The 57,671-nt window shown below is 34.9% G+C and carries 34 protein-coding genes (2 of these 34 only partly in view); 9 read left to right on the top strand and 25 right to left on the bottom strand.

The annotated features are described in order from the left end of the window. The 6 genes from ACFS3A_RS17180 to ACFS3A_RS17155 all read left to right on the top strand — a co-directional run. Positions 1-1,403, top strand: the 3' portion of a protein-coding gene (locus tag ACFS3A_RS17180; protein ID WP_379826796.1) for an ankyrin repeat domain-containing protein. It extends 94 nt beyond the left edge of the window; the window shows 1,403 of its 1,497 coding nt (coding positions 95-1,497); the start codon falls outside the window, past its left edge; its stop codon occupies positions 1,401-1,403. A gap of 92 nt (positions 1,404-1,495) precedes the next feature. After that, the gene (locus ACFS3A_RS17175; protein ID WP_379826795.1) at positions 1,496-1,978 is read left to right on the top strand and encodes a DUF2271 domain-containing protein; all 483 of its coding nucleotides are present in this window, start codon (positions 1,496-1,498) and stop codon (positions 1,976-1,978) included. Positions 1,979-2,116: 138 nt separating this feature from the next. Beyond that, positions 2,117-4,300 carry a PepSY domain-containing protein gene (locus ACFS3A_RS17170; RefSeq protein ID WP_379826794.1) on the top strand — a complete coding sequence of 728 codons (2,184 nt, stop codon included), beginning with the start codon at positions 2,117-2,119 and terminating at the stop codon, positions 4,298-4,300. 84 nt (positions 4,301-4,384) lie between these two features. Further along, the gene (locus tag ACFS3A_RS17165) at positions 4,385-5,377 is read left to right on the top strand and encodes an FAD:protein FMN transferase (RefSeq protein WP_379826793.1); all 993 of its coding nucleotides are present in this window, start codon (positions 4,385-4,387) and stop codon (positions 5,375-5,377) included. Positions 5,378-5,802: 425 nt separating this feature from the next. Then, positions 5,803-8,199 carry a TonB-dependent receptor gene (locus tag ACFS3A_RS17160; protein WP_379826792.1) on the top strand — a complete coding sequence of 799 codons (2,397 nt, stop codon included), beginning with the start codon at positions 5,803-5,805 and terminating at the stop codon, positions 8,197-8,199. A gap of 37 nt (positions 8,200-8,236) precedes the next feature. Continuing rightward, positions 8,237-9,568, top strand: coding sequence for a hypothetical protein (locus ACFS3A_RS17155; RefSeq protein ID WP_379826791.1), 1,332 nt, complete (start codon positions 8,237-8,239; stop codon positions 9,566-9,568). A gap of 108 nt (positions 9,569-9,676) precedes the next feature. Here ACFS3A_RS17155 and ACFS3A_RS17150 read toward each other — a convergent pair whose 3' ends face one another. Then, positions 9,677-10,552: an NmrA family NAD(P)-binding protein gene (locus ACFS3A_RS17150; protein ID WP_379826790.1), complete on the bottom strand. Its 876-nt coding sequence runs from the start codon at positions 10,550-10,552 to the stop codon at positions 9,677-9,679. A gap of 81 nt (positions 10,553-10,633) precedes the next feature. On the opposite strand from ACFS3A_RS17150, the gene ACFS3A_RS17145 reads away from it, so the two are divergent. Beyond that, a complete protein-coding gene (locus tag ACFS3A_RS17145; RefSeq protein ID WP_379826789.1) occupies positions 10,634-10,999 on the top strand; it encodes a winged helix-turn-helix transcriptional regulator in 366 nt (121 codons plus the stop codon). 66 nt (positions 11,000-11,065) lie between these two features. On the opposite strand, the gene ACFS3A_RS17140 is transcribed toward ACFS3A_RS17145, so the two are convergent. The 16 genes from ACFS3A_RS17140 to ACFS3A_RS17065 all read right to left on the bottom strand — a co-directional run bounded on the left by ACFS3A_RS17140 (position 11,066) and on the right by ACFS3A_RS17065 (position 39,606). Beyond that, entirely contained in the window at positions 11,066-12,034 is a 969-nt protein-coding gene (locus ACFS3A_RS17140) for a M20/M25/M40 family metallo-hydrolase (protein WP_379826787.1), read from the bottom strand. A 10-nt stretch (positions 12,035-12,044) separates the two neighbouring features. Further along, positions 12,045-13,094 (bottom strand): sialidase family protein, encoded by a 1,050-nt coding sequence (locus tag ACFS3A_RS17135; protein WP_379826786.1) that lies wholly within the window; start codon positions 13,092-13,094, stop codon positions 12,045-12,047. Positions 13,095-13,241: 147 nt separating this feature from the next. Further along, the gene (locus tag ACFS3A_RS17130; protein ID WP_379826785.1) at positions 13,242-14,573 is read right to left on the bottom strand and encodes a sugar MFS transporter; all 1,332 of its coding nucleotides are present in this window, start codon (positions 14,571-14,573) and stop codon (positions 13,242-13,244) included. Between the two features lie 171 nt (positions 14,574-14,744). Further along, positions 14,745-16,343, bottom strand: a complete 1,599-nt coding sequence (locus tag ACFS3A_RS17125; RefSeq protein ID WP_379826783.1) for a SusD/RagB family nutrient-binding outer membrane lipoprotein — start codon at positions 16,341-16,343, stop codon at positions 14,745-14,747. Between the two features lie 17 nt (positions 16,344-16,360). Then, a complete protein-coding gene (locus ACFS3A_RS17120; RefSeq protein ID WP_379826782.1) occupies positions 16,361-19,447 on the bottom strand; it encodes a SusC/RagA family TonB-linked outer membrane protein in 3,087 nt (1,028 codons plus the stop codon). Between the two features lie 263 nt (positions 19,448-19,710). Then, positions 19,711-22,371 (bottom strand): glycoside hydrolase family 3 protein, encoded by a 2,661-nt coding sequence (locus ACFS3A_RS17115; RefSeq protein WP_379826781.1) that lies wholly within the window; start codon positions 22,369-22,371, stop codon positions 19,711-19,713. Between the two features lie 12 nt (positions 22,372-22,383). Beyond that, positions 22,384-24,603, bottom strand: coding sequence for a GH92 family glycosyl hydrolase (locus ACFS3A_RS17110; RefSeq protein ID WP_379826780.1), 2,220 nt, complete (start codon positions 24,601-24,603; stop codon positions 22,384-22,386). A 35-nt stretch (positions 24,604-24,638) separates the two neighbouring features. Then, the gene (locus tag ACFS3A_RS17105) at positions 24,639-26,123 is read right to left on the bottom strand and encodes an alpha-L-fucosidase (RefSeq protein ID WP_379826779.1); all 1,485 of its coding nucleotides are present in this window, start codon (positions 26,121-26,123) and stop codon (positions 24,639-24,641) included. A 36-nt stretch (positions 26,124-26,159) separates the two neighbouring features. After that, complete coding sequence (locus ACFS3A_RS17100) at positions 26,160-28,013, bottom strand: glycoside hydrolase family 35 protein (RefSeq protein WP_379826778.1); 1,854 nt, start codon at positions 28,011-28,013, stop codon at positions 26,160-26,162. Positions 28,014-28,181: 168 nt separating this feature from the next. Further along, positions 28,182-30,494 carry a glycoside hydrolase family 20 protein gene (locus ACFS3A_RS17095; protein WP_379826777.1) on the bottom strand — a complete coding sequence of 771 codons (2,313 nt, stop codon included), beginning with the start codon at positions 30,492-30,494 and terminating at the stop codon, positions 28,182-28,184. Positions 30,495-30,690: 196 nt separating this feature from the next. Beyond that, entirely contained in the window at positions 30,691-31,713 is a 1,023-nt protein-coding gene (locus ACFS3A_RS17090) for an isoaspartyl peptidase/L-asparaginase family protein (protein WP_379826776.1), read from the bottom strand. Positions 31,714-31,803: 90 nt separating this feature from the next. Further along, positions 31,804-32,922, bottom strand: a complete 1,119-nt coding sequence (locus ACFS3A_RS17085) for a putative glycoside hydrolase (protein WP_379826775.1) — start codon at positions 32,920-32,922, stop codon at positions 31,804-31,806. Continuing rightward, positions 32,897-33,964, bottom strand: a complete 1,068-nt coding sequence (locus ACFS3A_RS17080) for a carbohydrate-binding family 9-like protein (protein WP_379826774.1) — start codon at positions 33,962-33,964, stop codon at positions 32,897-32,899. The genes ACFS3A_RS17085 and ACFS3A_RS17080 overlap by 26 nt, the downstream gene beginning before the upstream one ends. A 7-nt stretch (positions 33,965-33,971) precedes the next feature. After that, positions 33,972-34,937 carry a glycoside hydrolase family 130 protein gene (locus ACFS3A_RS17075; protein WP_379826773.1) on the bottom strand — a complete coding sequence of 322 codons (966 nt, stop codon included), beginning with the start codon at positions 34,935-34,937 and terminating at the stop codon, positions 33,972-33,974. Between the two features lie 528 nt (positions 34,938-35,465). Continuing rightward, on the bottom strand, positions 35,466-37,343 hold the full coding sequence (locus ACFS3A_RS17070) for a sodium:solute symporter family protein (RefSeq protein ID WP_379826772.1): 1,878 nt from the start codon (positions 37,341-37,343) through the stop codon (positions 35,466-35,468). A 22-nt stretch (positions 37,344-37,365) separates the two neighbouring features. Further along, on the bottom strand, positions 37,366-39,606 hold the full coding sequence (locus ACFS3A_RS17065) for a GH92 family glycosyl hydrolase (protein WP_379826771.1): 2,241 nt from the start codon (positions 39,604-39,606) through the stop codon (positions 37,366-37,368). A 130-nt stretch (positions 39,607-39,736) separates the two neighbouring features. On the opposite strand from ACFS3A_RS17065, the gene ACFS3A_RS17060 reads away from it, so the two are divergent. Both ACFS3A_RS17060 and ACFS3A_RS17055 read left to right on the top strand, forming a co-directional pair. Further along, positions 39,737-40,795 (top strand): sensor histidine kinase, encoded by a 1,059-nt coding sequence (locus ACFS3A_RS17060; protein WP_379826770.1) that lies wholly within the window; start codon positions 39,737-39,739, stop codon positions 40,793-40,795. A gap of 71 nt (positions 40,796-40,866) precedes the next feature. Then, a complete protein-coding gene (locus ACFS3A_RS17055) occupies positions 40,867-41,583 on the top strand; it encodes a LytR/AlgR family response regulator transcription factor (protein WP_379826769.1) in 717 nt (238 codons plus the stop codon). Between the two features lie 301 nt (positions 41,584-41,884). On the opposite strand, the gene nagB is transcribed toward ACFS3A_RS17055, so the two are convergent. The 8 genes from nagB to ACFS3A_RS17015 form a co-directional block, all read right to left on the bottom strand. Then, a complete protein-coding gene (gene nagB, locus ACFS3A_RS17050) occupies positions 41,885-43,798 on the bottom strand; it encodes a glucosamine-6-phosphate deaminase (RefSeq protein WP_379826768.1) in 1,914 nt (637 codons plus the stop codon). 341 nt (positions 43,799-44,139) lie between these two features. Next, complete coding sequence (locus ACFS3A_RS17045) at positions 44,140-46,233, bottom strand: alpha-L-fucosidase (RefSeq protein WP_379826767.1); 2,094 nt, start codon at positions 46,231-46,233, stop codon at positions 44,140-44,142. 403 nt (positions 46,234-46,636) lie between these two features. Then, positions 46,637-48,043 (bottom strand): glycine-rich domain-containing protein, encoded by a 1,407-nt coding sequence (locus ACFS3A_RS17040; RefSeq protein WP_379826766.1) that lies wholly within the window; start codon positions 48,041-48,043, stop codon positions 46,637-46,639. A 200-nt stretch (positions 48,044-48,243) separates the two neighbouring features. Further along, entirely contained in the window at positions 48,244-51,066 is a 2,823-nt protein-coding gene (locus ACFS3A_RS17035) for a M16 family metallopeptidase (protein ID WP_379826765.1), read from the bottom strand. Positions 51,067-51,493: 427 nt separating this feature from the next. Further along, on the bottom strand, positions 51,494-53,563 hold the full coding sequence (locus ACFS3A_RS17030) for a protein-disulfide reductase DsbD family protein (protein WP_379826764.1): 2,070 nt from the start codon (positions 53,561-53,563) through the stop codon (positions 51,494-51,496). A 239-nt stretch (positions 53,564-53,802) separates the two neighbouring features. After that, positions 53,803-55,194, bottom strand: a complete 1,392-nt coding sequence (locus ACFS3A_RS17025; protein ID WP_379826763.1) for an alpha/beta hydrolase family protein — start codon at positions 55,192-55,194, stop codon at positions 53,803-53,805. Between the two features lie 18 nt (positions 55,195-55,212). After that, on the bottom strand, positions 55,213-57,207 hold the full coding sequence (locus ACFS3A_RS17020) for a TlpA family protein disulfide reductase (RefSeq protein WP_379826762.1): 1,995 nt from the start codon (positions 57,205-57,207) through the stop codon (positions 55,213-55,215). A 66-nt stretch (positions 57,208-57,273) separates the two neighbouring features. Beyond that, a protein-coding gene (locus tag ACFS3A_RS17015; protein WP_379826761.1) for a RagB/SusD family nutrient uptake outer membrane protein crosses the window boundary here: on the bottom strand, positions 57,274-57,671 show its 3' portion. 1,000 nt of this gene lie beyond the right edge of the window; the window shows 398 of its 1,398 coding nt (coding positions 1,001-1,398); its start codon lies beyond the right edge, outside the window; the stop codon is at positions 57,274-57,276.

Genomic DNA, 57,671 nt, shown 5'->3' with positions numbered 1-57,671 from the left:
AGACTTCTCCAAGTATAGAAACGGTTAAAGCAGAAATAGCAAAAGGAAATAATCCGGCTGAAGCAAATGTAAATGCATTTGATGTTACGACATTAGCAATCAACAATGATGCCCCTGTAGCAACTATCAAATTCTTAGTAGAACAGCCTGGAAATTCAATCACCAAATTAACTCACGACAATCGTATTTATTTACACTGGGCAGCTTACAGAGGAAATACCGAATTGGTTGAATATTTAATTTCTAAAGGTTCTGATGTAAATTTTGAAGACAGCCACGGTACAGCTCCGGCAGATTTCGCAGCTTCAAATGGTCAGTCCAATCCGGCAATGTATGACGCTTTCTTTAAGGCAGGTGTAAATCCGACTAAAAAATATGCTAATGGTGCCAATCTTTTACTTTTAGCGATTGCTTCTGATAAAGATTTAAAAGCTGCCGAATATTTTGCAACTAAAGGAATGTCTTTAAAAGATGTTGACAGCGATGGCAATACAGCTTTTACTTATGCAGCAAGATCCGGAAATATTCCGCTTTTGAAAAAACTTTTAGAAAAAGGAATCAAACCTACTGATACTGCTCTTTTAAATGCTGCACAAGGAAGCAGAAGAGAATCGAATACTTTAGAAACTTATAAATATCTGGTTGAAGAAGTAAAAATCAAAGCCACTGCTCAAAACAAAGCGGGACAAAATGTACTTCATTATTTAGCAGGAAAACCAAATCAGACAGAAATTATTAAATACTTTTTAGATAAAGGTGTTGATGTTAACAAAGCAGATAAAGAAGGAAATACGCCTTTAATGGCTGCTGCTTCAGCAAGAGAAACAGCCGCTTTAGAACTTTTTCTTCCAAAAGCTAAAAACATAAATGCACAAAACCTAAAAGGAGAATCTGCTTTAACTTATGCTGTTAGAAATGGTTCACCTGAGGCTGTAAGTTTACTTTTGGCTAAAGGTGCTGACGTTAATGTAAAAGATAAAGACGGAAATAATTTAGGCGTTTATTTAGTGCAGTCTTACCGTCCTGCAGGAAGAGAAAGAGAAACTCCAAAAGAAGATCCGTTTGATGCAAAAGCAAAATTACTTCAGGATAAAGGATTGAATTTAGCAACTGCACAAAAAGATGGAAATACGTTATATCATTTAGCAATTACTAAAAATGATGCTGCTCTCCTGAAAAAAATCACTGATTTAAAAGTGGATATTAATGCTAAAAACAAAGACGGTTTAACGGCACTACACAGAGCTGCAATGACTTCTAAAGACGATGCAATTCTAAAATATCTTATTTCTGCAGGAGCTAAAAAAGACATTAGTACTGAGTTTGACGAAACGGCTTATGCTTTAGCAAAAGAAAATGATCTCCTTACAAAAAATAATATCTCTGTTGAGTTTTTAAAATAATCCTTAAAAGTTAAGAGTTTGAGGTTATGAGTTATAAGTTTAACTTCATACCGAACTCATAACTTATAACCTTTAATACATACTTAAACTTCATGAAATCTATATTCAAAATTGCCCTAACAAGTGCTTTTATCCTTTTAGTTTCTTTTCAGTCTAATGCGCAGTCCAGCAAATACAAATGCATGCTGCAGATGAACAATTATATGGGGGAAGGTGCTTATATCGTAGTTTCTTTAATTAATGCAAACGGAGAATACGAAAAAACACTTTATGTAATGGGTGATGACAAAAAATGGTACAAATCATTAAAAGAATGGAATAAATTTCACACTCAGAAAAATGATGATATCAGCGCTAAAACGGGTGCTTCTGTAACAGGCGGAGATCGTAGCGTTACGACTATCGAAATTGAAAATTCTAAAATCAATAAAGGATATAAATTACGTTTTGAGTCGGCAGTTGAAGACCAGAAATATTACGTGAGTGATCTTGAAATCCCACTTACCACTGAAGGTATCGCTGATAAAACTGATGGAAAAGGTTACATCAAATACGTAAGATTAAACAAAATATAAAACTTTAATATTTTACTTTTAACTTATTGGTAAAGTATAAATTCTATTTTTATACTTTAAGTTAAGACTCAAGCTTTGTCAAAGTTCATAATTTTGGCAAAGCTTTAAACATTTAATTACATTTCTAGATTACACGCAATGACTCTTTCTTTCTGGCGTTACGCACATTTGGCTTTAGCCTTATTTTCTTCTGTTTTTTTGCTTTTGGCTTCGGTGACCGGTATCATTCTGGCAGTCGATGCGGTACAGGAAAAGTCACTTCCTTACAAAGCTGAAGATTTCAATCAGATAACGCTTGGAGAAACACTTTCAATTCTAAAAAAGAACTACTCGGAAATTACCGAATTAAGTGTTGATTACAATCAATTTGTAACGCTTCAGGCAATGGATCAGGACGGAAATGATGTTAACGCTTATATTGATCCAAAAACAGGAAAAGTTTTAGGTACTCCCGTAAAAAAAGGCGAATTTATCAAATGGGTTACCAGTTTCCACCGTTCCTTATTTTTACATGAGGCAGGACGTTTTTTTGTAGGTGTAATTTCTTTTTGTTTATTATTGGTTTCGATTTCGGGATTTGTACTTGTTTTAAAAAGACAACGCGGTATCCGTAATTTCTTTTCTAAAGTAATAAAGGAATATTTCGCTCAATATTATCATGTTGTTTTAGGACGATTAGCCTTAATCCCAATTCTGATTATAGCCTTAACAGGGACTTATTTATCTCTGGAAAGATTTAATTTCTTCATGGGCGAAGAAAAAGCAAAACCTGTTAAAACAGAACTTTCGGCGAAAGCAAAAAACACTTCAATCTTTAAAACCACTTTGTTATCTGATGTAAAAAAAATTGAATTCCCTTTTACTGATGATCCTGAAGAATACTATATCATGGAATTAAAAGACCGCGAAATCGAAGTGAATCAGGTTACAGGTGCTATAATTACTGAGAAACTTTCACCAATGACCGCTCAATTTGCTGCTTTAAGTCTTGATCTCCATACAGGAAGAATTAACGGAGTCTGGGCAGCAATTTTAGCTATCGCTTGTATTAATATAGTATTTTTTATTTATTCCGGTTTTGCGATTACTTTGAAAAGAAGGTCGAGCCGAATAAAAAATAAATTTAAAGCGAATGAAAGTACTTTTATTTTTTTAGTAGGTTCTGAAAACGGAAGCTCTTTTAGATTTGCAAATACCATTTCAAAACAACTGATTGACCAGGGCTATAAAGTTTTTATAACCGAATTGAATCGTTTTGCAGCTTATCCAAAAGCAGAACATATTATTGTTTTTTCTTCTACTCATGGCTTAGGAGATGCGCCTTCTAACGGAAATAAATTTAAAGCATTACTGGAAAAACAAGATCAGGAGCAGAAAATCAATTTTTCTGTCGTAGGTTTTGGTTCAAAATCATATCCGGATTTCTGTCAGTTTGCAATTGAAATTGATCAGCTTTTAGCAAAACAAAATTGGGCAGATCGTTATTTAAAATTACAAACCGTTAATGATAAATCGGCTGCTGAGTTTGTAAACTGGGTGAAATTATGGAGTGCTAAAACCGGAATTTCCCTGGCTACTACTCCATCTTTATATAATCATGTTCCAAAAGGATTACAGAAATTAATGGTTTTAGACAAAACACCAATTTCTGATACAGAACATACATTTATATTGACGTTACGTGCCGGTTCAAGAGTCAAATTTGCTTCGGGTGATTTATTGGCAATTTATCCCGCTAATGATTCCAGAGAACGTCTCTATTCTATCGGAAATCATTCCGGAAATATTCAATTGGTTGTAAAACTGCATCCGGACGGATTAGGTTCCGGATATTTAAATAGTTTAGAGCCCGGAAATACTATAAAAGCACGAATCTTAAAAAATCCTGCTTTTCATCTTCCTAAAAAAGCACAAAAAGTAGCTTTAATTTCAAACGGAACAGGAATCGCTCCTTTCTTAGGAATGATTGAACAAAATAAAGCCAAGAAAGAAATTCATTTGTATAGCGGATTCAGAATGATTACTCCAACTTTAATGGCTTATAAAAAGTTTGCCGGAATAATGATCCAAAAAGAACATTTGGAGCATTTCCATGTCGCTTTATCCCGTGAAGCAGAACATATTTATGTGATGGATTTAATCAAAAATGATGCATCATTTTTTATGAATTTACTCAAAGATAACGGCGTAATTATGATTTGTGGTTCGCTTGCCATGCAAAAAGATGTTGAAGCTATTTTGAATGAATTATGTTTATCTAATAAAAATAAAACGCTTCTGGAATACAAAGAAAATGGCCAATTATTAACGGATTGTTATTAAGATTGTAGATTTTTTGGAATTTGGAATTTGAGATTTAAATATTTTGTTCCGTTAGAGCATTTTAAATTCTTTAAAAAAGATTTTATGTATAAATTATTTTCATATAAATTTTTAATACTGTTTTTTACTTCTTGTTGTTTGCCAATGCAGTCACAAGTTTTACGAAAAAGAACAACACTTTTGATGGGCGGCAGATTTGATATTAGCATTGTGGCTAAAGATTCTTTGTCTGCCGAACAAAATATTGATGAAGTAATTGCTGAAATTACCCGAATAGAAAACCTGATTTCTGACTGGAAACCGGATTCGCAGGTTTCTGAAGTCAATTACAATGCGGGAATAAAACCCATAAAAGTAGATCGTGAAGTTTTTGAACTGGCACAAAGAGCCATAAAATTATCCGAAATTACGAATGGCGGATTTGATGTAAGCTTTGCCGCTATGGACAGAATCTGGAAATTTGACGGCTCGATGACCGAAATGCCTTCTGCGGAAGCCATAAAAAAATCGGTAGAGAAAGTCGGTTATAAAAACATCATTTTAGACAGTACAGAATCGACTATTTTCTTAAAATTAAAGGGAATGAAAATCGGTTTTGGTGCTTTAGGCGAAGGTTATGCTACCGATAAATGCCGTGCGATGATGATTCAAAAAGGAATTCAGGCCGGAATTATAAATGGTTCAGGAGATATGAGTACCTGGGGAAAACAACCCAATGGAAACGATTGGAAAATCGGAATCACAAATCCGTTTAAACCTGAAAAAATTCTAGCAGCAATTCCCTTAAAAGATGGTGCTATTACTACTTCGGGTAGTTATGAAAAATTTGTTGTTTTTGATGGCAAGCGTTATTCCCATATTATAAATCCTTCAACGGGTTATCCTGCTACGGGTTTATGCAGTGTGACTGTTGTTGGTCCAAATGCCGAAACTGCCAACGGATTAAGTACTTCCATGATGGTTTTGGGTCAGAAAAACGGCATGGATTTACTTCAAAAATTCCCACAATACAGCTGTGTTATGATTACGGATAAAGGTAAAATTGTTAAGTCTAAAAACTTTGCCTATAAATTGTAGATTATCAGTTGTACACCTGATGTTTCAAAATTTTATTATCCTATGTTTTAATCTCGCAAAGACGCAGAGTCGCTAAATATTTTTGCTTTGATAAGTTTTCAAAAGGCTTTAGTTAAATTTTTTATTTGCTAAAGCCTTTTGAATTTATATTAACTTCTCTAGCTGAAATCTGTTGACTCTTCATCTTTGCGAGATTAAAAGGATATCGTTTCGATCCATGTTTAAATTATTCGACATTAATTTAAAAACAAAATACTGACTTCTATTTAACAATTGTACCGATTCACAACTAATAATCAACAATTTACAATTATAAGCTTAACATTAAAATCTCTAATGTAAATCTAATGATCTTCTAACAGCTTTATTTAGATTAAATTTAAATTATCATATAAGTTTGCATCACTTTTTATGCAAAACTCAATATGAGAACAATTTTACTTCTATTTTTTATTACGCTTACAAGCTGGTCACAAACAGGAAATCTTACAGGAAAAGTGACTTTTGGAACTGATGAATTAGCTTACGGTTCTACAGTTATAATCAAAGGAACTCAAAAATATGCCATTGTAAACGATTTTGGCCGTTACGAATTTAAGGGCTTAAAATACGGTGAATATATTCTGGAAACTTCTTCTATGGAAGGTCAGACAAGAATTACAAAAGTAACCATCAATAAACCGAATACAGACCTTAATATTTCCTTAGACCGAAATGGTCCTAAAGATTTGGAGGAAGTTGTAATTAAAAAATCTTCTATTAGAAAAGAAATAATGGAAAAAGGATTTGCTGTAAATGTGATCGAAACACAGGAAGCGGCAAAAAGAAACCTGCAAACCAATGATTTACTGGATCGTTCCGGAGGTGTAAGAATCAGACAAAACGGAGGTTTGGGTTCTGCTGTAACTTACAATATTAATGGAATGTCCGGAAATGCTATCCGAATTTTTATAGATGGAATTCCGATTCAAACTTATGGCGCATCATTCAGTTTAAACAGTATTCCACCAGCATTAATCGAAAGAATTGAAGTTTATAAAGGAGTTGTTCCCGCTTATTTGGCAGACGATTCATTAGGAGGTGCTATTAATGTGATACTTAAAAAAGGATCGAAAAATATGATTGCCGCTTCGGTTTCTTATGGATCTTTTAATACAATTCAATCGAATTTCAGTACCACTTACCGAGACAAATCCGGTTTTACTGTTAAGGCAAATGGATTCCAGAATTACTCTGATAACGATTATGAAGTTTGGGGAAGATTTGTTTACAATATCGCACCAAACGGGCGCTATGAATATGTAAGGGCAAAACGATTTGATAGCATGTACCGATCTTACGGAGGAAGACTTGAAGTTGGTTATACTGATGTAAAATGGGCAGATAATTTTTCGATTAGTTATAATGGCTCAGAGGATTACAACCAAATTCAGCACGGTCAGTATATGACAAAACCTTATAAAGGACGTTTCAGTGAATCTGCTGCAAATGTGTTTAGCATCAATTACAACAAAAAAGATTTTTTAATTAAGAATCTTGATTTCTCAGTAATTTCTGTTTACAGCCATAGAAATGATGTTGTAAACGATACTGTAAAATGGAATTACAACTGGAACGGTGAAAAGGCAATTGGATTATATGGAGAACCTATTTTATCGGTATTTGGTGCACAGCAAGGAGCTCCTACTATCAATCATCAAAAATTAGATATTTTTAATACAAGAGCTGGTTTGACCTATAACATTTCTAAAAACCACAAGATTCTTGTTAACGGAATGTTTTATACTGTTGACCGAAATGACAAAGATGAAATGCTACCGGAATTGATCCGTAATTTTTTAGCAACACGAGATTTAGATAAATCCGTTACTTCTTTTGCTTATGAAATGCAGGCTTTTCAATCACGTCTAAAAGCGAACTTTTTTGTTAAAAATTATTATTTAAAAACAGAACAGGTTACACCAACAATAGTAGTCAATCAAGATGGTCAAAGATCTGTAGTGATAGTAAATGATGTCAGGAATACTGATTTTACAGGATATGGCTTTGCCTCTTCTTATGCTGTTCTCCCAAAAGCATTGGTAATGGTTTCTGCAGAAAAAGCAATTAGATTACCAAATGAAAATGAAATATTTGGACTTCCCGGTCAAAACGTTCTGGCTAATCCTAATCTGGGTCCGGAACAAAGTGAAAACTTTAATGCCGGTTTACGATTAGGTCCTTATTTAATTCATAATCATAAATTTTCATTTTACGGAAATGCCTTCTGGCGAAATATCCAGGATAAAATTGTACAGCAAATAAGCATTCGTGTTAATGAAGCTGTTCAGGCAACACCTTTTGTCAATTTAGGAAAAACACAATCGATTGGTTTTGAAACATCTGTTCAATACTCTTTTAAAGAAAGATTATTTGCAGGAATAAACATTTCTAAATTTAATTCAGTGTATAAAGACAGATACGATGTTAATGGAAATACCATCGTACATTATAATAAGCAACTGCCAAACGAGCCTTATTTTACTATTAACGGAAATCTTCAGTATAACTTTAAAAATGTAATTCAGAATAAATCAGAATTAAATCTTTATTACTACTGTGGTTATGTCGATCCATTTTATACTTCCTGGCTTGAAATTGACAGAACTACAGCTCAGTTTCCACAGGATTTAGGTTTAAGTTATGCCTTTCCAAACAAACAATTTGTAGTAAGCTTTGATGCTAAAAATATTTTTGACGAACAGGTTTATGACAATTTCGCTGCTCAAAAACCCGGCAGAGCTTTCTACATCAAACTCAACTATGCGATCAGTAAATTTTAATCACATTATAAATAACTAATTTTTTAAATCCATAAATATGAAAAAGAACACATTTAAATTATTAACCTCTGGTTTATTACTAGGTGCGTTAGCGTTAACTACTTCTTGTAGCAGCGATGACAATAACACAAATACAGAGCCGGTAAACCCGATTACTGACGGAAGATGGATTACTGTAGCAGGAGCTTTAATGCAGACAGATCCTGGTGATGGAAATGGTGGAACCAGAGTTTATGCAATTAGTAAAGAAAATGCAATTGATCCTAACTTTTCTGTAGACGTTTACACAAATGGTACTGCTGTTCAATCTACCAGAACGGCTCGCTTGCAATCTTCTGTAGATGGAAATACACTTTTCAATATCACTTACACTGGTGCAAACGGTGGTGAGTTTATGACTTATAAAGTTAACGGAGGAAACAATTTTGCAGAATCTACAGCAAAAGTTAATATTTCTCAATACGCAGGAACATCTCCAAGATGGGTAAAACTTTTTGATGGAGACAAAACTGGTGTTGCAGTAAACGTTACTGCTCCTGTTGTAAATACAAATGCAGATAAAACATATAAAAACACAAGAGGAATTGCTACTGTATTATCTTTAGATTTACAGCAAACTTTAATTTCTGCTTTCAAACAATATGAAATTCCGCTGACTGCTGAAGAAGAAGCTCTTGGTCATCATATTTTCCGTTTAGATGCTCCAACATTAAACAAAGCAGGAAACAAATTAATCATTGGAACATGGATGCGTAAAACGGATCCGGCAACAGGACAAAACGCAGCAAGTTTTACACGTTTAGGTTCTAAATCTGTTGTGGTTGATTATCCTGCCTTGACAAACCCTAAAGTTATTACTTCTACAGTTGGATTTGGTGATACAAGCGGATACAGAAGTTTCAACAGCTTTGTGGCTACTGACGGAAACATTTATCAGGCTACACAAAGAGATACTCAAAAAGGTTCTTATATCTTAAAAATCAATCAAAGTAACGAATATGATAATTCTTATGTATTCAGTTTAGATACTGCTTTAGGAATTAAAGGTTCTTATATCGATGCATGGAGATATGTTGGTAACGGAATTGCTTATGCAGTTTACACTTACGAAGGAACAACTCAGGGTTTCCTTGCCAGATTAGATTTAAATGCAAAAACAGCTACAAAAGTAGAAGATATTGCTTACGATACCAGCTTAGATTTTGGTCAGTACCAAGGTTTTGTTGTAGATGGAAACAACTTCTACATTGCTGTTACTCCGGTTGGAAAAGACGGTAACATCTACGTAATTGATATTCCTTCAGGAAAAGTTACTAAAGGTGCAAAATTAGTAAACAAACCAGGAAACCACTACATTGGGGTTTTCTAAAAAATATACAGTTATGATTACAAACTGTATGTAATTCATCACTTGAGTTTTTTTTTAATTAGACATTCCGCTTCTATTTATAGTAAGCGGAATGTTTTTTTTTTAGAATTAGAATTTTGAAGCAAATTCTTTAGCAAAATCTTCTAATTTTATTTTACCATCAGCTTTTCCATCATTTGTTAGAAAGTCAGCTGCGATGGTTTCATTTCTTAATCCGGTTCCCATTTCGGTGTATAAACCGGCCATTTCTTCCGGAACTCCGGCTTGTGTCATTCCGCCAAAATATTGCTCGTCTGTAAATTCAACCCAAGGAAGTTCCGGTTTTCCAATGGCGTTTCCAAAAGCTTTTACAATGTCTGAAGGTGTTTTAATATCACTAATAATGTAACGTACATTTTTTCCTTCTGTAGTCTTTTGTAATTCTTCGGCTGCAGCCCAGGCAATATCTTCGGGATGTACTAACGGAATACGATTTTCTAACGGAAAATTAGCTCCCATTATCCCCGCTCCTTTTATCATCGGAATATCATTAAAGAAATTGATATAGAAATAACCTGCTCTTAAAAACGTGATTGAAGTCTCTAATTTTTCGTAGATTTTCTCAATGTTATGCAAACCTGCAATTGGTCCGTTTCCAGTTGGTAAATCAGCTCCAATACTGCTTAACATTACTACTCTTTTTATATTGGCTTCTTGTATAGCTTTCGCGAAAGCGTAACCTGCATTGGTAGTATTTTTAATAATGTTTACTCCTCCCATATTTGGCGGTGTCATTGCAAAAAGGGCATCTGCACCGGCAAATGTCTCTGCAAGAAAATCAGCATCGCTAACTGATCCAATTGCCGCTTTTGAACCCAAGGCTTCGATTGCAGATTTTCGATCCGCATTACTGCTCACAACAGTTACGTCGTGACCTGATTGTACTAATTGAGCCGTTAATGGCTTTCCGATATTTCCTAATGAACCTGTAATTATAATTTTCATCTTTAAATGTTTTTTTATTTAACAAGACAAAGGTATCTTTGTACTTACTTTTACACAAGTACTTACCCTAAAGTATGTATCATGACAGCAATTAAAGAATCTTCTACAATACAGGAAAACAAGCAGTATGCCTTAGAAAAATGTCCCGTAACTTTTGTAATGGAGAAAATCGGAGGGTATTGGAAACCTATTATTTTATATCATCTATCGACCGGAGATAAACGTTACAGCGAATTGAAAAGAGCTATTCCGGCCGTAACCGAAAAAATGCTGATTCAGCATTTGAAACAGCTTGAAGCAGATGGTTTGGTCATTCGCGAAGCCAAACCTGTTGTACCACCTTTTGTAACTTATAGTCTTAGTGAAGCAGGAAAAGGTCTTTTGCCTGTAATTGATGCAATGGCTGCATGGGCTTTTAAAGTAAAAGACGGCGTCTATAGCGTTTAATAGACACCGCCTTTTCAAACAACAAAAACTAACTTAACTAATTTTTAAAATGTAACTATCTTTATTTTAATTCTGTTTAATGAAAACTAAATCTTCTTCATAATTGGCTATCTCCGTTAAGGCATTATAAATATATTTTGCCACTAAAGCGCCTCCATCAGAATTAATCAAATCGATATCGTCATCAGGCGTATGATATTGTGGATGCCCGCCAGTATGAAATCCAACAGCAGAAATGGATTCTTTATAGAAAGAAACATGATCTGATCCTCCTACATCACCTGCGTGAATAACGGGATTTAAACCACTGTTTTCCTGCAGCTTTTTCATTAATTCTACTCCATTCGGGAAAGTTCCTGCACCGCCCATATAGAGTTCTTTTTTATCATTTAATCTTCCTACCATATCCATATTCAACATGACTTTTACGGCTTCTTTTGGAACAGGAAGATGATTTATAAAATATTTCGAACCTAATAATCCTTCTTCTTCTCCGCTGAATGAAATAAAAATGATGCTTCGTTTAGGTTTTATTTTTTGCTTCGAAATTTCTTCTAAAATGCATAGCAAAGCTGAAACACCTGAAGCATTATCATCGGCACCATTATGAATGGCAAAAGCTTCTTTCTTTTTGCTTCCGGAACCTTGTCCACCCCAGCCCCAATGATCATAATGCGCTCCGATTACAATAAATTCGTTTTTAAGTTTTGAATCTGAGCCTTCGATATAACCAAGTACATTCTGTGTCGAAACACTATCTGATTTCATCTTATTAATTCCCTCTTTTACAAAAAGTCGAAAGGGTTGGTAATAAGAATTATTAAATTCTTTTAAACTATACTTTTTAAAATACTTTTTAATATAAGCTGCTGCTTTGTTATTTCCTTTTGTACCCGGAAAACGTCCTTCCATTTTATCAGAAGACAAATATTTATCGTGTTGATAAAAAGTTTTAGCATTCTGTGCATTAAGATTTATACAGAAGAATAAAATTCCAATTTTGAGGAAGTAATTTGAAGCTTTAAAAGATTTCATATTGTATTAATTAATTCAAATCAAATGCGGTATGTTTGATGTACTTTCTATCATAAGTGTACAAAACATGGACTTTTTTATCTGTAGTCTGAATGATTGCCGGATAACTAAACTCGCCTTTTTCCTGTTTTTCAAGATCAAATAGTTTCTTCCAGTTCAGACCATCTTTTGAGTATTCTACATCCAAAATATTACGGCCGTTAAACCAGTCTTTTCCTTGCGGTAACGGATTATTAACCAATAAGAAAAGATTCTTATTTACCGTTAACGCATCAATTCCCGAATTGGAATTGATCACGTTTATTGTATTCGTTCTAATCCAGCTTTTTCCGTTATCTCCCGACCAGCTCGAAACTACTTTATTATGTTTGCTTCTGGACAACATTTGAATATCTGTTGCACTATGAACTAAAAATGTCGGCTGAATTACATCAAAGTTCTGATTGTTTTCTACCGCAATTTTCTTCCAGGAATCTGTCGCTTCTGTATATTCTTCGACATGAATTCGCCATTCATCAGTATTAACACTTTCAGTGCTGCTTCCGCATAAAATTACTCCCGGAGAAGTTTCAATTGGCTTATTACGAATTGGTCCGTAAATTCCTTCCGGAAGGTATTTTGGTTCTCCCCAGGTTGTTCCGTTATCTTTTGAAACGATCATAGCACCAAACCATTCTCTTGGATTTTTTCCAACTTTATAAAACAAATACAAATTCTGGCTTTTAGCTTTAAAAAGAACCGGATTCCAGCAAGGCAAAGTATCCGCACCTTTTATTAAAGGCTGAATCAGTTCTTTTGGCGTTGACCATTTTTTATCTTTATAATCCGAAATATAAATTCCGACATCCTTTGCTCCTTCATATTTCCCTCCAAACCAGGCCGCTAAAATTTCGTTTGGCCTATGTTCCACCAAAGTCGATGCATGACTGTTTGTGGTTACAGGCGGATCTGCAATATAACTGCTTTCTATGTTTACGGCTTTTGTCTGTGCTTTCAATCCGCTAGAAATAAGAAAGATTGCCAATAAAGCTGTTAGAGTATATTTTGTTTTTGATATCATTTTTATTCTTTTTTTGTTTTTGAGAAGAAAGAGGAAAGAGGAAAGAGGAAAGAAAAAAGATCTTAGACTTAAATTTAGAAGCTTTTTTCCATCTTACCTAAATCTTGTTTCTTTCATCTTGCTTCTTTTATCTTTAAAAATCTTAATCTAACTCTTTTTCAAACCTACTTTATGTCCGGCAATAGCATAATAAAGGATAATAATATAACAAGGCAATAGAATCCAATAACCTTTTGTTGAAGCGGTCGCTGTTGCATTTACTTCGTTAATTCCCTGAGCAATAAGATCTGCTTTTGTACCGTCAACAAATTTTCCATACAATGGCGGAATCACAGCTCCTCCAGAAATAGCCATTACCAATAAGGCCGCACCGGTTTTAGTAAATTTCCCCAAACCATTTAACGTTAAAGGCCATACTGCAGGCCAAACCAGAGCATTTGCTATTCCCAATGCAGCAACGAATAAAACAGAGGTAAAACCGGTAGAAAATACGATACAGAAAGACAATACAATTCCTAAAACAGCGCTTACTCTTAAAGCCAAAGCCTGAGTAATGTATTTAGGAATCAAAAATGCTCCTAATCCATAAGTGGCAACCATTGCCAATAAAGTAAAAGTGGTGAAAAATTTAGCATCTGCGGCAGGAAAACCCAGAGCTATTCCGTATGCAATAATGGTATCTCCCGCAATTACTTCTACTCCTACATACATAAACAACGTTAATACTCCCAACCAAAGATGCGGAAACTGAAAAATGCTTGTTTTAGCTGTTTTTCCTTCTTCTGCTTCTTCAATTGGTGCAGCTTCTACATTTGGTAACGGTGCTTTAAGAATTAATAATCCTAAAACAAATAAAACAATTGCCATTGAAACATAAGGAACAACAACACTGTCTGCCATATTATCCAGTAACGCATTCTTTTCTGAAATACTTACCAAACTTAATTTTTCCTGAATTTCATCGATTCCTGATAATAAAATCGAACCAAAAATAAGTGATCCTAATGCACCGGCAATTTTATTACAAATTCCCATGATCGAAATTCGTTTTGCAGCACTTTCAATAGGGCCTAAAATCGTAATATACGGATTAGATGCCGTCTGCAATAAAGTCATTCCGGCACCCTGAATAAAAATTCCGGTAAGAAACATCCAGTAGGTTCTGGCTTCTGCAGCGGGAATAAAAATTAAAGCACCAAATCCCATAATAAACAATCCAAGGGACATTCCTTTTTTATAACCAATTTTAGCTAAAATATAGGAAGCAGGAAGCGCCATTACAACAAACGAAATATAAGATGCTGAAGCTACCAATAATGATTGTGCTGAAGTTAGTTCATTTATGGTTTTCATAAACGGAATCAATGCGCCATTGATCCAGGTTACAAATCCGAAAATAAAAAACAGACTTGCTATAATTAATATTGGTATTAAGGTTGGTTTGGTTTGTGAGGAGTTAGTGGTATTTGCGTTAACCATTTTTATTTTATGTTTTTTTGGTTTGATGATTTATTAAATTGGAGAAAATCATCATGGAGTTAATAGAATTTTGCCTGTCAAATTACTGACTTAGCTATAAAACAAAAGGAGAGTTACCTCTCCTTTTGCGTTTTAAGTAAGGACTGTGTCGATCTTTACTCACCAAATTAATTATTTTGTGTCCCACCAAAGTCTTGTTCCACCTGAATCAGCACCGCCTAATTTTACGATACCATCTTCAACTGCCGCTTTGTTAGACGAATATTCATTTGTCGTATAAATAATTCTCTTCATTAGAGATTTACCAACTCCTGCATCCGGGTTATCTGTATTTAAAACCGGATAGATTACTTTAGCATCACTTCTACGTAAATCTGCCCAAGCCTCCCAAGATTCAGGGAAAACTGCTAAGTATTTCTGAACTGCAATCTGTGTACGCTGATTAGCAACAGAAGAAGACCAAGCTACAGGCAATTTAACTGGAATATCCTGTAAATCTAAAGTTGGATATAATGTTAAGATGTTTGGCAATGTTGGTAATGTTGAACCATTAATATATGCGTTAACCACATTTGCATCTGTTATATTCCATTGTGCAAGAGACAATCTAATACCTGTCTCATACAAAGTTTTAGCGTCACCGCCCATGTTCCATCCATTTAAAGCTCCTTCTGCTCTGGTTAAATAGTTTTCAGAAGCCATAAAGATTTCAATGTTTTTAGTTTCGCTAAGTGTATTAGCAGCACCATTTCCTAAAACATCATTATTAAAAGCAGAGAATTTAGTAGTTCCAAACTGATCTTCTAAACCTCCAACAGGATTACCTCTATACACTTTTGTTGTAGCAGTAGCATCAAGTGGAGCAAACCATTTTTCCAAACGTGGATCCTGATATCCAACTAAGATACTTTCCATAGAAGCAGTCATTACATACCCCCAGCTGTTCACAATCATGTTTAAATTGTTTGGAGTAATATTACTTGCTTTAAAGTAAGCGCTCTGATCGTTAGTCTGCATAACTCCTGCAGCTACAGCAGCTTCTGCCTGAGTTTTAGCTTTCCCTGGATCTTTATCAGAAATTCTCATCGCTAAACGCAATCTCATACTGTTTCCAAAAATTCTCCATTTGTCAACGCTTCCTGCATAAACCCTGTCATTTGGAGCAAGAGAAGCAACAGTAGCCGTTGAAGAAGAAGTTAATGTTGCATTAGCTTCATCTAACAATTTGAAGAAATCTTCGTAAATGAATTCTACACTATCGTATGGAACACTTTCTTTACCATTACCAGCCTGAGTGTAAGGAATTGGTCCGTAAGCATCAACCATTTGGTTGTACATGAAAACTTTCCAGATCTTAAGTATAGCTGTCGCTTCTGCATTAGTTTCAGATGCTTTCAAGGCATTTGCTAAAGCCGGCGCAGCAACTGTATAAAATCTTGTCCATCCTCTACCTTCGTATCCGTTAACGAAAGCGTTTCTTTCTGTCCCGTAACCACAGTTTAAATAGTGGATGAAAGTTGAAGACAAAATACCTGTTGCAATACCCCAAGTACCCTGATCATCTACACCTGGAGAAGAGTAAGAACCATTGTGAATACCAGCATACAATGCAGATGCAAATGCAGGTCCCGCCAATGTAGCATCTAACTGATCTTCAGTCAATGAATTAGGATCTTTGTTTATTTCATCAAAGTCACCGGTACAGCTTGACAAAATCGAAACTGCCATCAATGCAACTCCTAATGTTTTTATTTTAAATCTATATTTCATGATTATGTCTTTTTTAATTAAAATCCAAATTTAACATTTACTCCGTAATCTCTCGTTGAAGGAATGTTGAAAGATTCAATACCTTGTAAGTTTCCTGTACCTGCTCCTGCTTCCGGATCAAAATGTTCTGCTTTGTTTAAGAAGAAGAATAAGTTTCTACCTACTAAAGAGAAATCAATGCTTGAGAATCCAGAGTTACCTAACACTTTTTTCGGTAAAGAGTAACCAAAAACAAGCTCTCTTAATCTGATGTTTGTAGCATCATAGATAAATGGCTCTGCAATTGGAGTTCTTTGTCCGATAGCTGTCCAGTATTGCTCAGCAGTAATACTTGTAGTATTTGGAGTATATGTTCCATTTCCTGCAGCAACAACACCATCAACAACAATTCCACCTTGTCTTCCTGCTAAAGTAATATCACTTACTCCTAAACCAGCTTGTCTTGCCTGAGTGTATGAAATAACTTCACCACCGATTCTGAAATCAACTAAGAAGCTTAAAGAGAAATCTTTGTATTTGAAACTGTTTTTGAAACCTGCCGTCCAGTCCGGGTTAAAGTTTCCGGCACGAACATCAAAACCGTTTGTTGCTAATGGAATACCAGCACTACTTACGATAATATTTCCTTGTGGATCTCTTTGGAAACCTTTAATGTATAAGTCACCGTATTCACCACCCTGAACAACTTTACTTCTCACTAAACGTCCTTCACCTAAAACTAATTCATCTCTTCCATCATAAATAGATTTAACTTTTGATTTATAAGAAGCGTAGTTTGCTGTAATATCCCAGGTAAAGTTTTCTGTTTGAATTGGAGTAGCAGTTAATGTAAGCTCGATACCTTTATTTTCAATATCACCACCGTTTACAACAGCTCTTGAATATCCTGAAGATTCCGGAGTGTTGATATAGAAAATCTGATTGTCTGTTAATGTATTGAAGTATGTGAAATCTAAACCTAAACGGTTGTTGAAGAATCTCACATCAACACCAAACTCTGTAGAAGAAGAAATCTCTGGTTTTAAGTTTGGATTCGCTTTTGTGCTTTGTCCGTACAACATACCACCGTTTCCTCCAATGTAAGAGTATCTTTGTTGTGTTTGGTAAGGATCTGTATCGTTACCTACTTGTGCGTAAGAACCTCTAACTTTTGCAAAACTGATTACTTCCGGTAATGTAAACATATCAGAAAGAACAGCAGAAAGACCAAAAGATGGGTAGAAATAATCTGTTGGTAAAGTTGAAGACCAGTCATTTCTAGCTGTTACGTCTAAGAATAAATAGTTTCTGAAACCAAGTTGACCAAATCCGTAAACAGAGTTGATTCTTTTTTCTGAAGCTGTAGATGTAGATGTGATCGTTTGAACATTACTTAGGGCAAAGAAATTTCTTTTACTTAATACACCACCTGAACCTAAAGCTGAACTACTTTGTTGCAATGCATTCGCACCAGCATTAAGTCCAACAGAAAAATCACCGAATTTTTCATTGTAAGAAAGCAAAGCATCAACGTTTAATTCGCTAACTGTTTCATAAGATTCACTGTAAGATCCCATGTTACTGTTAAAAGCATTTGTAGCATATCTGTTTCTTACGTTTCTGTTTGTCATTTGGTCTAAACCAGCTCTACCTTGTAAGCTTAATGTTTTTGTGATCTCATATTTAAGAGATGCTAAACCAATAAATCTGTTTCTTTTGTCTGTACGAGCATCATCTCTTAAAGCAGACCAGAATGGGTTTCCTCCAGGAGATCCTGTTTCGTCAAGGAAATAGTTTACTTGTCTTTGTCCTGCAGCATCAAAATATTCAAAATTTTTGTAATCGTTGTAAGCAATACTACGAGGTAATAAGTAAGCAGATGTACCGATAGACTCCTCACCAGTTCTCAATAAGTTATCAATATCCTGAACGATGTAGTTTGTTTTTACATCTAATGATAATTTATCAGTGATTTTACTAGTCAATCTCAAGTTAAGATTGTGTCTGTCCATTGCATTTCCTCCTACAATACCTTCAGCACGTGTGTTAGTATAAGAGAAATATCCTTGTGCTTTTTCGTTACCAGCTGTTACTGTTAAAGTATTAGCTAAGTTATAACCCGTTTTGTAAAAATCAATTACGTTGTTTGGTTGTGGAGAATAGCTTTGAGTAGCTGGTCCCGCGTAATTTGGGTTACGAACTAACTGCCAGTTAGAAACCTGACTTCCGTCCATTCTACCTCCCCAGCTTGAAGAAGAGTTTGCCACGTAAGCTCCGTTTGTTCCCTGACCGTATTCGTTTTGTAAATTCATCAGGTTATAAGCTGAAGAAGCCATAAAGTTAGATGATACAGATACAGATGTTTTTCCTGCTTTACCGGATTTAGTTGTAATTACGATTACACCATTTGATGCACGAGATCCGTACAATGCTGCAGCTGAAGGTCCTTTAAGAACAGTCATCGAAGCAATATCTTCCGGGTTAATGTTAGAAATACCATCTGGCTGTGTAGTTCCTCCTGTATCAATATCAGGATTTGATGTTGTTGTACCGTTACTAATTGGCACACCATCTACAACATATAAAGGTTGGTTATTTCCGTTAAGAGATCTGTTACCTCTTAAAGTAATTCTGGAAGAAGAACCAACACCATTTGAAGTAGTAGAGAAGTTAAGACCTGCAACTTTACCAGAAAGTGAGTTGGCAACGTTTAATGATCTTGCTTCTGATAACTCATCTACAGAAACGTTTTGTGCAGAATAAGTAATGGCTTTTTTCTCTCTTTTAATACCAAGAGCAGTTACCACAACTTCTCCTAACTGTTGCGTGTCTGCACCTAAAGACACATTAATAGTAGTTTGTGATCCAACAGCAACTTCTTTTGTAGCAGACCCTACATAAGTAAATACCAAAACTGCTGATTGATTTGGAACACTAATGCTATATTTTCCATCAAAGTCTGATGAAGCACTTGTTTTAGTTCCTTTAACAATAATATTTGCTCCAGGAATCGGAATTCCGCTAACAGCATCTGTTATCGTTCCTTTTACTGTTGTCTGTGCTTCCAGGCTTTGGAACCCGAAGATGCATATGACGAACAGTAATTTTAGTACGTTTTTAATCATATTAGTTGTTTTTTTAGAGTTAATAACATGTTAAATTTAAGAATACGTTTTGTTAACAATACATAATTTCGACAAATGACAATTTTACAAAGGTGTTGGTGAAAGTTTACCCGAAAATTGAAAGAAAACGTTTTCATTTGTAATCCAACTCTTCCTTATTTTAAAGGCCAAAACTCTATTTATCTAATAGATTTTGGCCTTTTTTAATTATATTCATTTTTTTAGCAGAGAAACACTTAAAAATTATCTGCGTTTTGCCGATTTTAGTTCAAAACCCTGAATTTAGTTTTAAGTAAATCGGTCGAATTTCCGCCTACCATAACTTCGAAATCTCCAGGCTCTACAACACGCTTCATTTCTCTGTTCCAAAGAGATAGCTCATCTGGTGTAAGTGTAAATTCAACATTTTTTATTTCGCCTTTTTTGATATTTAATCTTTTGAAGCCTTTTAATGTTTTTTCTGGTGTAGTTGTACTGCTGTAAACATCGTTAATGTACAATTGAACCACTTCGTCTCCGTCTCTGTCTCCAACGTTTTTAACATCTACAGAAACTTTTACTTCTCCGTTTGGTTTAATTTCAGTAGTATTCAGCTTTAGATTAGAATATTCAAACTTCGTATAACTCAACCCATAACCGAATGAATATAAAGGATGTTCGCTTTCTGCAACATATTTATGGATCGCAGATGGTTTTTGGTTATAATATATAGGTAACTGTCCTACTGATTTTGGAACCGTAATTGGTAATCTTCCGCCTGGATTATAATCTCCAAATAAAACGTCAGCCACTGCTCTTCCACCTAATTCACCTGGGAACCATCCTTCTAAAACTGCCGGAATATTTTCAGCAATCCAGTTTGTAGAAAGTGGACGACCGTTTAATAACACACAAACTACCGGAGTTCCTGTTTTTTGAATCTCTTCAATCAATTGCTGCTGAATTCCGAATAAGTCTAAAGAAGCAACGTCTCTGTTTTCTTCTACCAATTCGTTAGATTCTCCTAAAACAACAATCGCAACATCAGCTTTTTTAGCGGCATCTATTGCCGGCTGTAAGTTTACTTTTTCTAAATTCCAACGGAAATGAGCTCTGGCTCCCCAGCCTCCTTCCCACATTTCAATGCGGACTTTATATTTTTTACCTTTTTCAATATTTTTTGGCACGGTAACCATACTTGTAGCTCCTTTTGTCCAGTTATCGATAACTAATTGATCATCAATATACATTCTAATTCCGTCATCAGAACTTAAACCTAACCAGCCATCCAATGCTTGATCAGATTTTAAGAATCCTGTCCATCTAATAGAAAAATCATCCACATTAACTCCATCTCCAGGAGCCCAAGGCCAGTCAAACTCTAACTGACTGTCGATACGAGTCAATGCAGGAGTTCCCTCTAATTCTCTATTATTGAAATATTCACCTTTTAGTCCGTTTTGAGATTCGTCCGGAGTAAATAAATATTTAGATGGAATGATCTGTCCTTTTACAATTAATGGAACACCTTCTTCATAAACCACATTCGCCGTTTTTCCAACTAATTCCTTAACTCCTTCATAAACCGTCATACCCACGCTGTTTTTCGGAGCATAACCTCCCAATCTTGAAGCATTTGCATTTGGTCCAATAACCGCAATATTTTTCAAGTTTTTGCTTAATGGCAAAGTGTTGTTTTCATTTTTCAATAAAACCATAGATTTTTGAGCCGCCTCTAAAGCAACAGCTTGGTTTTCTTTAGTATGAAAACGTTCTTTAATCAGATTTTTATCTGTGTATGGATTTTCAAACAATCCCAATAAGAATTTCAAACGTAAAACTCCTCCCGCTGCACGGTCGATATTTTCTGTTGTCAATTTCTTTTCATTTACTAATTCAATAATGGTATTCTGCCAAAATTCATTAGAAAAATCATAGAACTGCATATCTACACCAGCAGAAACCGCTTCTCGAATAGCGTCTTTTGGAGAATCAGCTACTTTATGAGTCGTTTGAATGTATTTAATAGCTCCCAAATCTGAAACTACAATTCCTTTAAATCCCCATTCTTTTCTCAAAACATCCGTCAATAACCAGTGATTTGCAGCACAAGGAATTCCGTCTAACTCAGAATAAGCACACATCGTTCCTAAAGCACCGCCTTTTCTAAAAGCTTTTTCGAAAGATGGCAAATGGTCTTCTCTTGCAGAACGTTCTCCAACCAAAATCGGAGAAGAATTTCCTCCCGCTTGTGGAATACCGTGAACCGCAAAGTGTTTTGGTTCTGCAATAATAGAACGATCTGATTTTAAATCGTCTCCCTGCAATCCTTTAATGAAAGCCAAACCAATTTCACTATTCAGGAAAGCATCTTCACCAAAAGTTTCAGCAACACGTCCCCATCTTGGCTCGCGTCCTAAATCTAAGTTTGGTCCAAAACCAAAATGAACACCATGTGCTCTGGCTTCCATACCAATTACTTTTCCCACTTTGTCCATCGTAGCAACATCCCAGGTTGCTCCAAGACCAATGTTCATTGGGAAAGCGGTACTTCCTTCGTCTAAATATCCGTGAAGCATTTCACACATAATCAGCGCTGGAATTCCCCAACGGTTTCCTTTGATTACATTCGTTTGTAAATCATTGATCATTTTCGCTGAACGTGGATAAAGATCATGAATTGCTCCAATTCCTAACTTCCCGATTTTTTCTGCCGATTTAGATTTCGCAAAATCTTCTTTGTCTTTAAAAAAATCTCCTCTGTACATATCCATCTGACGCACTTTTTCTTCAAGCGTCATACGGCTTAGCAAGTCTTGAACTCTCTCTTCTACTGGTAATTTCGCATCCTGATACGGATACTTTTTCTGGGCGTGGGTTTGGTTTAAAAAACCAACAGCCATTACAAAAATAATGGCCGTTTTCCTCATTCTTAATTGTAACATTGTTGTGTGTGTTTAGTTTTGAATCACTTTAAGTTTAGTTCCATTCACAAAAGCATCGTGCGAAATAAAAAAAGTATTAAGTGATTTTTCGTTTAGCTCAATCGAATTGATTTTTCCACCATTATTTTCTTGTCTTTCAATGATGATGCTTTCTTTTTTATAATATCTTGGATCTAATTTGATTGTCACTCTATGAAACATTGGCGTTGTAATGGTGTAAATTGGATCTCCCGGCGATATTGGATAAATTCCCATCATCGAATACACTAACCAGGCCGACATAGTTCCGGTATCATCATTTCCCGGTAATCCTTTTGGTTCATTTTTGAAATATTCGCGAACCAATTTTTTTACCATATCCTGAGCTTTATATTCTTCACCTTTCACATAATTGAATAAATACGGATTTGCAATGTCTGGTTCGTTTGCCATATCAAACTGTTTACTATCGAAGATTTTCTGCAATTGTGCCGAAAATGGTATATCACCGCCCATTAATTTTTTCAATCCGATAATGTCGTGAGGAACCATAAAAGCATATTGCCAGGCATTTCCTTCGATAAAACCAACATTTTCTTCAAAATTGGCTCCTGAATTTGGATCAAATGGCTCGTACCATTTTCCGTCAGGAGTTCTTGGACGAAGCAGATTTAAGTTTTTATCAAATAATTTTCTGTAGGATAATGAACGTTCTTTAAAACGTTTTACATTGTCTTTGTCACCGAATTCGTTGGCCATAAGCGAAATAGAATAATCTGAAATATTATATTCCTGAGTCGTCGAAACTGGCCCTTTGTTGTCGGTTGTCAAATATCCTTTTTTGATATAATCTTTCAATCCCGGACGAAGCGGATTATTCTCAATATTATCTGCGCCTTTCAACATCGCATAATAGGCTTTATTAACATCGTAATCACGAATTCCTCTCATATAAGTATCTGTAATTACAATACTTGCAGGATCTCCAACCATGGTAAAAGTTTCAGTCGAATTCAATTCCCATTTTGGTAACCAGCCGTTTTCATCGAACATATCCAACATACTTTTTACCATATCCGATTGCTGTTTTGGATAAACCAAAGACATTAACGGATGGACATTTCTATACGTGTCCCACAAAGAAAATACGGTATAACGAGTATCTTTGGTTTTAGCAATTTTACTTCTTTTAATTACTGGATATTCTCCGTTAATATCATTTAAAGTATTTGGGTGAATTAAAGTATGATACAAAGCCGTGTAGAAAATCGTATTGTCATCTTTTGAACCACCTTCAACCAAAATTTTAGACAATTCTTCGTTCCATTCGTTATAGGTTTCTTTGTAAATGGCGTCAAAAGTTCTGTTACCCACTTCTTTTGCTAAGTTTTCACGGGCGTTTTCGATACTTACATAAGAAATTCCGATCTTCACTTCAACCGTTTCTTGTTTGTCGAATTTATAGGTAAAATAACTTCCAATACTATCCCCTACAACGGTTTTGATTGTATTATCCATCATTCTGGCTTTTCCGTTGTAGCCCATCCATTGTGCTTCTACACCATTATATTTAGGAGTTTTTTTCCAAACTCCGAATTTATCGGCAGGTTTAGAAAATTGAGCCACAAAATAAACTGGATAGGCATCTTCTGGGCTATTGTAACAAAAAGATCCAACAGAACGCATTCCTTCAATTTCTGTAGAAGAAACGACTTTTATCATCGCGCCTTCTTCATTGGTTAATCCTAATCCAAGATTTAGTAAAATATTAGATTGCCCTTTCGGGAAAGTGAATCTGCTAATCCCAACTCGTTTTGAAGCTGTAAATTCGCCTTTTACTTTGTACTTATCGATGTTTACGCTATAATAAGCAGCTTTTGCAACTTCATTAGAATAAGTGGAACCGTATTTTAAGTGGTCGATTTCTACTGCTCCAGTAGTTGGCATCAATAAAATAACACCTAATTCCGGACAGCCAACTCCGCTTAAATTCACCTGACTAAATCCGGTCAAAAAAGTATTTTCATTAACATACGGATTCGAAAGCCACTGACTGTCTTTTTCCATAGGCGTATTTTTTACTCCAGCCACATTAAACGGACTGATACTTGCCATTCCGCGCGGAGCAATTGGACCCGGATATGCCGCCCCATAATTAGAAGTTCCAATAAACGGATTGACGAAATCGGCAGGTTCCTGCGCAAAAATCGTAATGCTAAAAAACAGCATGTATAGAATACATGCTGTTTTCATTTTATTTTTAATATTTAAAACCATAGGCTTCATTTTTATCTGTTGATCGCTTCGATTTTTAAAGTCCACGCTTCTTTTGCAGGAAGATTATTTCTTAAACTTTCTGGAATAATTACTTTAAATCCGTTTCCTTCTTTTGTCCATTTTAAAGACGTTTTAGAACCTAACATCGTAATTTTTGTTCCTTTTTTAGGACTGATAGCTTTTACAGTAACTTCAGCAGGAATTTTGTCTTCTCCTTCTTTAGCTAAATAAAATGCAAATACATTTCCGGCTTTATTTTGTGTAAAACAAATGTTTTCTTCTTTATAAGGCTCGATTGGTTTTGTATTGTAAATTGCTGTGCTGTTTACTTTCATCCAGTCACCGTAAGCTTGCAATAAATCGTAAGCTCCCTTATCCCATTCTCCTTCCGGACTTGGAGCAACGTTTAATAATAAGTTACCACCTTTTGCTACAATATCAATTAACAAATGAATTCCTTGACGTCCAGTCATGTAAGTAGCTCCTGGAGAATAAGACCATCCACCACCAGCTGGAATACAAGATTCCCAAGGATAAGGCAATGTTTTAGCAGGAACACGTCCTTCCGGAGTTAAATAATTTTGGTTTTTACCGTGAACCGCTCTGTCGACTACAATTAAACCTGGTTGTTTTTGACGCGCTTTTACAACCAATTCATCCATTTTTGGATCTTGATCTACCACTCTGTGTTTGATGAAACCATTTTTAGATTCGTTTTCAGTAAATTTCTCGTCATAGTTTTCTTTGATGTTAACCTGGTCTCTTTTTCTAACCCATCCACCATCTAACCATAAAATATCAACTTTACCGTAGTTAGTTAAGATTTCTAAGATTTGGTTGTGTGTGAAATCAACATATTTCTGCCATTTTTCTGGATATAAAGACGGATCGTAGTTTACGTTTCTGTCGAATGGAGGAAAATATGGATCCCAGTAATTTTCGTTATGCCAGTCTGGTTTAGAGAAATAAGCTCCAGTTGAAATTCCTTCGCCTCTAAAAGAGTTGAAAATTTCTTTTAAAACATCAGCTTTTGGATTGGTATGAAAAGGAACATCTTTACTAGTAATCTTGTAATCAGAATATTTAGTATCATACATATTAAATCCGTCATGGTGTTTTGTAGTGAAAACCATGTATTTCATTCCCGCATATTTAGCCGCTTTTGCCCATTTTGCAGGATCAAATTTTACCGGATTAAATGTTTTTCTTAATCCTTCGTAATCTTTGATATAATCATTATAATTAGATGGATTGCTTCCTTTTTTACGTTCACACCATCCGTAATCTTCAGGACAGATAGACCAGGATTCTACAATTCCCCATTGGCTGTAAGTTCCCCAGTGCATTAGCAAACCAAATTTTTTGCCTTGCCATTCGTCTAAGTTTTTTAATACTGCCGGGTCTGTTTCTGGTACGTATCTTTCATCTTCATAAATGGCCTGAGAGAACATTTGTACTGAAAATAAAAGGGCGATCATGAATATTCCTTTTTTCATCTTTACTCTAATTTATAATTTATTATTCTTTGTTTTTTAGTTTAGTTTATCCAATATCGGTTGATCTGTAAAAGTTAATTCTGTCTGAGCCTTTTCATTAAGCTGCTCCAATACAACAAACTTATTCTCACCTTTGTTCAACCAACAGCCTGGCACATAAAGTGTTTGTTGCGGTCCTACTTTCCAGTAGCGTCCAAGATTGTGTCCGTTAACAAATACAATTCCTTTTCCCCAATTGGTCATATCAAGAAAAGTATCGGCTGGTTTATCGATGTTTACTGTAGCTTCAGACAAAACTGGTCGTCCAGGTTTTACCGTTTCAGTTTTAAGAACTGGAACTTCACTCATCGGCATTTTATACATTTCCCATCCACCACTAATTTCATATTCATTAATGAATACAGGTGAAATAATACCTTTCGTATTATGTACAATTTCAGCTCCGTAGTTAATACGTCCCATATTTTCAACCAGAATTTCTAAAATACCGTTAAAAGGAATAGAAAGGGTCAACTCGTAATTTTTGAAAACTCTATTCAATTCACCCACCTTAACTCCATTTACATAAACGGTAGCAAAGTCTCTCAATCCCTCGATTTTCAATTTGCCAGAAGAAATTGGCTGAGTAAATCTTTTTCGATACAAAACATATCCATTTCCCTGACCTAACTTTTCAAAAGTTAAAGGTTGATCATTTACAACCGCTTTTTCTTTTTTGATCCAGCTTAAAACATCCATACTTGATTTGACAGGCTGATTAGGATATTTTGTAACCGGTATTTTCTCTGGAATTGGTGCTAATTTTGTTTTAGAATATTTTTGCATTACTTCACGAATAGCCATGAATTTTGGTGTTGCCCAACCTGCTTCGCTAATAGGTGCATCATAATCATAACTTGTAATATCTGGCTGAATATCACTTTCTTCATTATAGTTTGCTCCAGAGGTAAATCCGAAATTAGTACCACCGTGCACCATATAATAATTAAAAGAAACACCTGCATCAAGATACTTTTTAGTCTGACTTGCAATCTCTTCAGATCCAATTTTAATAAATGGTTCTGCCCAATGATCTAACCAGCCAGAATAAAACTCTGCCACCATATAAGGTCCTTGTCCTTTATGGAATTTATCAACCTGTTTTTTTAAATTCTCTATATTGGATTCTCCATTTGCGGTTGGTAACACGCCTTCAACAGCACCACCTTCAAACAACCAAGTGCCGTCAGAAGTGAAAAAAGGCTCTGGAAACCCCGTTTCTTTAAGCATATTATAAATGGCAGTTTTGTATGCTTTATGATCTTCAGTACTAATATCGGTTCTTTGAGAAACATAAGAACCAAATTCATTTTCAGCCTGAACCATAATAATTGGCCCTCCCTGGTTTGCAAAATTTCCTTTTACCACTGCATACAAATGTTCCAGATACGTTTTGCAAGCTTCTAAAAATGCTTTGTTATTGGTACGAATTACCAAGTCTTTATTATTTTGCAGCCACCAAGGATATCCTCCAAATTCCCATTCACCACATGCATACGGACCTGGTCTAAGAATTACATATAATCCTTCACTTTTAGCAATTCTTAAAAACTCTGCTAAATCTTTATTTCCTGTTTTAAAATCCCATACACCCGGCTCAATTTCATGATAATTCCAAAACACATAAGTAGCGACGGTATTCAACCCCATCGCTTTAAGCATTTGCAATCGATGTCTCCAATACTCTTTAGGAATACGCTCATAGTGCATTTCTCCCGAATGTATTTTTATAGTTTTTCCATCTTTTTGAAATTCTCCATTAGCTATAGAAAATCCTTTTGTTTGAGCGTTTGTAAAAAACGGCATCAAACAAATCAATAATACTCCGAGCTTAAATAATATCTTATTCATTTTTTTTCAGATTATACATTTATGACTTTAAAGTTTTGTCAAAGTTTGAAACTTTGACAAAGCTGTCACAAGCATTTCACGTTAAACTATGTGTTGGAAACTAGTTTCTTTTTAAACTCTTTTATCAAGTTCCTCAAAAAATCTATGTTTCTATGTGTTTAAAAATATTTAATTCACCAAAATCTCATCCACAAACAACCAAGAGCTTTCTCCTTTCGGGCTTTTCTTTAAGTTGCCTCCAATTACTTTCACAAAACGTGCATTTTGTTTTTGGAAATTAATTTTGAAATCCTTCAATTCCGGAACTGGATTTGCTGCATACGGACGCATTACTTTTCCAACTTGCGTGTATTTAACTCCATCATTAGAAATCAATACTTTCACTTGAATTGGGAAATTAACTCCTGCACCTTGGCTTTCTAAAGCTCCAACTGTAACTTGTTCAATGCTTTCTGCTTTTCCAAGATCAATTACCAATTCCATATCATTAACCAGCCAAGCCTGCCATTGTCCGTCATGGAAATTTTTACTTCCTCTAATACTGTTTACCATAGTATTAGCATCTCCTTTATAATTATCATTAAAAGGCGTTAAGTATTTCACTTTTTTCGCAAATCCCTTATGGAAAACAATAGTATCTGTGAATGTTTTTCCAACTGGTTTTTCATCCTGAAATAAGGAAGCTTTTAAAACTGTTGTTTCTTTAATTTCAATTGGACTAGTATATTTTATCGCATGATGTTCAATGTTTTGGTTTCCTAAAACATAGCGGATATCCGGATTTGGAAACTCATTTTTAAGCTCTACTTTTACTTGTTTATTCGCCAAATCTGCTTTTGAAGAAGCCGTTACCAAATAAGCGCTTTTCGCATAATTTAATCCCTGATAATCATAACGCTTGAACATTGAGAATAATCTTGATGTAAAATCGTTCCAGTTACGTTTCTCTTTCGGACTCCATAATGTTTCGGATAAAGCGGCTAATCTTGGGAAAATCATATATTCAGAATCTTTTGGACCAGCGATATGTTCTGCCCATAAATTGGCTTGTCCTCCTAAAACATGCGCTGCTTCCTGTGGTGTCATTGTCGAAACTACAGGATCAAATTTGTACACTTCGCTTAACGGGTTATAAGCATCAAACGCTAATGGTTCTTCGTTTTGCGGCCCTTGGTAAAAATTGAAATAACAAGGAGATTCTGGAGTCATAATAACATCATGGCCCTGATCTGCTGCTTCGATACCGCCTTTCATTCCTCTCCAGCTCATTACTGTTGCATCCGGAGCTAAACCGCCTTCTAAAATTTCATCCCAACCGATAACTCTTTTACCTTTTGAATTGATGTATTTTTCCATGCGTTTTACAAAGTAACTTTGTAATTCGTCAACACTTTTTAAATGCTCATCTTTGATTCTTTTTTGACAGTGTGGACATTTTGCCCAATTGGTTTTAGTCGCTTCATCGCCACCAATATGAATATATTTTGAAGGGAAAATAGTAATCACTTCATCAATTACATTTTGTAAAAATTCAAATGTCGTTTCTTTTCCAGCGCAATAAATATCAGTCAAAGGCCAAACTCCTCCTGACGGAACACCAATTCTCTGATTAAAACAAGCCAATTCTGGATAAGAGGCAATGGCACTGCTTACGTGAGCCGGCATTTCTATTTCCGGAATTACTTCGATTCCTTTTGTTGCAGCATATTTTACAATTTCTTTTAATTCTTCTTGCGTGAAGAATCCGCCGTAAGTTCCTTTTTCGTCAGGATTTGTCGTTAATCTGGCATTCCAGCTTCTGTTTTCCTGATCGACTCTCCAGGCACCAACTTCTGTTAGTTTTGGATATTTTTTGATTTCGATTCTCCAGCCTTGATCGTCTACTAAATGCATGTGCAGAACATTCATTTTATGGGCTGCCAAACGATCGATTGTAGCTAAAACATAATTTTTATCAAAGAAATGACGTGAAAAATCCAGCATTAAACCTCTCCATTTAAAACGAGGTTCGTCATTAATTGTCAAACTCGGAATTTCCCATTTTGCAGAAGTAATCGCAAACTGGCTTTCAATTGCTTCTGGAAGTAATTGTCTGATACTTTCTAAAGCGTATAAAAAACCATTATTTCCTTTTGCAGAAATAACAATATTAGTCGGATTTACATCTAAAACGTAAGCTTCATTTTTTAAATTCGGATCAGTTTTCAATAAAACATAATTACTCGCAGGAGCTTTTGTAGTCACTTCTGGTTTCCATCCTGCAGCAGTCCCAAATTTAGAAGCCAAAGCATTTGCAGCGTCTTTTTGGAAATCACCGTTTACTACAAACTTTGTATCTTTTGTAAATTCAAAAACACCTGTTTTAATAAGAGTCTGAGTCGGTTTCGGAATGATACGAATATCACTTTCTGTGTACACTTTTTGTGCATTGGCAGAGAAAATTGAAGTGATAACGGTTAATAGAAATAGTAATTTTTTCATTCTTTGTTTTTTGGTTTCTTTAAAAGTTGCATATTTAAGAGCTTTTAAAGATTTAGTTTTTTAGGTTTAGTTTGTCATCCTGAGGAACGAAGGATCACAATAGAAATTCCTCAAAGTAATTCGCCAATCTTTGGGGAGCTACTTGTGTGATCCTTCGTTCCTCAGGATGACAAAACTGTGTCGTTAAACTTAATAATTATTTATCCCAAGACATTTTAAATTTCGCGTCTTCCATTCTGTGGCCTTTTGCGTCATCAGAAACGGCGTAATTAAATCCTGATCTTAAGCTGTAACCTGCGTATTCTCCGTTTTTATTCAAAGCAATAAAACCAACTTGCAGATATTCCATGTCTTTGTGGTTTTTATGTTTGTTGTAAATACGCTCTGTAATTTCTTTACAAGCATCATAAGGAGATTTTCCCTGACGCATTAATTCGACCACCATTGCGCTTCCAGCAGTTCTAATAACGGCTTCGCCCAAACCTGTTGCCGCCGCAGCTCCTACTTCGTTGTCCAAGAAAAGACCCGCGCCGATTATTGGGGAGTCACCGACGCGTCCGTGCATTTTCCAAGCTGCACCGCTCGTGGTACATCCGCCAGAAAGGTTGCCATCTTGGTCTAACATTAGCATGCTTATGGTATCGTGATTTTCTATATTAATAACTGGTTTGTATTTTGAATCTTCCAGCCATTTTTTCCAGTCTTTTTCAGATTCCGGAGTCAGTAAATTTTCTTCTTTAAAACCTTCTGATAAGGCAAATTGTAATGCTCCCTGTCCTGCTAACATGACGTGAGGCGTATTTTGCAACACTCTTTTTGCGACAGAAATTGGATGCATTATTCCTTGCAAGAAACATACAGATCCGCAATTGCTGTTGTGATCCATGATACAGGCATCAAGCGTAACTTTTCCTTCGCGATCCGGATATCCTCCATAACCCACACTGCGGACATTTGGATCTGCTTCAGGTATTTTCATTCCCGCTTCGATAGCATCCAAAGCCGATTTTCCCTCTTTTAAATTCTTCCACGATTCTTTATTTGCAGGCAAACCGTGATTCCATGTCGAAATAATAATTGGTTTGGTCTGCTTTTTTTCTTTTGGTTCTGCTATTTCTTCATTTTCATGATTGGCAGCAAATCCGCTTACGCCCAAAACAGAACTTATAGCTAAAGTGCCTAAAGTGGTTTTCTTAATAAAATCTCTTCTATTTGACATGTCTTTTGGTTTTAATTCAACATTCCAAAACAAAATGTTCTTAATGTTGCTAAATTAATCAGTAATAATTTTTAATCCCAGTAAAATCGACTACAAGGTCGATTTTACGGCCGCAATTGTTTTTAAATTACTATCTGATAAGGCATTTCCGTCAAAAAATGAAACTCCTGTTGCGCCATTTTTCTTAGCTTGTAGAATAGCTTCTTTTAATTCTGCATCCGATTTTAATCCCGGAATATAAATTCCTGTATTTACTTTCGTTGGCTTTCCTTCTAAATCGGCTACGCCTTGTTTAGTTGCGTAACCTACCCAGTCAATTTCTTCATCATAAAAACTATGATAAATCATTGGATATACTTCGTCAATATTCCATTTATCCCAACGCTGACGAACCATATGATCTGCCATTTCCGGATAAGGAAATACTGCTGCCGTTAATTTTTTATTGTGTTTATGAGCAATTTTATAAGCATCATCAACCACCGCTTTTACTGCATTTAATCTGAAATTTTTCCACTCCATATCAATTGAAGTGTTGTGGCTATTTTTCGGATTTTTATGATGTTCTTTTTCGAATTTGCTTACGCAGGCATCGCAATAACAAAAATCAAATTGTGGTAATTCTGTATCCTGAACCAAGTTGTATTTTGGCAATAAGCTGATTGGCAGGAAAATATCCGGGAAACGAATGTAATCTAAATGTACGCTTTCGATTCCTTCTACTTTTGCTAAACCTTCAACCAAACCTAAAACGTGATTTCTGGATTCTTCTTTAGTTGGGCAAAGCCATTGATAATAATCTACATAAGGACGGTTATCAAAACAAGATTTTCCTTCTTTGCTTACCTGATACCAATCCGGATGCTGTAACGCAATTGAATCATTCGGACGATTCATTGCCATAATCCAGGCATGCACTTTTAGTCCTTCTTTTGTTGCAAGGGGAACCAATCTTGCTAATAGTTTCGGATCGGTTTGCGTGTTAATTAAAACTTCGTCGATTCCTCCGTCTTTATATTTTTTGAATTCTTTTGAATAATCTGAATCCGATTTTTTAGCGTCGGCAGTTGTCCAGACTCCAAAAGTGAATTTTCCGTTTTGCTGATCTTTATTTTCTTTTTGTCCGCACGAGAATAAACTCAGCGAAAGCGCTAATACTAAAACTTTTGATAGTTTTTGCAGCTTATTCGTTCGTAATAATTTTACCATCTTCTTTAATTATTAAGGTTTTGTTTGAAAAAGGACTCTTTACCAAGATATTAAATCCTGATGAATGATTTTCTAAAACTGGTTTTAAAACTTTTCCATCAACAACTATATTTTTTTTACTGATACTTTGCAGTGATTTTGCCCATGATTTATTTTTATCAAAATATCTCTTTTGAGCACGGTACAATGTATACAGTTCCCATCTTACTTTTTCTTCCTGCGGAATTGTAAATTTATCATCGCTTTCTTTTGAAGAGAAGTATACATAAGCCCATTTTTCGGGCTCATGCATATTTATCACTCCCATAGGCGACCAAACCCAATTGTATTCTGGGAGAAACTTTCCTTCTGAATCTTTTTTACGCTCGTATTTTCCATCGATAACAGAATGCTGCCAATTTACTCTAGAGAAATTGACTCTCCAAAATTTATCTTTCGGAACAATATTATCGAAATAGGATGTTTTATAAACAGACCACGGAATAGCGATTTCTAATGTCCAGCCTTTATCAATATCTGAAGCATTATTTAAAGTTCCGTCAACCTTTACAGCCGATTTCAATCCGTCGATATTCCAATCGTTTAAAACGGTGTTTTTTTCGCGATATGGTTTATTGATGAATAAATCCCAAGCGGTGTTTAAGGCATTAATTTCTAATTCATAATAATTATGAGTATCATTATCTGGATCGATAAAAACCTCAAAATCATTATTGTAGAAAATAATTGTATCGCGCTGTCTTAGATTTGCCCAAACGTGAGGCTCTTCCATTTTTGCTAAGATATAGTAGTATTTATCATCCCAAAGCATTTTAACCTGAGTCTTATATTTTGGAGTTTCAACGCCTTCTATGTCGACAAAAGGCGTTGTCCAAGATGCTTTTTCCCAGTCTTTATCTGCTCCGTCTCCGTCGATAACAATTTCTTTTGACGTTTTATAGGCAATATAACTTTTCGGTGTAACCTCTTTTTCAGATTGCGCATAACTCATCAATCCAACAAAAAAAACGGCAAGGGACAATAAATTACTTCTACTATGCATCTTTATATTATAAACTATTATCTTTTGTAAACTGAATTACTTCACTTAATTTTCCGAAAGCGATCGCTACGTGAGTATCTGCAGCACCATAATAAACGGCTAATTTATCTTCTTCAAAATTGTGTAAAGCAGCGCAAGGGAAAACTACGTTTGGCACATCTCCAACCATTTCATAGGTTTCTGCTGGTCCTAATAAATAAGGCTGTGTTCTGTATTTTACTTGATCTGGAGAATCAACGTCTAAAAGAGCTGAACCCATTGCGTAACGGAAACCGTTGCAAGTATTGATAACTCCGTGGTAAATCATTAACCAGCCTTCGTCAGTTAAAATCGGAATTGGTCCTGCACCTACTTTTGTGCACTGCCAAGCACTTTGCTCAAACGGACTTGGTTTCATTACCAATCTGTGCTCTCCCCAATATTTCATATCCGGGCTGTAGCTGATCCAAATATCTCCAAACGGCGTGTGTCCGTTATCACTTGGACGGCTTAACATCGCGTATTTTCCATTGATTTTTTGTGGGAATAAAACCCCGTTTCTGTTGAATGGTAAAAAGGCATTTTCGCATTGGAAAAATTCTTTAAAATCGAAAGTGTAACCAATGCCAATTGTTGGTCCGTTGTAACCATTACACCAAGTAATCCAGTAGCGGTCTTCGATCCAAACTACACGTGGATCGTATTTGTAAGCAGATTCGATCATTTCTGTATTTCCAGATTTCATCTCAATTGGTTCGTGGTTAATGTCCCAATTGATTCCATCTTTACTGAAACCAGCAAAAATATTCATCTGAACTGCTTTATTATCACATCTGAAAACCCCAGCATATCCGTCTCCAAAAGGTACAACTGCACTATTGAATATACTGTTTGATGAAGGAATCGAATATCTGTCGATAATTGGATTCTCAGAATATCTCCACATTACATCTTTACTGTTTTCGGGTCTGTCTTGCCAAGGAATAGTACTCATTTTTTGTTTTTTTTTATTTATTAGTTTTTTTTATTCTTTATTCTATTTTAAACACATAGAGACATAGTTTTGCTTTGTCTATAAAAGGCGTTTCACTTGTTTAAACAAACATAGCTTTACGTTTTTTATACGTTTTTTTGTCATCCTGACGAAGGAAGGATCACACTAGGAGCTCCGCAATCTATGTCAAGTTGCGAGTGTGATTTGCTTCGCCTATTCGCTATCGCTCGGGTCTCGTTCCTCGAAATGACAAACTGCATGGTTATACTGTATAGCAGCACGGCCAATCTTTGCGTTCCCGTAGTTGAAACTACGGGCTATGTTCAAAGCTATGTGTTAGAAACTAGTTTCTTTCTCTTACCTTTTTCAAAATCTAGAAAATCTATGTTTCTATGTGTTTAAATTTTATAGAATCAAAATAATTTCCTCTAAAATCTTGATTCTATATTCTATATTCTTTATTCTATTCTCTTTATTCTATTCTCTTTATTCTATTCTCTTTATTCTATTCTCTTTATTCTATTCTCTTTATTCTTCAATCTTACGAACTCTATCCAACCAAGTAAACTTCAATACTGTAGTTGTCACTAAGAAAACTACTAAAGCCACACCCGCTTTTGGATAATCTCTAATGATGAAATAAATTGGAAGCAGAATCATACTCGACTGCCAGATAATGCCAATTACACAATTCATCATATCTAGATAGAAATCATTATTTTTTTGGAAAGACTGATCTTCCGCTTTTAATTGTTTGTAAACTGGAGTCCAGAATCCCCAAGGTCTAACGTTTGTATAGAAAGATTTCAACACTTCTATATCGGTTGGTTTGCTTAAGTAAGTTCCTAAAAGACAGCCTAATATTGACATTCCGAAAATTAATGGGAATAAATAAATTGATGGCACTTGTGAAAGATCATGCAAGAATGTTCCCGCTGCTAAATTTCCTTTGTTTTGATCTAAAACAAACTGAAGAGAAGCAGCGATTAATCCGCCGACCATTCCCCAGAAATAACCCCATCCATTAAAACGCCACCAAATCCATTTTAGGAAGTTTGCTGCTACATAACCTCCGTATAAAGCACTTGTAATCCAAAGTGTTAAAGAGTTAATCGAATCTGCGAAGAATCCCATGAAAACTCCAAGTCCAACAACAAGGAAAGAAGAAATCTGACTTACTTTAATATAGTGTTGATTTGATGCAACTGGTTTAAAGTATTTTTTATAAATATCATTTACAATATAAGCTGGACCAGCATTTACAAAAGCAGAGAATCCAGACATAAACGCCGCTAATAATCCCGCTAAAAGAATTCCTTTAATTCCAACCGGGATATAAAGATTAACTACTTTCGGCATCAATAATTCTAAATCTGCACCAGTAAGATTAACGTTTGCGTTTAATTCTGGCGCTAAATTTACTAAAGCAATAACCACAATTCCTGTGATTAATAAATATCTGGGAATAAATAAAATTAAGTTCGTGAAACCACTCATGTAAGCTGCTTCTTTTACCGATTTTGTAGAAAGAACACGCTGTAAATCATAACTTGGAGTCGGTCCTGCGACACTCGCGAAGAAACCTTTAAACAAGGTCATTCCAATAAAAGCGCCGAACATTTTGTAACCTTCAGTATCAATTAATCTGTTGAAAGTTTCGAATTTATCGCTCCATTGTGTTTCGAATTCCCATCCGAAGAAAACATTTTTCCATTCTGGTGTAATTACCGAATTAATCTGAATATCTGTATAATTAATGAAGGCATAACCAGCAATTAAAACTCCGGCAACAATCATAATAATATATTGTACTACTTCTGTCGCAACTACAGAAAACATTCCGCCTTTAACCGTGTAAATTGTAGTTAAGAAAATGATTAACAAAGCATAAGCCTGTTCTGAAGTTAAGAAAACAGAACCATTCATATGGACTGTTAAATCCCATGGAAGAATAATCGTTACGAATTTCCCAATTCCAACAAAGAAATAAGCAATGAAACCAATTGTCGAAATAATCGCAAAAATCGCTACAATAATATGTGATGCTTTTCCGGCTTTATCACTTCCAAAGCGAGTTAGAATCCATTCGGAACCCGTCATTACTTTTGATCTTCTAATCCAGACCGCGAGGAACATCATGACAAAAATCTGATTCCAGATTGGCCAAAGCCACATGAACATAAAACTTTTTACTCCGTACAAAAATAAAACGCCAATCATCCAGGAAGTTCCCGAAACATCAAACATTCCAGAGCCGTTACTTAAACCTAGAAAATACCATTTGATAGATTTTCCTCCCAAGAAATAATCATCTAAACCTTTAGATGCTTTTCTTGAAATCCAGATTCCTATACCGACCGACATTACGATATAGATTAAAATGATTGATACGTCAATAATGTTCATTAAATACTTATTTTTGAATTAGTTAGTTTAGACCCCAATTTTGGTTTGGCTGTGCTCCCATTACAAAATGAAGCACACCGCCTTTCAGCATTTCCTGGTGAGTGATTGCTGTTTTATTAAATGCTTTTCCGTTTAAAGTAGCCGATTGGATATAGAAATTTTTGTCTGAAACATTTTCTGCCTCAATTACAAAAGTTTTTCCGTTTGGAAGATTTAAAGTCGATTTCTCGAAAATCGGACTTCCAATTTCGTATTCTCCAGATGCCGGATTCATTGGATATAATCCCATTGAACTGAACACATACCAAGCCGACATTTGTCCGCAGTCTTCGTTTCCGCTTAAACCGTTTGCTGTTGTATTGTATTGCGTATCCAAAATATGACGCACCCAATATTGTGTTCTCCAAGGCTGTTTTGCATGGTTGAACATATAAGCAATGTGGTGACTTGGCTCATTTCCGTGTGCATATTGTCCGATCAAACCAGAAATATCTGCTGAAACGTTGTTTCCTGTAATTTCAGAACTCTCTGTGAATAATTCTTCCAAGCGTTTTGTGAAAGTGGCATTTCCTCCGTGAAGTTTAATGAAATCATCCACGTTATGAGGCACGAACCAGCTGTGCTGCCACGCATTTCCTTCAGTATAATCAGTATGTTCTCTGTGATTAGAGTGTTTTGGGTCAAAAGGTTCATTCCAGGATTTTCCATCTTCAGACTTTCCTCTCATGAAACCTGATTTGGCATCAAATAAATATTCGTAAGCTTTTGAACGTTTGGAGAAAAACTCGTAATCTGCTGTTTTTCCTAAAGCTTTCGCCATTTGAGCAACGCACCAATCGTCGTAAGCATACTCTAAAGTAATCGTAACTGATTCGTCTAATAAATTGTACGGAATGTAACCGTATTTCTTATAGAAATTCAAACCGCGTTCGTCCTGCATCATGGTTGTTTTCATGGCTTCAAAAGCTTTTTCAGCATCAAAACCTTTAATACCTTTCATATAAGCATCAACAATAACCGGAATCGAATGATATCCTGTCATGGTATTGGTTTCATTGGCATATAAAGTCCAAACCGGAAGTATCTTTTTAGTTTCATAATAAGCTAACATTGAGTTCACTAAATCGGAAACTTTTGTTGGCTCTAATATCGTCAACAATGGGTTTTCTGCTCTAAACGTATCCCAAAGTGATAATGTAGAATAAGCAGTATAATCTTTAGCCGTAATAATTTTATCGTCTTCTCTTCTAAACTGACCGTTTTTATCGCTATAGGTTACTGGCGCAACTTGCGCATGATACAAAGCAGTGTAGAAAATTGTTTTAAGAGAATCTATCGGAGTTTCAACTGTAATTTTGCTTAAAGCTTTATTCCATTCTAAAGTGGCATCCGATTTTGTTTTTTCAAAATTCTGACCTTCAGCATCTAAATTTCCTTTTGCATTTTCAACACTTACAGAAGAAAGTGCAACTTTAACGCCTAATTCTTTAGAATTTTTAGCATCAAAAAACAATTGCAAAGCAGTGTTTTCTCCTTCAGCGTTTGAACCTGAAACTACTTTTTTATCAGCAGTAATAATAGATTCTGTAATGGGTTTAGAAAACTTCGCTACAAAAAACACTTTCTGATTTTTTGCCCAGCCTGTGCTGTAACGATAACCACTAATAGTATTAGCATCTTCAATTTTGATAGCCGTTTTTACCGCTTTGTCCCAGTTAATAGCAAAACCCAAATCGACAACAACAGATTGTGTGTCGTTATTATTATAGGTATATTTATGATATGCGGTTCTTTGCGTAGAAGTTAATTCTACATTGATTTTAGGATCTTCAAGAAAAACCTGGTAATAACCCGGTACTGCTTTTTCGTGTACATGATTGTATTTTGATTTATACGGAAGGAAATCGCGTGAAGCGGCTTTGGCGGTTAAGTCTAATTTTTTGTTTGTTGGCATAAATAAAATATCTGCCAAATCACCGATCCCTGTTCCGCTTAAGTGTAAGTGACTAAATCCGGAAACTATCGAGTCAGAATAATGATAACCGGAACACCAGTCCCAACTTGAAATTCCATTATCCGGGCTCACTTGCAGCATCCCAAACGGAACTGTTGCGCCCGGATACGTATGTCCGTGACCACCAGTACCTATAAAAGGATCTACATAATTTGTAGCAAAACTTTGTGGATCTTTATTTTTATCTACTTTTATTTTGCAACTTGCAATAAAAATTACCGTTAAAGAGAGCAGAGTAATTTTCCTCATATCAAAACAATATTAATTTAACTTTAAATTTAGATAAATTCAACTTTTACCAAAATAAATTTAGACGGACGACATTTAAACAGCTCTAAACATCAAAAAAAAGTAATAAACGACATTTTATAATATCATTATGATTTTCAACTCAAGCAAGCTTTATAGTTTACCTATACGTTATCACGTTTACTTTTGGCTCACGTATTTTTTATTCAATACGCTGCGCTGGGGAAGCTACTTTAACGATTACGTATATTCCTTAAAAACAACTTTACTCGGATTCCCAATTCACATGGCATTGTGCTATTTGAATATTTTGGTTTTAATGCCTTATTTGGTTTATCGCAAAAAGTATATCCTATATATAGTAACTGTTTTATCTGCGATATTTGTCATGGTTGTGCTAAAATTTAATTTGACTTATCTGTTGATTACGCATGACGTTTGGCCGGAAGGACCTAAAACCATCAATACGTTGACGCTAAATTATACAATAGATATGATGATGGGAGAATTATATGTAATGACTTTCGTGACTGCCATTAAAATCACTCTAGATTTACTGCAAGAACAAAAACGTGTAACCGATTTGGAGAAGTCACAACTTGAAACAGAATTATTGTTTTTAAAATCTCAGATTTCACCACACTTTTTCTTCAATACCTTAAATAATATCTATTCGCTTTCTGTAGAAAAATCAAACAAAACTCCTAAAATAGTTTTAAAGCTTTCTGAATTAATGCGATATATGCTTTATGAAACAAAAGAAAAGAAACAGTCTCTGGAAAATGAGATTCTATGCATTCAGAATTATCTTGATTTGGAAAGAATTAGAAATGGAGAACGCTTAGAAGTAAACATGTACATTTCCGGAGATATTCATGATAAGGAAATTTCACCTGTTCTACTATTGACTTTCGTCGAAAATGCCTTCAAACATGGTGTAAACAAAAATACAGGAAATGTGGTAATTGACATTAATTTTAAAGTAAAGGGAGATTTTCTATATTTCGTAATTTCAAACCCTATGCCTGAAATCACCGTACATAAAGATAATTTTAACAAGTCAAGTGGCATAGGTATTGAAAACGTCAAAAAAAGACTTGAACTAGCCTATAATAAAAGTGACTATAAGCTTTCATTTAAAAATAAAAAGAATATTTTTGTCGTTAAGCTAGCTATAAAGGTCACATAGACTCGCTTTTAAGAGTTTAGAAAACTATACCTACAAAAAACCAACTATCGGCCTAAATAATATATTTACAAATGAAAATAAAGTGTTTAATTATCGATGATGAGCCATTGGCAATAAACGTTATTAAAAATTATATTGAACAGATTGAGGATTTAGAATTAGTAAACACCTTTAGCAATTCTATTGAGGGATTAAATTTCTTGAAAAACAATACTATTGATGTAATTTTTCTAGATATAAACATGCCTGTTTTGGACGGTATTAATTTTATTAAAAGTTTAGAAAATCCTCCGTTACTTATTATTACTAGCGCTTACGACCAATTTGCGATTGAGACCTACGAGCTTGATGTTTTGGATTATCTGGTAAAACCAATTGAGTTTCCAAGATTAATGAAAGCAGTTAACAAGATCAATAAACGTCTTAATAATGTACCAAGCAAACTACCACAAGAAAATAGTAAAGAAAATGCTTTCATTTTTGTGAAAATCGACAAGAAAAAAATGAAGAAAATTTTCCTTAACGAAATTTTGGTTATCGAAAGTTTAAAAGATTATTTAAAAATAAGCACTACTTCCGGAAAATTCATTATTCATAGCACTTTATCTGATTTTACAAGTTTACTGCCAGAAAGAGATTTTATCAGAATACACAGATCCTACACGATTGCGATTGACAAAATTGACGCGGTAGAAGGAAACAGCATTGAAATTGAAGGCTTACGATACGTGATAGGAAGATCTTATATTGACGAAGTAAAACAAAAAATCCTGAATTCTTCGATTTAATCATTTAACCGCAAAGAACGCAAAGTTTTTTTGTGTTTAAAGAAGCGAAAAGTTCGCAAAGCTTAATGGATAATCTTTGCGAACTTTTTTTTATTCTCAATTTCAGACAATGTAAAACAAAATCTTAGCGTTCTTTGCGTAAAATCTTAGCGCGCTTTGCGGTTAAAAGAAAACTTCGCGGTTAAAAAAACATATAAAAACGAAAATGCGGCCAACCACGACCGCATTTTCTCTCAATTATAGGTAACTAACCAAAATAAACCATGAAATAGTCTATTATCTTTATTGCTGGAAAAACCACTTAGAAGATATAACGTTTAAACGCTTCGATAGCCGAATAATCTGCTAATCCTAAGTTGTGATATTTTTCTGCAGTCAATCTGTTTCTGTCTTCAACTCGCACCCAAAACTCCCTGCTGTCATCACCTTGGAACATTACACCGTCTTTTTGAGACTGGTGATAAAAAATTGCATGTCGTTTCTTTAAAACCTGATCAGGACTCATTGGTACTGCCATGTCAATTTGGTACGATTCCCATTCATGCCAAGCGCCTCTGTAAAGCCAAACCCAACAATCGTTCATAAAGCTTTTTTGTTTTAATCTTTTCAAAGCTTCAAACAAACTATCCAAACACACTTTATGAGTTCCGTGCGGATCTGCTAAATCTCCGGCGGCATAAATTTGATGCGGTTTTATTCTTTCAATAATATCGCACATAATGTCAACATCTGCATCTGAAAGATTATTCTTTTTGACCGTTCCTGTTTCATAAAACGGAAGATCCAAAAAGTGTACATTAGAATCTGGCAAACCTAAATAACGTGTTGCGCCAAAGGATTCGCTTCTTCTAATCAATCCTTTTAATTTTCTAACTTCTAATGAGTCAATCTCATTCCCTGTTCTGTTATGAAGAAAATCGATTATTTTATCAGACATTTTAGAATCAGGATTCAATGCTTTTGAAATCTCTGCAAATTTCAAAGCTTCTTCATTTGAAACTGCAATATTTCCAGATGTTTGATACGCCACATGAACTTCGTGTCCCTGCTCGATCAAACGATCAAAAGTTCCTCCCATCGAAATCACATCATCATCCGGATGCGGACTGAAAATAATAACTCTTTTCTTTTCCGGTGTAGAACGTTCTGGTCTGTACGTATCATCAGCATTTGGTTTTCCTCCCGGCCAACCTGTAATGGTTTGCTGCATCTTGTTAAACATCTTAATATTTAAATCGTATGCAGTTCCTTCTTCCGTCAAAAGACTTGACATTCCGTTGTCGTTATAATCTTTATCCGTAAGTTTCAAAAACGGCTTTTTAGTCAACTCACTTAACCAGGCCACCGCTTTTAATTTTAATTCATCTGTCCAAAGGCAAGACTTAACCAGCCAAGGCGTTTTAACTCTTGTTAATTCAGACGAGGCTTCCGTATCCAGAACAAATGTTGTGTTGTGATGCTCTTGTAAATACGTCGCCGGTACTTGCGAAGAAATTTCTCCTTCGATTGTCTTTTTTATAATTCCCGCTTTACTGATTCCCCAGCCCAGTAAAACAATTCTTTTTGCATTTCTAACAGTTCCAATTCCCATTGTAATGGCTTTTCTTGGAACATTGTCAATTCCTAAAAAAGTGGAAGCTGCATCAACTCTCGTTACATGATCTAAAGTAATGCTTCTTGTTCCTGAATTCACGTGAGAACCAGGTTCATTAAACCCGATATGCCCCGTTCTTCCGATTCCTAAAAGCTGAAAATCCAACCCTCCATAAGAGATAATTTTCATTTCATAATCAATACAATATTGTTGTAATTCCTCGGCACTTACCAGTCCATCCGGAATATTGATATTTTCTGAAGGAATGTTTACATGATTGAATAAATGCTCATGCATAAAGTGATAATAACTCTGCATATCATTTTTATCCATCGGATAATATTCGTCCAAATTAAAAGTCACGACATTAGCAAAACTAAGTCCTTCCTCTTTGTGCATTCTAACCAGTTCTTCGTAAACTTTGATAGGAGAAGATCCTGTAGCCAAACCTAAAACGCAAGGTTCGTTCAGCTCATTTTTCCTCTGAATTAAATTAGCGATTTCACGAGCGACCAATACAGAAGCTTCTTGCGACGATTCGAAAATAACATTGTGAATTTTCTCAAAACGAGTTTCTTCAAATTTCCCTGCTTCTCTAAAACCTATATCTTCTTTAATCATATCTCTCGCTGATTTAATTAACGCAAGATAAAAGTAGAATTATATTATCCGTTATTATCAAAAATTCGACTAATAACGGCTAACGTTCGTCAGAAAACAAAATAAGGCAGTCTTAAAAACACCTTTTTTTTAAAAGCTTCGGAGAAGCTCAATATCTATAGAAAACAATCAACGATTACAACATAAAAGCTCCAGCGGAGCGACATATTTTACTACAATCTTATTATATGTCGCTCCACTGGAGCTTTTTTCATTTGTTTTATGGCAATTCTATAAACATTTCACCCCTCTGGGGTTATAATGGATAAAATAATTTTTATAAATATTACAATATCTGCCTTTTATTCAACGACTCCAATTTCGGCAATCGAAACAGTTTGCGCTTTTCCTACAGCACCTGTAGCGACAAATTTCAAAAACCTTGCTTTAACCGGAGTAAAACTCTTAATTTGTTCAATTGGGTTGTGTTTAATATTGGAGAATTCTCCTTCTGATTGTTTGTCCCAGTAAAAATTGTCAACACTTGTATACAATTCATAATTTGAAATCAAATTTAAATTGTTACCAACCTGTTGCGGCGTATAAGTAAAACCTTTAATACTGACCAATTGTCCCATATCTATAACAACAGTTTGCGGCAGTTTGTTTTCATCATTTCCAAAAGCCCAATCGGTATTAGCGTCGCCGTCAATAATTCTTTCTGCCGATTTATCATCTCCGCTTGAAACCGAAATTACTTTCCATTTCTCTTTAGAAACTCCATATTTTGCCGACTTTACACCACTATTGATTTTCTCTTTACTATTTCTTGAAATAGCTTTAATTTCTACTTCTTTATTATAAGTAAATGGGGCTTTATATAAAATACTTTTTTCCGAAGGTGTTTTTCCATCTAAAGTATAATAAACCGCATTTCCTTCTTCCGATTTTATCGTAACCAAACCATTTTTATCTCTGCTAATCTGTGGTTCTTTTACAAAAGTCGGTGCATTATAAGCTTCGATTGTACTGATTACAAATCCCGCTTTTGCATCTAAAACATTAACTCTAAGCGCTGTTGCAGTTACACGCTCTAAACGCAGGATTCTTTTGTAACCAATTGTTGTTTCATTGGCAATTGTTTTCCATTGTCCGTCAATTTTGGCTTCGATAGAAAATGCTTTAACACGCTGTCCTAATTTAATATATTCCTGAAGCAAAACTCTGTTGATTGCCGTTGTTTTTTTAAACGTAAATTCAACTGTAGCTTGTTTTACTTTATCGTCTGTTGCCCAATAGGTATTTTTATTTCCGTCGATTACATTTTGAGGGCCAAAATTAGTATCGTTTGCACGAATGTTCGAAGCCTGAACCTGAGCTTCTGCTAAAAGTTCTTTTTTGAAATCGGCTTTAATTGTCGCAACGAGTTCTTTTAATCTCGCTTCGTCATTTTCATGAACCAAACCTCTTCTGTCAACAGGAAGATTTAATAATAATGTCGCATTTCTTCCAATTGATTCGTAATAAATATCGACCATTTCGTCAAGCGAACGCACTTTATCATCTTCAACTGAATGATAAAACCATCCTGGTCTAATCGAAACGTCTGCTTCTCCCGGAACCCATTTTTCTCCGTCTTCGTGTCCGGACATAAATTCGCTGTAATGTACTTTTCCCGCCAATTCATCTTTCTGGCGTAATAAAGACCAATTGGTTTTTCCAGCGCGTCCTTCTTCATTTCCAATCCATCTTGCTTCAGATGGACCAACTCCCCAAACCAAAGTTTTTGGTGCGATACTGTAAATTAACTTATACGTCTCGTCCCAATTATAATAGGTAAGCGTATTGATTTTTCTAGTTTCGTTTGCGCCTCCATAATAGCCATCGCCACCATTTGCACCGTCAAACCACATTTCGAAAACATCGCCGTAGTTGGTCAATAATTCTTTTAACTGATTTCTGAAATACGTAATATATTCCGGTTTACCATATTGCGGATGATTTCTGTCCCAAGGCGAAAGGTATAATCCTAATTTTAAGTCGTATTCTTTACAGGCTGCCGCCAATTCTTTTACCAAATCTCCTTTTCCGTTTTCCCAAGGCGAATTTTTAACTGAGCGTTCTGTATATGCCGAAGGCCAAAGACAAAAACCATCGTGATGTTTGGCTACGAGAATAATTCCCTTCATTCCGGCTTCTTTTACCACTCTCGCCCACTGACGAACATCTAATTGCGACGGATTAAAAAGTTCCGGAGATTCGTCTCCAAAACCCCATTCTTTATTAGTAAATGTATTTAATGAAAAGTGCACAAAAGCATAGAATTCCATTTCCTGCCAGTCGATTTGTTTTTGCGTTGGAAGCGGTCCAAAAGGCTTTGGCGCATTGGCAAATTCCTGTCCAAAACTGCTAAAAATTACACCAAAAAGACATAAAGAAAGGTAAATGTTTTTCATTGCTGATCTGCTTTAAAAGAGTCTATAAAACATAAATGTACTATAAATTGCTATTTGATGGTACAGAATTTCGACCAACAGCAGGTTTAAAAGCATTTATGCTTTTTAAATGTTCTGTAGAAACATCTTATCGGTCGAAAATGATTATTCCATTTATTTACGTTCTGTAGGAACGTTGGATATGTTGTATTATTAAAAAATGGCAAAAACACAAACATTCCTACGGAACGTGAAATACCGGTAACGTTATAATTTTTTCTACCAACGAAACATTCCTACGGAATGATAACTGATGTAAAAAAAAGCTGTTTCTAAAAACAGCTCGCAATAGGTTTTTCTAGTTAGCTGCGTACGCTTACTAATTCAAAATACTTCTAAAAAAATTAATATAAAATGTACTTTATTAATCACCGCCTCCACAGCCACCGCAAGAACTTCCACAAGAGCTTCCGCAAGAACTAGAGGAACTTGAACACGAAGAGCCACAGGATGAGAATGAATTTGAACTACCTGAATCCGTACTGAAAAAATTACTTGAACTAGAATTAGTACTATTCGCTATTGGAATAAAAAAACTGGAGAGTACTACACTTCCATACAAAAAATAATTCCACTCCCAATTCTTATGGACTTCATTATTATTTCTGATTTCTTTTTTTAATGCAGTTGAAATGACTTTAGAAAACATAAAAGTTGTGAGTCTATTGATATAGCCAATCGAAATTAAAACTAAAGGAACAATGGCAAACAATAAGAATGTTATAGGTTTGCCTCTCCAAATTCCCGTAATAAATCGGCTGAAAATAATACTCAGTACTATTCCTAAAACAACCATTACAGAAGTGGCAATAAATGCAAATTCTTTTGATGTAATAACTCTGTTTCTTATTCTATAAGTTGCTTTTTGCAATTGATCAAAAATAGGTTTCTGTTTTACAGTGTGACATAAATCTTTATAGGAAACGGATTCAGAATCTCTCATAAATTCAATTACACAGTTTTCATATTTATTATCTCCTAAACTTTTATCAAGTAATTCTAACCTGTTGTCTGTTCTAATTCTAATTTTTTTATTTTGAATCAAATTATTGACAACGCCATGAATCACTTTTTCTAATTTACCTTCTTTAAAGAAAACCAGCTCCAAAGCAGACAGATTTTGAACAATTGGATTGGATTTAATTTTATCATATAAAGAAAGAAAACTTCTTCTTATATAAAATTCCAGCAACAGAATAACAGCAAAAAACAATATAAAATAACCAATTAAAAAATCTGGATTCTTAATTTTTATTAGAACAGGAAAAATCAGCAGACAAACTGGAATTGAAGCAATTATCGTGTATTTTAAAAAGTTTTTTCGAAGTGTCGCAACATTAAATCTGCTATTTTCAAGTTCTAAAGAATCTAGTTCATTAGTATAATGCCAAACTTCCAAAGGTTGTTTTCCAAAGTTGATTTCATACAACTCTTTAGTACGTTCTTTCGCTTTATTAAACATTTCAAACTCAGACCGATTATGGGTCGACGGAATGTGTTCTATTCTTTTACCCAAAAGGTTACAAAAATCGGTATAGGAATTGGTAAAAATTAAATGCTGATGCCACACAATATCAACTATTTCTGAAGGCGAAACCATTTCACTCTGAGTTGCGGCCAAAAACATGAACTTTTTATATTCTAATAAAGCAACTTGAGTAAAATATAATGTCCAATGATTTTCGAGCGCTAATCTCGTAGAAAATCCGTACTGCTCTGTGGCTTTATCAAAGTCAAAACCCTGAACTTTTTCCCAAAGAATTTTATCCATAAAGAAACTTTAATCGTTGAATTCAGATCAAATATAACAGGTAATTTTTGTCTGACAAATTAAGTTGAAAAAATACTCGTTGCATTTTAAACAAAAAAAGAGCTGTTCCTAAAAACAGCCCTCTGTAGGTTTTTCAAGTTAGTTGTATATGCTTACTAATTCAAAATACTTCTTAAAAATAAATGAAAAACCAATGTTTGTTAATATTTTGGCGCGGCAACTTGTGTCTTAGATTTCATGATCACTTCAACTGTACTTGGTTTTGCAAAAAACTCTTTCGCGAAAGCTTTTAAATCTGCTGCAGTTATTTCGTTTAACGTTTTTTTGTAGATAACGTCGTCTTTGAACGTTTCATTGTTCAAGATTATATTATTTAAACTATTCAACCAAAATCCATTATTTAATACTTTTTCAGCTCTGCCTTTTAAAAGAGTATTTTTAATCGATTGAATGTCTTCTTCTTTAGCTTCTTTTTGCTGCATTAAAGCGATTTGTTCGTAAACAATTTTAGTCAGTTTTTCTTCTTTTTCAGGATCGCTGTCAAAATTAATGGTCATTGAATATTCATCTGAAGGTAAACGGCTAACGGAATTCGATACATGGACACCATAGCTTCCGCCCTCTTCTTCACGAATTAAATCCAAATACTTTTTAGACAATAATTCAGATAAAATATGCATTGTAAATACATTTTTATAGTTATATGGAAACTGTTTTACAAATCGAATGTAAACACTTGCTTTTGGAACATTCATGTCACGAACCAATAACTGCTTAGCAATTCCAGGCGCTGGATCTAAATGATTGTCTACAAAATTTTCTTTTTTGTTTGCATCTGATTTTATACTTCCAATATATTTTTCCAATAATGCTATGGCATTTTCAGGAAGATTTCCAGTAAATACAAAAGTAAAATCGGCTGCGTTCTGGATTCTTTGTTTATACAATTCTGATGCTTTTTCAAAACTCAATTGTTTCAAGAAATCGTCATTAAACAAAGGCACTCTTTTGTTGTGATTGTAATTTAACTGGGAAATTGTATCCTGAAAAACTTTCGGATTGGTATTTGCCGCGTTTTCTAATGAATTACTAAAACCAGTCAACATTCTTGTATACGAATCTTTGTCAAATCTTGGCTGCTCAAAATACAGATACACCAATTGCAATAAAGTCTCAAAATCTTTCTGGTTGCTTGAACCTTGAAAACCTTCTGTCAATTCTGTGATATAAGGTTTGACATTAGCGATTTTCCCGTTTAATTTGTCTTTCAAATCGGTACTTTTAAAAGCGCCTAAACCAGAACTTTCTACCAAACTTACTGCAATCTGTGATGAAGGAATATCTTCGGTTTTAATCAATGAACTTCCTCCAAAACTAAAAGCAGAAAATAAAACCTCATCTTTTGCTAAAGTCGTTGGATATAAAACAATCTTAGCTCCGTTTCCTAAAACATAAGTTTTTGCGTCTTTAATTCCTTCAATTGGAGTTTCTTTTACCACTTTAGAACCGTTTAGTTCTGCAGCGATTAAAGGCTGATCCGTATCGGTTTCTTTGTATTTTTCAACAGACATTTTCTTAACTTCTGCCATTATTTTCAGATAATTTTCTTTTGAAGGATAAACTACATCGCTTTTATCTGGTCCCGTAACAAGCATTACCACATTATCATTAGTCTGCAATTTTTTAACCACCTGATTTATCTCTGAAAGTGTGATAGAAGCTAATCTTGTTTTTACATCTTCGTACTGTGTTTCGATACTTTCAAATGGAGCCGCTTTTAAGAAATAATTGACCAATTCTTCTGACAATGCATCGCTTTCAAACTTGTCTTTATTTTTTAATAAGTTATCGTACGAACTTAAAACAGCTTCTTTATTACGATCTAATTCTTTTTGAGTGAATCCGTAACGAACAGCTTTTTCGGTTTCAATCATCATTTCTTTGAAACCCTCCAAGGTTTTATTATTTTTTGGAGTTACATACAAATAGTAAGCATTTGTAAGTCTTGAAACCTCTGAAGTTCCCGTTCCTATTCCTAAAACTGCTGTTTCATTATTTTGAATGAATTCCTGATAACGCCTGTTCATCATATCAGTACACAAATTAGTGACTAATTCCCTTCTGATGGTTTCGCTGTTTTTAACTTTATCAAAATCCTTTTTAAAATATAAAACAATGTTGGTTTCCTGAGCTTCTTTATCCTTTGCCAAAACATAATTGATTCCTTTATTTTTAGGAACGGAAACATAATAACGTTCAGCCGCATTTTTTGGCATTTCTATTGAAGAAAAAGTTTCAATAATTTTCTTTTCAATTGTTGCAGGATCAATATCTCCAACTACAATAACAGCTTGTAAATCCGGACGGTACCATTTTTTATAATAATCCCTTAAAACCTGATAGTCAAATGTATTGATTAGATTTAAATCGCCAATTACATCACGTTTTGCATACTTTGAATCCTTATACAATATTTTATCCGTTTCTAGACGAAGTCTGAATTCTGAGTTTCTTCTTGTACGCCATTCTTCACGAATTACGCCACGTTCAGCATCTATTTCTGAATCTTTTAAAGAAAGAAATCCAGACCAATCGTGCAATGCTAAAAGACAGGAATCAATTAGTTTTGAATCATTCGCAGGAACATTACTTAAATTATAAACGGTTTGATCTTGTGCCGTGTAAGCATTGATATCTTTACCAAAACTAACTCCTTTTTTCTCCAGCATATCGATAATGCCTTTTCCTTCAAAGTTTTTTGTTCCGTTAAAAGCCATGTGTTCCAGGAAATGCGCCAATCCGTTTTGATCGTCGTTTTCTAAAATTGCGCCGACATTTTGAGCGAAATAAAAACAGACGCGATCTTTTGGAAATTCATTATGTAGGACATAATATTTCATTCCGTTTTTTAATTTTCCCGAAACTACATTTTTATCCAACGGAATTGTAGTCGAAAATTGAGCAACGCTTTTAAATCCGATTAAAAGGACAAAAAGCCAATATTTTGATTGAAAGATTTTCATTGTTTTAGATTTTGTTGTTGGGTTTAATTTTTTAAACACATAGAATCATAGGACTTGGATTGCCTATAAAAGGCATTTCATTTGTTTAAATAAACATAGTTCAATATCCTGAAACTTTGTCAAAGTTGTCCGCAACGTTTACACAAAGCTATGTGTTGAGAAACGAGTTTCTCTTTTATTCTCTTTTATTCTCTTTTATTAAGAAAGAAAAATCTATGTTTCTATGTGTTTAAAAAACTAATTTGGATTTTGATTGAAAGATTTTCACTTTTTGCTATTTTTCTTTGCGATTGATTTAGACGCAGATGAAGCAGATTCGCTTCCGCGAAAACGCGGATTTACGCTGATTTTTAAGTTTTAACGTTTATAGAAAAATCCGTTTTATCAGCGTCTTTACGAAGTAAATCCGTTTCATCCGTGTCCTAAATTATTTTTTAAAGTTCCGGACTCCTTCCTGAAGCCATTCATAATACCCATTTATATCTGGATTATAAGCCGATGGTTTATTCAAATCATTTTCCTGATGATCCATTAAAACGTAATACGGCTGGGCATTGGTTTTGTATTTTAAAATCTGAAGTTCACTCCATTTTTGTCCTGTGTATTTTAAGACTTTACCTGTAATTTTAGAGACAACCTGTTCTTCTTTTGGAAGTGGTCTTTTATCGTCAACATATAAGGAAATCAGAACCACATCATTATTTAAAACATTCAAAACCTTTGGATCCGGCCAAACGCGTTCTTCCATTTTACGGCAGTTTACGCACGCATAACCCGTAAAATCTATCATTATGGGTTTGTTTACTTTTTTCGCGTAAGCCAAACCTTCCTCATAATCGTGGAAAGTCGGAATTCCGTTTGGACCGCTTTCTGCACCTTCTGGCAACGAGGTTTTCTCAGCATTTTGAGTTGTAACATTTCCGAAGCCATTTGGCGATTCGCTGTATTGTTTTGCCGGCGGAAATCCGCTGATGTATTGCAACGGAGCACCCCAAAGTCCAGGAATCATATAAACCACAAATGACAAAACGATAATTCCTAAACTCAATCTTCCAACAGAAATATGACTTACAGGCGTATCATGCGACAATTGGATTTTTCCAAATAAATAAAAAGCTAATACCGTGAAAATGGCAATCCAAATGGCCAGGAATACTTCTCTTTCTAATAAATGCAATTGTAAAACTAAATCGGCGTTGCTTAAGAATTTAAAGGCTAAAGCCAATTCTAAAAAGCCCAAAACCACTTTAACGGAATTCAACCATCCACCCGATTTTGGAAGTGAATTCATCCAGCCTGGAAAAGCCGCAAACAATGCAAACGGCAATGCAATCGCTAATGAAAAACCTAACATTCCGACAATCGGAGCAATTCCTGCCTGACTCGCTGCCTGAACCAGTAAAGTACCGACAATTGGCCCTGTACAAGAAAACGAAACAACAGCCAGTGCCAATGCCATAAAGAAAATACCAAAAACTCCGCCCATATCCGATTTCTGATCGATTTTAGTCAGCCATGAACTTGGCAATACAATTTCGAAAGCGCCTAAAAATGATAAGGCAAAAACCAATAAAAGCAAGAAGAAAACAATATTAAAAACAACGTTTGTTGCCAGAGCATTTAACGCATCTGCTCCAAAAATTGCTGTTACCAAACTTCCTAAAATCACATAAATTACGATAATAAAAATACCATACATGATGGCATTTCTAATTCCTGCTGCTTTGGTTTTACTTTGTTTGGTAAAGAAACTAACCGTCATTGGAATCATCGGGAATACACAAGGCGTAAACAATGCCGCAAGACCTCCTAAAAAACTGAAGAAAAATAATGTCCATAAGCTTTCTTCAGGGGCTGTTTTTCCTGTCGAAGTCTTTGCTGCATTATTTATAGTCTCAGGAGTGTCTTTGCCAGCAATGCTAACAGAATTTGTTGTGTTGTTTGTGGTATCCTGTTTAGTAATTGATTCGTCTTTTGGAGACAAATCTGTATTTTTTTCTTCTGTTACTACGCTTGCTGTTTCCTCGTTTTTAACTGGTGTGTCGGATTTTTTGAATGTAAATTTCACTTCTTTTTCAGAAGGCGGCAGACAGCTGTTATCATTGCAGACCATAAAAAATATAGTTGCATCGATAGTAAAAGCATCGCTTGTTTTTCTTTCGATATTCTGTGTAAAAACTGCTTTATCTGCAAAGTATTTAATTCGCATATTAAAAACAGGATCGTCTACTTCATGTCCTGCAGGCTCGACTACAGAACCTATTGTCTTATAGTTTTTAGACTTTGGAAAAGTAAAACTTGTCGGAGCCGGTCCTCCAGAAGGAACATTCTGAGAATAAATATGCCAGCCTTTATCAATTTTAGCAATTATACTCAAAGTATATTTATTTTCTCCTATTTCTTTTACCGAAGTAGTAAACGAAACCGGATCGTAAATTTGGGCAGTAAGATTGCTTATCGCAAAGAATATCGCGATAAAAAGGAATAATTTTTTCATGATGTTAGAGAAATATACTTATGGTATTTTTTTTATCTAAATGTTGTTTTAAACACATAGAATCATAGGATTTGGATTGTCTGTAAAAGCCATTTCATTTTTGTCATCCTGACGAAGGAAGGATCACATTAGATAATCCGTTCCTAATTGTCGCCAATCTTTGGCGAGTTTCGTGTGTGATCCTTCCTTCGTCAGGATGACAAACAATACTTAATAATGGTATGTATTTATTAAATAAATCATTTCTTATAACGAGTCAAAATCCATTTTGAAATATCTTCTAAAACTTCTTCAGCAAAAACTTCATCGAGTTCTGAAACTTCTTTCTGAGTACAAGTTTTACAATGCTGATACATGTGATTTAAACCGGGATAAATTTTGGTTGTCAAATCTTTTGTTCCCAGATATTTTTTGAAAGATTCGATATTCTCTACAGCGGGAACCTGAATATCTTTATCTCCATTTGCTATAAATACAGGAACTGTAATTTTTGGCAGAAAGTTTTCTGGTTTGTAATGAATTGTGTAACGATACCATTTTCTGTCGGCATCTTTTCCATAACGGTATAAGAAAGTCTGGTCGCGTCCATCCCACATTTGTACTTCTTTTAAAGTTGTGGTGTCTTGTTGCTGCATCCATTCTTTTAACGTCACTTCCATTGCTGGTTTTGCAGATTCATCGTCTTTAGTATCGTAAACCACTTTAAACATGATGTTGTACATTTCCATCTGTTTCGCAATTACTTTATCCGAAAAATTATAACTTTTTAAGATTGCTGTATTTTGAAGATTCAGCATTTCTAATCCGCTTACGCCAACTCCTGAAAGACTGATCATGAATTTTACATCTTTATTTCTCGAACTCACAATTGAGGCAATCATGCCACCTTCGCTATGCCCAATTACTCCAATAAAAGAGGGATCTATATTTTTATCACTCTTTAAATAAGCAATTTCTTCCTCAATATCATTAGCAAAATCTCCAGTTGTGGCGTTTTCAAAATCACCGGTTGTTTTACCAAATCCGCGGTCGTCTACACGTAAAGAGGCAATTCCGCTTCTGGCGAGATAATCTGCTAAAACCGTAAAAGATTCTCTTCCCATAAAAGTGTAATTTCGATCGTGCTGTCCCGTTCCTGAAATTAAAATGGCTAAAGGATATTTCTTTTTGTTTTTGGGAATTGTTAATGTTCCTCCATAAGTGAGTTTGGTGTTTTTTCCTAAGAAAGTCATATCAATAACCTGATAAGGATATGGTTTCTGTGGATGTTGTGCAAAAAACAAAGGTGTTACTTCAGTCTGTTTCTTTAAAACTACTACAGCATTTGGAATTGAATAATGATTAAAAACTCCTTCAACTGCAGTTTTATCGGCATTGTATTTTCCTTTAAAAGAGAAATTATATATTTCATTTTTAAAAGAAATACTATCCTTATTTTTAAGAACACCAACCTTAATCGATTCGTACTGCTGTTCCGGGATACTCAACAAAAGAGAGTCTTTTGCGTTATCAAATTCTCCTTTAACCACAATTCGGTACGAATGGTACTGTCCCTGCCAGATGGTTTGTGAAAAACCAATCTGACAGCACAATACTGCTATACTGAGATATAAAAAATTAACAATTTTCATTTTATAATCTTAACTAAATTATTTTTTCTCAGCTTTTAAATAGTCAACGATAATCGAAATTTCATCAGACAATTCGCTTGGACTTCCAAAATATCCATTAGACATCCATCTTAAATTTCCATTTTGGTCGATGATCATTTTTTCAGGAATTCCAGAAAAATGAAATGCTTTTGAATACTTGTCGTAAACCGCATCAAATTTTCCTGTTTTTGGATTTTTGCTATCGTAAAGAATTGTAAAATCAAATCCTTTTTCTTTGATGAAAGCCTGAGTCTGTGCTTTAAAATCTTTGATGTATTCCATTGTATCAACAAAATAGAATTTCACATTATCATCGGCCTTGTATTTATTTACCGCCATATTCATTCCCGGCATTGCATTTTTACAAGGTCCACACCACATAGCCCAGAAATCCAGCACCACGATTTTACCTTTTTGGTCAGCTAATTTTACTTTTCCGCCTCGGCTGCTTTCCATTTCAAATCCGCCAATTGGAAGATTGATTAGTTCTGAAATTAATTTCTTTTTGTGCTCTTCGTTGTTATCTGCTTTTAAAGAATGAAAATAAGCGTCGAAATCAGCTTCTTTTTTGCCTTCTTTTACAAACACCTCTTTTAAGGCAGCAATTGTTGCAGGAGAAATTTTATTGACTTTTGCAGCAGCAACCATATACGCTTTTGCTTCAGCAGTTTTTCCTTCTCTTACTAGCATTCTAGCATAAACTTCATTATAAGTTGCATCATCAAACTTCATTATAGGTTTGATTTTTTCTAAATATTTCTTAGATAAATCATACTGCTTGAAAACTTCCAATAGTTTAGCATAGGTAAAATATTCTCTTGCCGCATTTTGCAGTGATTGTAGCTTCCATTCATTAGGAGATAGTTTTCCAGCGTATTGTTTTGGTATAAAAGCTTCTCTGCTTTCTAATTCAGGAATAATAATATCTGCATACTTTTTAAGCGTTTCCAAAGATGTTTTTTCAATTCCGTCCTGATCTCTGTCAAAAGGAATGGAAACCAAATGCCATGCATAATCTACTAATATGAAGTACGTAGCATTTTTAACACTGTTTATTGCAAAACTATAATCTTTGTTTTTTACGATATAATTGTAAACAATACTTTTTACCATTTTATCATAGAAAAGATTTTCAGTATCAGTTAAAACATCTTCAAACTTACTTTGTGGGAAGTTTTTTTCAAAGGCATTGTATAAGGCAACTTTTTTATTAAAATCTGCTTCGTTGAATATTTTTTTAATTTCTAAGTCACGAGCCAAAACACCATTTGGGTATTTAGTCAACAAAACTTTTTGAACAGAATCTGTGAAAGCTTTATTAGCTGGCTGTTCCAAAAGTTCTAATGCTTTTTGCATTTTATATTGATGCTCATTGTCTAAATTATCAGCCAAAATAAAACGCAATTCGCTTTTGATACGTTTCGTAGGGTCGCCCGGTTTTACATTTTTCATCAATCTTAACCCCTCGTAAAAAATGTCTTTTCGGCTTTCTGGATGATATTGCATTTCGTAATTGATCCACATTAAACTAATAGTGTCATTAATACTAGAAATTGGATCAAGTGCATTTGGATGCTGATCTGCAAATGATTCGTTTCTCAATAATCCCCAACCAGAATAACTGCTTTTAGTTGGCGGAATCATCCACGAATAGGTTTCTTGTCCTCCTCTATCAGTTAAAGTATCAGAAACAAAAACACAATTAATAAGTGCCGCATCATTTGCTAATTTTACTTTAGTCTGCCATTTTTTATCAGCAGTTTGTTTTAAAGTGATGTCACTCACTTTCCATTTAAAACTTCCATGTGTATATAATCTTCCAGATACTTCTTTAGCATCTTTTAAAACTGTCTCAGCAGGATCATAAGTTATGGTAATTTCATCTCCAGAATTTGGTGCTTCTGGCGAAACAGCGAATCTCTTTGCTTCTTTTTGGGCCAATAAAGATGTAGTGACACCGAAAAAAAACAGTATCAGTTTGATATTTTTCATTTTGTTTGTTTTTTGAAATTTAGTGCACTCAAAAAAACTTGAGTGCACTTTTTATGATTAATGTAATTATGGATTCTTTTGTAAGTTTGGTGCGTAATCATAATAAATTGGAGCGTACGGCATTTGGTAACGATCGCTGTTTGGTGCTAGTGTAAATGTTTGTCCAGCAAAAGTATGCGTGATCGTTCTGGCAAATTCAGGTTCTTTGTTTAATCGTTTCAAATCAAACCATCTAAAATTGCCATGTCCCATTAACTCCCTTCTTCTTTCTGCCAATACTTTAATTAAAGCATCTTTACTGTCTGTTGCAGTCATGGCAACATATTGTGTCGCTCTAAATCTCTTTTGTCTTAATTTATTGATTTCAGCCATTGCTAAATCGCCAGACCCTGCTCTTGCAAGACATTCTGCTTTTATAAGCATCATTTCTGGTACTGTTGGGCCTCCGTTTCGGCTTTCTCCTG

It is taken from the genome of Flavobacterium notoginsengisoli (genome assembly GCF_042686225.1).
GTDB classification, from domain to species: Bacteria; Bacteroidota; Bacteroidia; order Flavobacteriales; family Flavobacteriaceae; genus Flavobacterium; species Flavobacterium notoginsengisoli.
This window is presented reverse-complemented; position numbering and strand designations above follow the sequence as displayed.

Excerpts from the sequence above, each read along its gene's own strand:
- ACFS3A_RS17175 (WP_379826795.1), top strand. The coding sequence starts at position 1,496 with ATGAAATCTATATTCAAAATTGCCCTAACAAGTGCTTTTATCCTTTTA.
- ACFS3A_RS17170 (WP_379826794.1), top strand. The coding sequence starts at position 2,117 with ATGACTCTTTCTTTCTGGCGTTACGCACATTTGGCTTTAGCCTTATTT.
- ACFS3A_RS17165 (WP_379826793.1), top strand. The coding sequence starts at position 4,385 with ATGTATAAATTATTTTCATATAAATTTTTAATACTGTTTTTTACTTCT.
- ACFS3A_RS17160 (WP_379826792.1), top strand. The coding sequence starts at position 5,803 with ATGAGAACAATTTTACTTCTATTTTTTATTACGCTTACAAGCTGGTCA.
- ACFS3A_RS17155 (WP_379826791.1), top strand. The coding sequence starts at position 8,237 with ATGAAAAAGAACACATTTAAATTATTAACCTCTGGTTTATTACTAGGT.
- ACFS3A_RS17150 (WP_379826790.1), bottom strand. The coding sequence starts at position 10,552 with ATGAAAATTATAATTACAGGTTCATTAGGAAATATCGGAAAGCCATTA.
- ACFS3A_RS17145 (WP_379826789.1), top strand. The coding sequence starts at position 10,634 with ATGACAGCAATTAAAGAATCTTCTACAATACAGGAAAACAAGCAGTAT.
- ACFS3A_RS17140 (WP_379826787.1), bottom strand. The coding sequence starts at position 12,034 with ATGAAATCTTTTAAAGCTTCAAATTACTTCCTCAAAATTGGAATTTTA.
- ACFS3A_RS17135 (WP_379826786.1), bottom strand. The coding sequence starts at position 13,094 with ATGATATCAAAAACAAAATATACTCTAACAGCTTTATTGGCAATCTTT.
- ACFS3A_RS17130 (WP_379826785.1), bottom strand. The coding sequence starts at position 14,573 with ATGGTTAACGCAAATACCACTAACTCCTCACAAACCAAACCAACCTTA.
- ACFS3A_RS17125 (WP_379826783.1), bottom strand. The coding sequence starts at position 16,343 with ATGAAATATAGATTTAAAATAAAAACATTAGGAGTTGCATTGATGGCA.
- ACFS3A_RS17120 (WP_379826782.1), bottom strand. The coding sequence starts at position 19,447 with ATGATTAAAAACGTACTAAAATTACTGTTCGTCATATGCATCTTCGGG.
- ACFS3A_RS17115 (WP_379826781.1), bottom strand. The coding sequence starts at position 22,371 with ATGTTACAATTAAGAATGAGGAAAACGGCCATTATTTTTGTAATGGCT.
- ACFS3A_RS17110 (WP_379826780.1), bottom strand. The coding sequence starts at position 24,603 with ATGAAAACAGCATGTATTCTATACATGCTGTTTTTTAGCATTACGATT.
- ACFS3A_RS17105 (WP_379826779.1), bottom strand. The coding sequence starts at position 26,123 with ATGAAAAAAGGAATATTCATGATCGCCCTTTTATTTTCAGTACAAATG.
- ACFS3A_RS17100 (WP_379826778.1), bottom strand. The coding sequence starts at position 28,013 with ATGAATAAGATATTATTTAAGCTCGGAGTATTATTGATTTGTTTGATG.
- ACFS3A_RS17095 (WP_379826777.1), bottom strand. The coding sequence starts at position 30,494 with ATGAAAAAATTACTATTTCTATTAACCGTTATCACTTCAATTTTCTCT.
- ACFS3A_RS17090 (WP_379826776.1), bottom strand. The coding sequence starts at position 31,713 with ATGTCAAATAGAAGAGATTTTATTAAGAAAACCACTTTAGGCACTTTA.
- ACFS3A_RS17085 (WP_379826775.1), bottom strand. The coding sequence starts at position 32,922 with ATGGTAAAATTATTACGAACGAATAAGCTGCAAAAACTATCAAAAGTT.
- ACFS3A_RS17080 (WP_379826774.1), bottom strand. The coding sequence starts at position 33,964 with ATGCATAGTAGAAGTAATTTATTGTCCCTTGCCGTTTTTTTTGTTGGA.
- ACFS3A_RS17075 (WP_379826773.1), bottom strand. The coding sequence starts at position 34,937 with ATGAGTACTATTCCTTGGCAAGACAGACCCGAAAACAGTAAAGATGTA.
- ACFS3A_RS17070 (WP_379826772.1), bottom strand. The coding sequence starts at position 37,343 with ATGAACATTATTGACGTATCAATCATTTTAATCTATATCGTAATGTCG.
- ACFS3A_RS17065 (WP_379826771.1), bottom strand. The coding sequence starts at position 39,606 with ATGAGGAAAATTACTCTGCTCTCTTTAACGGTAATTTTTATTGCAAGT.
- ACFS3A_RS17060 (WP_379826770.1), top strand. The coding sequence starts at position 39,737 with ATGATTTTCAACTCAAGCAAGCTTTATAGTTTACCTATACGTTATCAC.
- ACFS3A_RS17055 (WP_379826769.1), top strand. The coding sequence starts at position 40,867 with ATGAAAATAAAGTGTTTAATTATCGATGATGAGCCATTGGCAATAAAC.
- nagB (WP_379826768.1), bottom strand. The coding sequence starts at position 43,798 with ATGATTAAAGAAGATATAGGTTTTAGAGAAGCAGGGAAATTTGAAGAA.
- ACFS3A_RS17045 (WP_379826767.1), bottom strand. The coding sequence starts at position 46,233 with ATGAAAAACATTTACCTTTCTTTATGTCTTTTTGGTGTAATTTTTAGC.
- ACFS3A_RS17040 (WP_379826766.1), bottom strand. The coding sequence starts at position 48,043 with ATGGATAAAATTCTTTGGGAAAAAGTTCAGGGTTTTGACTTTGATAAA.
- ACFS3A_RS17035 (WP_379826765.1), bottom strand. The coding sequence starts at position 51,066 with ATGAAAATCTTTCAATCAAAATATTGGCTTTTTGTCCTTTTAATCGGA.
- ACFS3A_RS17030 (WP_379826764.1), bottom strand. The coding sequence starts at position 53,563 with ATGAAAAAATTATTCCTTTTTATCGCGATATTCTTTGCGATAAGCAAT.
- ACFS3A_RS17025 (WP_379826763.1), bottom strand. The coding sequence starts at position 55,194 with ATGAAAATTGTTAATTTTTTATATCTCAGTATAGCAGTATTGTGCTGT.
- ACFS3A_RS17020 (WP_379826762.1), bottom strand. The coding sequence starts at position 57,207 with ATGAAAAATATCAAACTGATACTGTTTTTTTTCGGTGTCACTACATCT.